We start from the raw sequence: 55,313 nt of genomic DNA on the forward strand, positions 1-55,313 counted from the left end.
GACCGGACTAATATCCGGGTTGCCGGGGTGGCAGAAGAGGTAAATATGTCTGACGTCCTTCTTGACCGCCCCGAACTTGCGGGGCTCGGTGTCTACGAGTTCGGGTGGTCCGACTCCGATGCTGCTGGTGCCTCCGCCCGCCGCGGGATTTCGCCGGAGGTGGTGACCGATATCTCCAATCTCAAGGGCGAGCCTGAGTGGATGCTGCAGCGTCGCCTCAAGGCCCTCGAGTTGTTTGAGCGCAAGCCGATGCCGACTTGGGGTGCTGACCTGTCGGGCATCGATTTCGACAACATCAAGTACTTCGTGCGTTCCACGGAGAAGCAGGCCCAGACTTGGGACGACCTGCCCGAGGACATCAAGAGCACCTATGAGAAGCTCGGCATTCCCGAGGCCGAGCGTCAGCGTCTTGTCTCCGGCGTCGCGGCCCAGTATGAGTCCGAGGTGGTCTATCACCAGATCAACGAAGAATTGGCTGCGCAGGGTGTCATCTTCATGGATACCGACACGGCGTTGAGGGAGCATCCGGAGTTCTTCGAGGAGTATTTCGGCACGATCATTCCCTCCGGCGACAACAAGTTCGCGGCGCTGAACACCTCGGTGTGGTCGGGCGGCTCTTTCGTTTATGTGCCGCCGGGTGTGCACGTGGAGATCCCGCTGCAGGCCTACTTCCGCATTAATACGGAGAATATGGGGCAGTTTGAGCGCACCCTGATCATCGCCGACGAGGGCAGCTACGTGCACTACATCGAGGGGTGCACGGCCCCGATCTACTCGTCCGATTCTCTGCACTCTGCGGTGGTCGAGATTGTTGTGAAGAAGAATGCCCGCGTTCGCTACACGACTATCCAGAACTGGTCCACGAACGTCTACAACCTGGTCACGAAGCGTGCGACGGCTGCGGAGGGTGCCACGATGGAGTGGATCGACGGCAATATCGGTTCCAAGGTCACGATGAAGTACCCGTCGATTTATCTGATGGGTGAGCACGCTAAGGGGGAGACCCTGTCGGTGGCGTTCGCGGGTCCCGGTCAGCATCAGGATGCGGGCGCGAAGATGATCCACATGGCGCCGTATACGCAGTCTTCGATCGTGTCGAAGTCCATTGCCCGGGGTGGTGGCCGGTCTGGTTACCGCGGTGAGGTGCGGGTGGATGCCACGGCGCACCACTCCGCGAACACGGTGCGCTGTGACGCGTTGCTGGTGGACACGAAATCGCGTTCGGACACGTATCCATCGATCGATATCCGGGTCGATGATGTGCAGTTGGGCCATGAGGCCACGGTGTCGCGGGTCAGCGAGGAGCAGCTGTTCTACTTGATGAGCCGGGGGATGCCCGAAGATGAGGCGATGGCCATGATCGTGCGCGGCTTCATCGAGCCGATTGCCCGGGAGCTGCCGATGGAGTACGCCCTTGAACTCAACAAGCTCATTGAAATGGGCATGGAAGGATCCGTCGGCTAAATGTCCGCCGTCTCTGCACAACTCAATTCCCCACCAACCACCCCGGCATCCACAACGGGTGCCATGCCTACTGCGGAGCAGCACGGCATCAAGGAGCACTCGGACGGCCGTTTCGGTTATGTGCCGGTGCAGACCCGGTCGGACCGGTTCGCGAGCGTGAACGTGGCCGACTTCGGTCCCGTCACGGGTCGTGAAGCGGTCTGGAAGCTATCGCCGGTGAAGAAGTTCACCGACCTGACCGCGGGTGTGCTCGACGGGTCGGAGTACCCGGTCGAGTCTTCACGCGTCGCCGGGGTCAGCGTTGCCTGGGTCGATCGCACCGACCCGCGGATCGGTTCGGCCGGGGCACCCGAGGAACGCGCGTCGGCGAACGCGTGGTCGAGTTTCGAGAAGGCTCTCGCGATCACGATCAGCGGCGAGGAGGCCAAGGAGGTCACGGTCACCCGTGCCGGCCTGGGTTCCGGCGCGCGCGGCGCGCACACCATCATCGAGGCCAAGCCGTTCAGCCAAGCCATCCTGATCCTGGAGAACACGGGTGCGGCCCGGCTGAGCGAGAACGTCGAGATCATCCTGGGCGAGTCCGCGAACCTGACCGTGGTCAGTCTGCAGGAATGGGGCGACACGGCCGTGCACCTGACGAACCACTTCGCCACCATCGGCCGCGACGCACGGTTGAAGCACATCGTGGTGAGCCTGGGCGGCAGCATCGTGCGGGTGAACCCGTCGGTGCGTCTAGCCGGGATCGGTTCGGACACGGAGCTGCTCGGCCTGTACTTCGCCGACGCCGGCCAGCACCTCGAGCAGCAGGTATTCGTGNCGACGCCGGCCAGCACCTCGAGCAGCAGGTATTCGTGAACCACGTCGCGCCGAACAGTCGCAGCCGCGTCACCTACAAGGGTGCGTTGCAGGGTCAAGGTGCCCGCACCGTGTGGATCGGCGACGTCCTGATCGGGCGGGATGCGGCCGGGACCGACAGCTACGAACAGAACCGTAACCTCGTGCTCACCGAAGGCACCCGGGCGGACTCGATCCCGAACCTCGAGATCGAGACCGGCGACATCAAGGGGGCCGGGCACGCGAGCGCGACCGGCCGCTTCGACGACGAGCAGCTGTTCTACCTGCAGTCCCGCGGCATCAGCGAAGACGAGGCCCGGCGCCTCGTCGTACGCGGCTTCCTCAGCGAGATCGTGCAACAAATCGGCTCCCCCCTGCTCGAAGAACGCCTCCAGGCGGCCATCGAAGCAGAACTCACCATGAGCGACCCGAGCTAAGCATCCGCCGCCGGATATCCGGCTCCCCAGGTCGACCAATCGGCCACTCCCCCATTCACCTGCGCAGTCACCGGCGTACGCCGGAGAACGAAAGAGAATTCCATGTCAGTTCTACAGATCATCGACCTGCACGTCAGCGTCTGGACCGACCAGGGCACCAAGCAGATCCTGCACGGGGTGAACCTGACCATCAACGAGGGCGAGATCCACGCCATCATGGGCCCGAACGGCTCCGGCAAGTCCACCCTCGCCTATACGATCGCCGGTCACCCGAAATACACCGTCGACAGTGGCTCGATCCNGCAACAAAGGACAACTGACATGGCATTCACCAAGATCTGTGGCTTCGACGAACTCGGCGTCAACGAGGCAGTCAAAGTCGAAATCGATGGCGTCCCCATCGTTGTCGTCCGCGACGCCGCCGGAGACGTCTTCGCCATCGGCGACACCTGTACCCACGGCGACATCTCCCTGTCCGAAGGTTTCGTCGAGGGCGACACCGTCGAATGCTGGGCCCACGGCTCCAAGTTCTCCCTGAAGACCGGCAAGCCGCTCAACCTCCCGGCCTACGAGCCGGTCCCGGTCTACCAGGTCGACCTGGTCGACGGCGTGGTCTACATCGACCCAGCCGTCACCGTAGCCGTCTGACGCGGGCCCAGTCCCGCACCGGCCGATCGGCCACCCAACTTGTCGGCGTACGCGCCGGAGAACGAAAGAGAATTTCATGTCAGTTCTACAGATCATCGACCTGCACGTCAGCGTCTGGACCGACCAGGGCACCAAGCAGATCCTGCACGGGGTGAACCTGACCATCAACGAGGGTGAGATCCACGCCATCATGGGCCCGAACGGCTCCGGCAAGTCCACCCTCGCCTATACGATCGCCGGTCACCCGAAATACACCGTCGACAGTGGCTCGATCCTGCTCGACGGCGAAGAGGTCACCACAATGACCGTGGACCAGCGCGCCCGCGCGGGCCTGTTCCTGGCCATGCAGTACCCGGTGGAGATTCCCGGCGTCACGGTGACGAACTTCCTCCGCACCGCGAAGACCGCGATCGACGGCAGCGCGCCGCCCATCCGCAGCTGGATCAAGGATGTGCGCGAGTCGATGAAGCAGCTCCGCATGGACAAGTCCTTCGCCGAACGCAACGTGAACGAGGGCTTCTCCGGCGGTGAGAAGAAGCGCAACGAGATCCTGCAGCTCGAACTGCTGAAGCCCCGCTTCGCGGTGCTCGACGAGACCGACTCCGGCCTCGACGTCGACGCGCTCAAGATCGTGTCGGAGGGTGTGAACCGGGCCAAGGAGCACACCGGCCTGGGTCTGCTGCTGATCACGCACTACACCCGCATCCTGCGCTACATCAAGCCGGACTTCGTGCACGTCTTCGTCGACGGCCGCATCGCCGAACAGGGCGGCCCCGAACTCGCCGACCGCCTCGAAGACGAGGGCTACGATCGCTTCCAGAGCGCCGACGTCGCCCGATGAGCCTCGGGACAACCGCACTGCAGTCGGCGGAATCGATCCTGGGCGCGGCGCGGTTCGATGCCGTCCAGGAGGCCCTCAAGGATGTGATCGACCCGGAACTCGGCATCAACATCGTCGACCTCGGCCTGATCTACGATCTGGGCTGGGACGATGAAAACGATGCCCTGATCATTCACATGACCCTGACCTCGGCCGGCTGCCCGTTGACCGAGGTGCTCGAGCAGGAGATCGGCGTCAACCTGGACGGCATCGTCGACCAGTTCCGCATCAACTGGGTCTGGATGCCGCCGTGGGGCATCGACAAGATCACCGACGACGGCCGGGAGATGATGAGCGCTCTTGGATTCAACATCTAGCCAGCCCGTTGCCCCGATTCGGCTGAGTCTGACCGGGGCGTGCCGATGACCTATGTGATCGCCCTGCCCTGCGTCGACGTGAAGGACCGTGCCTGCGTCGACGAGTGCCCGGTCGACTGCATCTACGAGGGTGAGCGCTCGCTCTACATCCACCCCGACGAATGCATCGACTGCGGCGCCTGCGAGCCGGTCTGCCCGGTCGAGGCCATCTACTACGAGGACGACGTGCCCGAGAAGTGGGCCGAGTACTACAAGGCCAATGTCGAGTTCTTCGACGACATCGGCTCGCCCGGCGGGGCGGCGAAATCCGGCGTGTTCCAGAAGGACCACCCGATCATCGCCGCCCTGCCCCCGCAGGTGCGGCCCTGATCCTGCCGCGATCCTGAGCGCACCGCCGTGCCGGCTACGAGCGGATGCGGCGGTGCACCGACTGCGGCTTGAGGTAGACGTGCAGACCCTCCAGGCCGAATTCGACGCCGAGACCTGAGCCATGCCGCCCCGCGAACGGGGCGGCATGGCTTGCGGCGAAGAATTTTATCCCGATCGAGCCCGTGTCCACCCGCGAAGCCACCGCGAGGGCGGCATCCTCGTCTGCGGAGAAGACCGTTCCTCCGAGGCCGAAATCAGTGTTGTTGGCGATCCCGATGGCCTCCTCGAGGCGGTCGTAGCGCAAAATCGACAGCACCGGCCCGAAGACTTCCTCCCGGGCGATCCGCATGCCGGGCGTCACGTCGGCGAACACGGTCGGCGTGACGGAGAAGCCCCGGTCGAACCCGCTGGGCACGTCGCCGCCGGTCGTGGCGCGGGCACCCTCCGCCAGGCCCGACCGGATGTAACCAAGCACCGTGTCCCCCTGCGCGGCGGTCGCGCTCGGCCCGAGCACGGTTGCCGGATCCATCGGGTCTCAGATCGCGACGGGGTCGATCACCGGGGTGGTTTGCGGGCGCGGGCGGCGGGCTGCAGCGCCGAGGGGGGAGTTGCGCGATTCCGGCCTGGCTGCGCTCGGCCGTGCCGAGCAGGATCGGAAGGTTGCGTTCGAGCTGGTGGGCGCGGCTGGTCGGCAGCACGATGCCGAGCCCGCCGACGACGCGGCCGTCAGCCTGGAAGTCCGGAACCGCCAGGGAGCCGAAGCCGAGGCGAACCTCCTCCGAGGCGAGCGCGAACCCCTGCACGCGGATCTTCTCGATCTCCCGGCGGAGCTGCTCGTGGTCGGTCTTCGTGAAGGCGGTGCGGGCGATCAGCGTGCCGCCGAGCACGGCGTCCTGCACCCAGTCCTCCTCGAATGCCAGGATGGCGCGCCCCATGGCGGTGGCGTGCATGGGCAGCCGGCAGCCGACCCGGGGGGCCTGCTGCACGCGCCGGGTGCCGTAGACGCGGTCGATGTAGAGCACGTCGGCCCCGTCGCGGATGGCCAGATGCGCGGTCTCCTGGGTGAGGCCGGAGAGGTCCTGCAGGTAGGGGGCGGGCCACGTCGCGCAGCTGCCGCCCCGCGTGCTGGCCGAGTTCCCAGAGGCGCAGGCCGATCTGGTTGCGGCCGCGGGCATCCCGCTGCACGGCGCCCCACTCTTCGAGCTCGCCGAGCAGGCGGCGCACGGTGCTCTGTGGCAGCCCGCTCTCGGCGCAGATCTCGGAGAGCGACCGCGGTGCGGCGGGGTGCGGCACCCCCGTTCTGTTACCCCCTGAAGTCCCCCCACGTGCGACAGATTGCGTTTCGGATAACGTGGAGGGTGTGACCCACACCGCCCGCGACCTCGGAATCTCCGCCACCCCAGCCGCCCGGCCCGGGCTGCACGCCTGGCGGAACGCCGTGTTCGCACTCTTCTTCATTGCCGGACTCGCACTGGCCACCTGGATGTCCCGCATCCCGGCCGTGCGAGACGGCCTCGAGCTCTCGACCGCGCAGGTGGGCATTGTCATCTTCGGCCTCTCGGCCGGGTCGGTGATCGGCCTGGTGGCGGCGGTCGGGCTGCTCGCCCGCCTCGGCGCCCGGCGCGCCGTGGTGCTCGGCGTCGCGATCTCCTCGGTCGGGCTCATCACGGCCGGGGTCGGCACGAGCCTGCTGGGGTCCACCGAGCTGGTCTTCGCCGGGCTGGCCCTGGTCGGTTTCGGGATGGGCTCGGTCGACGTCATGATGAACGTCGAGGGGGCGGCGGTTGAGCGGGCGATCGGCAAGACGCTGATGCCGCTGATGCACGCCTGCTTCAGCCTCGGCACCGTGGTCGGCGCACTGGCGGGCGCGGGGGCATCCTTCGTTTCGTTGCCGGTGTTCTGGCACCTGGCCGGGGTTGCGCTTCTCGTGCTCGCCACGGCCGTCGCCGGGGTGCGGTATATCCCGGTGCGAGCGGAGCTCGGCGACGAGCCGGCGACGGCGTCGGCGTCGGGCGCGGAGCCGGGCGTCGCGCCGGGAACGGCGGAGGCCGGGCCGCGCCCTGNGATCGCCGAACAGGGTGGCCCCGAACTCGCCGACCGCCTCGAAGACGAGGGCTACGATCGCTTTCTCACCGAATCGAACGTAGGTTAGGCGCATGGTTTCCACGCTGCCCCCGGCGCGCTTCGATGAAATCGAAGAGGCGCTCAAAGACGTCATGGACCCGGAACTCGGTATCAACGTGGTCGACCTCGGGCTCATCTACGACCTGGGCTGGGACGATGAGAACGATGCCCTGATCATCCACATGACCCTGACCTCGGCCGGCTGCCCGCTGACCGATGTCCTCGAGGAGCAGACCGCCGAGGCGTTGGACGGCGTCGTCGACCAGTTCCGCATCAACTGGGTCTGGATGCCGCCGTGGGGTCCCGAGAAGATTACGGACGACGGCCGCGACATGATGCGGGCCCTCGGCTTTTCTATCTGAACTTCCCCTAACACACGCGAAAACCCCGACTTCCTCCGGAAATCGGGGTTTTCGTGTGCGTTAGATGGACTGCCGATAGCCGAAGAACTCATGGTCGTTGTGGTAACCACCAAACCCCGCACCGATCTCAGAGAAGTCCTCAACGAACTCGATTCCCTTGATCCACTTCACCATCTTGAAACCCAGCTGCGTTTCGTTGCGCAACCGAAGCGGTGCTCCGTGCCCGAAAGATAGGGTCTGCCCGTTGAGGTCATAGGCGAGCATGGTCAGTTTGTAGCTCATCTGCTCGATGGGTTGGGCGTCGTAGTACGTGCCACCGTCCGGACCCGCCGCGAAGGAATAGAAAATGACCCATTTCGCCTCGGGTTTCGGCTGCACCAGATCCAGGATCGTCTGCATTGAGATTCCGCCCCACTTCGCGACCCCTGACCACCCCTGAATACAGAAGTGCTGGGTGATCTGATCGTGATAGGGGAGACCCTGCAACTGTGCGAGGTTCAAATCGACGGGGTTCTCGACGAGCCCGTTGACCCGCAGTGTGTAGTCCGCGAAGTTGCCCGCTCGAAGCGCCTGGTATTCCTCGGAGTCCGGGTATTTGCCGTTATGCCAGAAGTACGGTGAAATGTCCTTCTCCGTGTACTGGCCGGGGTTCGCGTCGATGTGTTCAAATAGGCGCTGCGCGCGACCGATCAGCGCGAAACCGACCTTCTGCACCACACGAGGATGCCGATAGGTGAAAGGCGTGGCTGCGAGCCATCCTCCGATGACGACGACCATCGAAGCCGCGAAGATCCCGATGCCGACCCACGATTCACTGTCCTGAGACGCATACATGTGGTTGAGGTTGCGCAGGGCCCCTGTGGTCATCACCAGGGTGACGTGCACAACGATGAACATGACGAACCAGCAGAGCACGAAGAAGTGCAGCGAACGGGCCACCTGGATGCTGAACACCGAGCTGATTTTGCGGAAGCGGGTCGACAGTGCGGGGGACATGCCGAGGCCGGTGACCAGGGCGAGAGGCGCCGCAATGAAAATGGTGATGAAGTAGGCGATCAGCTGCAGACTGTTGTAGTTGGTCCACCCGCTCTCGGCCGGCCAGTTCAAAGACAGGTACTGAAGGGCGGCCGACGCGGCGTTGGGGACGACGTCCCAGCTCAGCGGGACCACGCGCATCCACTGCCCCGTCGCAAAGATAAGAACGCAGAAGATGATTCCGTTGAGCAGCCAGACCGTATCGACGCCGAGGTGCCACCACCGTGCGAGACCGATGGAGTGACGGCGCCCCGGCAGCCCGACACCATCGGGCAAGGTGATTGAGTCCTCCTTCGCCGTGTAGAGCGGATCGCTCGGCACCGGCTTCTGCATGCGAAACCAGTCCTTACCCGGTGTCGAGTGCCGGGTCCAGTACAGCCGCGGATGGTCCGCCATGATGCTGACACCGGACCGGATGATGAAGATCATCATGAAGAGGTTCAGGAAGTGTTGCCAACCGACCCACGCCGGGAACCCGACCGGGGCGTTGTCGGGCAGTGCAGTCGCTCCCGGATACTGGCTCATGAAGTCCTGCACCGCGGGCATCTCCCGCAGCCCCTTGGCAATGGCGATCCCCACGATCAGCAGGACCAGTCCAATGGGTATCAACCACAGCAGATTGAACCACTTGTCCGTGCCGATCCGCACCCGCGGGGCAACGCCGTACTGGGCAGGGACCCGGCCGGCCCAGTGGTCATCCACCACGTGGTACCGCTTCGTGTCCAGTTCCTCCCGAAAACTTCTCCGCGTCCCCCCTGCTCCAATGTCTGTTGCAGGAATATTTCGATCAATCGAGTTTGTATCCATACCGTCCCCATTTGAGAAGCAGGACGCCTCCCCAACCGTGTCGGGAGTGCGATCTACAGCACCGATATGCCCATCTCCTGCTTGCTGCCTGCAAGTATCCTCCTATTAAACGGAATATATTCCGCATTAATCCGGTTAAGCCCCCGAAAGAGTCGATCCGTGCCCTCGGCTTCTTCATTTGATCCACTCCTGATCCACTCCTGATCCACTCCTGATCCAGTCACGTCGAAGGGGCACCGGCCATCTGGCCGGCGCCCCTTCGACGTGTCCTGGGCGGTGATCCGATCCTGGTCACTCGTCCGATGTATTCTCCTCCGTGCCCATTTCCCGAGCGCCCGTCTCAGCGGACGACGCCAACGCAGACGGCTCCCAATTCTCCAAATCGATCAGGGACGGGTGCGGCCAGACGTCGGTCTCACCCTCCTCGAACATGTCGCCCGCAGGGCTGATGGTTTCCTGTTCCTCATCTGAGCCGGACGGCGGAGACCCGTCCGGGTTCGGTTGGGGGTGGTGCGGCTGATTCGTGGTCCATCGTCGACCTCCTCACATTCGTGCAGCGACCGCTGCGGCTGCAGCTGCAGCCGACGGTAGGCCTCCGCCCTGTTCGCCGCGAGACGAGTGGGTGACTGCTTCACGGCGCACGTCGCGGAAGCCGGCGGATGGCCTATCGTGCGCCAGCTTCCACACGGTGCGCCGCGGGACGCGACAGGCCTGACCACCGGTCGGCATCGGATGCGGCTACGCCTTCGTGACGATGACGGACGCGGGAGTGGGGTTCGCGAACAGGTCGAGAACCGGGCAGTGCGCGTTGACGGTTGCCCGCAGCTCCTGGTAGCGCTCATCGGATTCGGGACCGGTGATGGTGATGTGGAGGCGGATCGCTGAGAAGCCGGCCCGCACGTCCTCGCTTATGCCGAACGGTCTCCGCACGTCGAGGTCGCCCTCCGCGGCAATCTCGATCTCGTCGACCTGGATGCCCAGCCCCTGGGCGTTGAGGCGGTAGACGACCACCTGGCATGAGAGCAGGGCGCCGAGCGCAATCTCGACCGGGCTGGCTGCCACAGCGTCTCCGGCCAGGGTTCCGGGCTCGTCAGCGGGGAAGACATGCTTGCCGGCCGTGATGCGGGTGGCGACCGAGCCCTCGCCGGCCGCCGCGACCCGGTAGGTCAGTTTCTATTTCGACGCGTCAGCGCTGATGCGCTCTCTCCAAGCGGTTCCGGCGGCGCTGAGGCGGCCAGCACGATCTTCGGCACGGGGGGAGAGTGCGGCGGGCGTCTGCACGAGTGTCATGCCTAACCATAGGAGGCCAGTCTGGCCCGGGCACCCCGCCCGGTCACACAACGTTATGGCCGAGCGCTTCCGCATGGTTCCCGGGCCGAAATGCACCCCGCTTGAACTTTATTCCAGTGTGTAGAATGAGATTCTAAGAAGAAGGGTGAAGTCCTGATGAGCATCAAATCCCGTCGGGAGGCTCAGTCGCGCGAGACCCGCACCTTGATCGTGCGGGCCGCGCTCCAGCTGATGCTTGAGCGAGGGTACATTTCCACCACTCTCGGCTCGATCGCCGCCGAGGCAGGCGTCGCGGTGCAGACCATCTACAACTCGGTCGGTGGCAAAGCCGCCGTTCTCTCCGCCGTGCTCGACCGCGCGGCCGCACGTGCACACGAACCGGAAGCCGGCCCCCCACCGCTGCGCAGTCAGATCGCCGAAGCGCGCACGGCCGCCGAGATCGTCCGAATCCTGACCGGCTGGATCGCCGACCTGAACGCCCAGACGTCCGGGGTGCACCGCGTGATCGCCCAGGCGGCCGGAGTCGATGCAGACATCGCGGAGCTGGAGATGCGGCGTTCAGCCCAGCGACTTCTCCAGTACGGCGAGGTCGCGACCGCGCTGCGCTCACGGCACAGCCTGCGCGGGGGAGTGAGCGACCACGAGGCGGCGGCAACGGTGTGGGCGCTCGGGCATCCACAGGCCTACCGGTCTCTGGTCCTCGACCTCGGCTGGTCGGATGCCGCTTACCGGGACTGGCTGGCGAAGGCGCTCCAGGGGGCACTTTCGCTTCCCGGCGCACACCGAGGCGCAACCGATCAAATATAGTGGATAGTTGGCCCGCTTCGGCCAGAAAATTCTACGACTCCCCTGAACGGACTCTTGCTGTGCTGAGTGTGCAAAATCTCGAAATCCGAGTTGGGGCGCGCGTGCTCATGGAAGACGTCAGTTTCCGCGTTTCCGCCGGTGACAAGATCGGCCTGGTCGGTCGCAACGGGGCTGGTAAGACGACACTGACGAAGACTCTGGCGGGTGAGACAGTTCCGACCAACGGCTCGATCGACCGCACCGGTGAGATCGGCTATCTGCCCCAGGACCCCCGCTCGGGCGACCCGGACATGCTCGCTCGGACCCGAATCCTGGATGCCCGTGGCCTCGGCACGATCTCCCTGGGTCTTGCCCAGGCCGGTACCGACATGGGCAGCGACGACCCCAAGACCAGCGCCAAGGCCATGCGCACCTACGGCAACCTCACGGATGAGTTCAACGCGCTCGGCGGCTACGCGGCCGAGGCGGAAGCCGCGTCGATCGCCAGCAACCTGAACCTTCCCGACCGCATCCTCGACCAGCAGCTGCGAACCCTGTCCGGCGGACAGCGCCGCCGCATCGAACTCGCCCGTATCCTGTTCTCGGCCGCGGAAACGATGATCCTCGACGAGCCCACCAACCACCTCGACGCCGACTCCGTGGTCTGGCTGCGGGAGTTCGTCAAGAACTATCGCGGCGGATGCATCATCATCAGCCACGACATCGAGCTGGTCGGCGACACGGTGAACCGGGTGTTCTACCTCGACGCCAACCGCATGGTCATCGACATCTACAACATGAACTGGAGGAACTACCAGCGGCAGCGCGTGGCCGACGCGGACCGTCGTAAGAAAGAACGCGCCAACGCCGAGAAGAAGGCGTCGACCCTCCAGCTGCAGGCCGCGAAGTTCGGCGCCAAGGCGAGCAAGGCTGCCGCCGCCCACCAGATGGTGGCGCGCGCCGAGAAGCTCCTGTCCGGACTGGACGCCGTGCGGGCAGTCGACCGCGTCGCCAAACTGCGCTTCCCCGAGCCCGCCCCGTGTGGGCGCACCCCGCTGATGGCCACCGACCTCTCTAAGAGCTACGGCTCGCTGGAGATCTTCGCGGCCGTGGATCTGGCCATCGACCGCGGCTCGAAAGTGGTCATCCTCGGCCTCAATGGTGCGGGCAAGACCACACTGCTGCGCATGCTCGCGGGCGTGGATAAGCCGGACACCGGAGAGATCGTGCCCGGCCACGGCCTGCGGATCGGCTACTACGCGCAAGAGCACGAGACGATCGACGTCAAGCGCAGCGTGCTAGAGAATATGGTGTCCTCCTCGCCCAACATCACTGAGATGGAGGCCCGCCGGGTTCTGGGCTCGTTCCTCTTCACCGGCGACGACTCGCACAAGCCGGCCGGGGTTCTGTCCGGTGGCGAGAAGACCCGGCTGGCCCTGGCCATGATCGTGGTGTCGGGCGCCAATGTTCTGCTGCTCGATGAACCGACTAACAACCTCGACCCGGCCAGCCGCGAGGAAATCCTTGACGCCCTGGCGCACTATGCCGGGGCTGTCGTCCTCGTGAGCCACGACGAGGGCGCTGTCGAGGCGCTGAATCCCGAGCGCGTGTTGATCATGCCCGATGGCACTGAGGATCACTGGAACAAGGACTACCTTGATCTGATCATGCTCGCCTGATCACCCTTCCTGCGCACAGCACACTTCCCGGGCCTACTGGCCCGGACATTCGTGTCTCCGTGCCCCTCTGACCTGCCAATCATCTGCCGTCGATGAGCTCGTCCTCGATCTCCGAGTCGCTGCGCGGTTTGGCAGCCTGACGGCGGGCACGCTCGGCGGCGCGAACGCGCTCGTCCGGGTCGTCGAAGTTCACGGCTCGGTACTCTTGCCGGATAGCCCAACCCAGACCGACGAAGCCCATCAGGGCGAACACGAACCATTGGAATGCGTAGGACAGGTGAGGCCCCTCGTCTTTAACCGGGCGGGTGACCGCCACGGGACGTTCGTCCGGCGTCGGTTCCTCGGAAGCCATCAGCCCGTACGCGCCGGTGTACGTCGGAAGGTCCAGCCGGGTGGACACCTCGTCGAGGTTGATCGTCGCGATCTGGTCGCCCGTGGCCGATCTCCCGGCCAACGAAGGCTCACCGGCCTTGAGCCGGGCGGTGACGGTGACAACCCCCGAGGGGGCGGTTGGCACGGATGCCGGGGCGTCGGGGGTCTGCCCGGTCGGCAACCAGCCCCGGTTCACGATGAAGACCGAGCCGTCGGCGAGTAGCAGGGGAGTGAGAACCTCGAAACCCGGGTTGATATTGAGCGGGCGGTTACGCACGATCAGCTCGTCGTCCGTCAAATACGTGCCGGTCATGACAACGGGCAGCCACTTCTGAGACGCGGAGAACGCGTCCAGACCAGGCAGAGCCTCGGCCAAGGGAACCGGGTCCGCCGCATAGTTGGTCTCCACTTTGTTCATTTCGGAGAGTGCGTCGGAGCGGCGCGCGAGCTGCCAGAGACCGAGCCCGGAGCAGACGGCCGCAAAGAGGATGGTCAGCGCAAGGTATCCGGCCCAGCGCCGGGTGAACGCAAATTTCCAGCCGATCACGCCGGCCCGGCTTCCGGCTCTACAGCCTCAAGGGAGACCGGAAGAGGCGAGACGGCTAATGGGAAGTCTCGGCTGGCCAGGAAATCGCGGAGGTAATCGACGTGAAGGTCGCAGGCCAGCCAGGTCTTCACGCGGTCTTGAGCGTGAATACGGGGATTGCGCCAGTCCAACCGCCAGTCGGCGTTCTCACGACAGCCGGCGCGCGAGCAGTTCGTCGTTTCGAGATCGGCGCCGAGGCCGATCACGTTCCGCTCTCGTCATTGTCCGGTCCACGAGGCGGCGCCCGGAACACCTGCACGGCTCCCGGTCGGACGACCGTGGACGCCACGGCGCCGCCCTGAACGTTCGCAAAGACGACCGCGAAGTAGGGAAGGGCGATCGCGCCGATGGCGCAGACGAGCAGCCACCAGCCCTGGACGAAGAGCATCAGCACGATGCAGACCATCCGGATGCCCATGGCGATCGAGTATTTGATCATCCGGGCACGACGCAGCTCCTCGGGTGAGGGGGGGAGCGAGGTGATCGACTGCTGCTTCATGGATGCCATCGATTCGGTCAGTCGGGGGAGTTTTCCCTGTGAATTCTACGTCTCGTCGAACTCAAACGTAGACGCCCTAAACTGGAAAACACGTGCGTACGGCTGTTCGTTCGCTGAGAAAAAGAGATTGGACCCAGCATGACGACTGGCAGAACTGTCCTTGTCACCGGGGGAAACCGCGGCATCGGATTCTCTATCGCGGAGGAGTTCATCAGGCAGGGACACCGCGTCGCGGTCACCGCCCGTTCCGGGGACGGCCCCAGCGGCAGCCTGACGGTGCGCGCGGATGTGACGGACGCCGCATCCATCGACGCCGCGTTCACCGAGATCGAGGCGGCGCTCGGCCCCGTCGAGGTGGTTGTCGCCAACGCGGGCATCACCAGGGACATGCTGCTGATGCGCATGAGCGAAGACGACTTCACCTCGGTCATCGACACCAACCTCAGCGGCGCCTTCCGAGTCGTGAAGCGTGCGTCCAAGGGGATGCTCAAGGCCCGGTTCGGCCGCATCGTGCTGATTTCCAGCGTGGTCGGCCTGTACGGCTCCGCGGGACAGGTCAACTACTCCGCCTCGAAGAGCGGTCTGATCGGCCTCGCCCGTTCGGTGACCCGTGAGCTGGGCGGGAGGGGCATCACGGCCAACGTCGTCGCACCGGGTTTCATCGAAACCGATATGACCGCAAAACTCTCCGAGTCGCAGCAGGCCGACTACAAGCGCAGCATCCCGGCGGGACGATTCGCGACTCCAGTCGAGGTGGCTCGGGTTGTCACCTGGCTTGCCGGGGACGACGCCGGGTACATCTCCGGCGCGGTCATCCCCGTCGACGGCGGACTGGGGATGGGGCACTAACCGCGCAGACCGAGTATCGGCAGGACCTGGCTCAGGTCGCGGGTATCCAGGGCCAGGTCCGCCTGCGCCCTCACGATCGGTTGCGCGTTGAAAGCGATGCCCAGACCGGCTGCCCGCATCATCGTGAGGTCGTTTGCTCCGTCGCCGACGGCGACGGTCTGGGGCAGGGCTACGCCCTCGAGGGCGGCCCACTCCCGCAGGGCCGCGGCCTTGGCGGCGGCGTCGATGACTGGTCCGACCAGGCCGCCGGTGAGGCGACCGTCGGCCACCTCCAGCCGGTTCGCCCGCCAGTGATCGAGGCCGAAGGCGGCAGCGAGCGGGTCGAGCACCTCGTGGAAGCCGCCCGATACCACCCCGATTCTGCTGCCCCGGGCGTGCAGGCCGTCGATGAGTGCCTGCACCCCGGGAGTCGGGCGGACGAGCCGCCCGACCTCCGCGAAAACATCCGTGGACAGTCCGGCCAGAGTCTTGACCCGGAGCCGTAGACTCTGCGCGAAATCGATCTCGCCGCGCATGGCCTGCTCGGTCACCTCGGCGACGAGGGCCAGCGAGCCGGCCGCATCCGCGAGCAGCTCAATGACCTCGTCTTCGATCAGGGTGGAATCGGCGTCCAGGACGACGAGGAAACGAACGAACTCGGTCACGGGTGGACGTGGACTCCCTTGCCGACGACGGTAATGCCGGACTCGGTGACGCTGAAGCCCCGTGCGCGGTCCCGCTCACGATCAATGCCGACTTCCGCTCCGGCGGCGACCACCACGTCCTTGTCCAGAATCGCCCGACGCACGGTCGCACCCGGTTTGATCTGCACCCGGTCGAAAACGATCGAGTCCACCACCTGGGCGCCGGAATCGATGGCGGCCCAGGGGCCGAGAACGCTGCGTTCGATGTGCGCTCCCGAAATGACGCAGCCGAGGGAAACGATCGAGTCGATCATGGTGCCGAGGAAGCCGCGTCCGTCCCGGACGAACTTCGCCGGCGGAGAGTTGAGCTGCTGGCTGAAGATGGGCCACTTCTGGTTGTAGAGGTTGAAAACGGGCAGTGCGCTGATCAGGTCCTGGTGTGCCTCGAAGAAGGAGTCGATGGTACCCACGTCGCGCCAGTAGTCGCAGTCGCGGTCGGTGGATCCGGGGACGTCATTGAGCTTGAGGTCGTAGACGCCGGCCTCACCGCGGGACACGAAGTCGGGAATGATGTCGCCACCCATGTCGTGGCTCGAGTCGGCGCGTTCGCCGTCGCGCAGGACGGCCTCGATCAGCGCCTCCGTGTTGAAAACGTAGTTGCCCATGGACGCGAAGACCTCGTGCGGGGCATCGGCGAGGCCGACGGCATCCTTCGGCTTCTCGCGGAAATCACGGATGCGGTCCGGCGTCGCCGCGTCGACCTCGATGACGCCGAACTGGTCGGCCAGACCGATCGGCTGACGGATGGCCGCGACGGTTGCGGCGGCTCCGGAGGCGATGTGAGCCTCGATCATCTGGCTGAAGTCCATCCGGTAGACGTGGTCGGCTCCGACGACGACGACGATGTCGGGCTTCTCGTCATGGATCAGGTTGAGGCTCTGCAGGATCGCGTCCGCGGATCCGCTGAACCAGCGCTTGCCGAGGCGCTGCTGCGCCGGCACCGATGCGATATAAGAGTTGAACAGGCCACCAGAAACGTGCCAGGTCTGGGAGACGTGACGGTCAAGGCTGTGGGACTTGTACTGGGTGAGAACCACGATCTGGGTGAGGCCCGAATTGATCAAATTCGACAGCGCGAAGTCGATCAGCCGGTAATGACCCCCGAAAGGAACGGCCGGTTTCGCACGGTCCTCCGTCAACGGCATGAGCCGTTTTCCTTCTCCGCCGGCGAGCACGATTCCAAAGATCTTCTTTGACTGCATGTCTTTACAGTAGGGCCATTCGTCACGTCGATCCAGCACGAGTGGGTGTGCCTCCGGCCAGCCTGCGCTAGCTTTGCCTCATGCGAGTGGATCTGTTGACCAAGGAATACCCCCCGGAGATTTATGGCGGAGCAGGCGTGCATGTGGCGGAGCTTGTGAAGGCCCTTCGCACCGACATCGACGTCTCCGTGCGATGTTTCGGCGCGCTCCGCGACGCCGTCGACACCCACGCGTATGAGGTGCCGGCGGAACTGGCCGGCGCGAATGCGACGCTGGCCACGCTCGGCGTCGACCTCCAGATGGCGCAGGACGTGGAGGGCGCCGACATCGTGCACTCCCACACCTGGTACGCCAACGGCGCCGGTCACCTCGCGAAGCTCCTGCACGGGATCCCGCACGTTGTGACCGCGCACAGCCTCGAGCCGCTCCGCCCGTGGAAGGCCGAGCAGCTCGGCGGAGGCTACCGGGTCTCCAGCTGGATCGAACGCACCGCCTTCGAAGCCGCGGATGCCGTCATCGCCGTCAGCGGTGGGATGCGCCGCGACATCCTGCGCAGCTATCCAGCACTTGACGCTGCTCGGGTGCACGTCGTCTACAACGGCATCGACCTCGAACGGTGGAAGCCCACGGACGACCGGGACACCGTGCGGGCACTGGGCATCGACCCGGACCGACCGGCCGTGGTCTTCGTGGGCCGCATCACCCGGCAGAAGGGGCTTCCCTACCTGCTCCGCGCGGCAGCCCTGCTGCCACCGGAGGTGCAGCTGGTGCTCTGCGCCGGCGCCCCCGACACCCCGGGCATCCTGGCCGAGGTCACGGCCGGGGTCGAGGCCCTCCAGCGCGAACGCTCCGGCGTGGTCTGGATCGATCGCCTCCTGTCGCAGCACGACCTGGCCGCCGTGCTCACTGCCGGCACCGTCTTCGTTTGTCCGTCGGTCTACGAACCGCTCGGCATCGTCAATCTGGAGGCTATGGCCTGCGGGCTGCCGGTCGTCGGGACGGCCACCGGGGGCATCCCCGAGGTGGTCGCCGACGGCGTGACCGGCCGGCTCGTGCCCATCGATCAGGCCACCGACGGAACCGGAACTCCCATCGATGCCGACCTTTTCGTCTCAGACCTGTCGCGCACCCTGATCGAGGTCCTCGCCGACCCGGCCAACGCCGCCGCGATGGGCCGAGCCGGCCGGGTCAGGGCCGAGCAGATGTTCAGCTGGACCCAAATCGCCACCCGCACCCGGGAGATCTACGCCTCACTACTCTGAGTCGGGCTCCGACTAACCGCCCAAACGGGTGCTGCAGGAATGCCCGGCACCCGTTTCGCGTGTCTGGGCATCGGCGGCGGCAGATAACATGGCTCTATGGTCAACGTTCTCCACTTCACCGACGTCTCCGTCGTCCGGGATGGCACACCCATCCTCGACTCAGTGAACTGGAGTGTTGATGACGACCAGCGCTGGGTGATCCTGGGCCCGAACGGCGCCGGCAAGACCACGCTGCTGCAGATCGCCGCCGCCCTCATCCACCCGTCGAGCGGAAGTGCCGTGGTTCTTGACGAACCGATCGGACGCACCGACCTCTTCGAGCTGCGGCCGCGGATCGGGTTCGCCTCGACGGCGATGGCCCGCCGGGTCCCCGCGAACGAGAAGGTCCTCGATGTGGTGATGACGGCCGCGTACTCCGTCACCGGGCGCTGGACCGAAGAGTACGAAGCCATCGATGAGCGCCGCGCCCAGCGGGTGCTGGGCGAGTGGAAGCTCGATACTCTGTCCGACCGTAAGTTCGGCACGCTGAGCGACGGCGAGCAGAAGCGGGTGCAGATCGCGCGGTCCATCATGACCGACCCCGAGGTTCTGCTTCTGGATGAGCCGGCCGCCAGCCTCGACCTCGGCGCGCGCGAGGAACTGCTGCAGCTCCTCGGCGGCTACGCGAGCGAGTCGGGGTCGCCGGCGATCATCATGGTCACCCACCACGTCGAGGAAATCCCCCTCGGCTTCACGCACGTCCTGCTCCTGTCCAACGGCCGCATCGTCAGCGCCGGGCCCATCGCCGACGCGCTGACCGCGGAGTCACTGACCGAGGCGTTCGGTCTGTCCATCGAGTTGCACGAGACCGACGGACGTTTCAGCGCCCGCGCGATCTGACCGCCACCGGATGGCGGTCACAGCCAGTGGATTCTGCTAAACTCGACAGTCGGTCCTTGGGCCGCACGGTTTTTTCTGCCGCACCTGGCGAGTCTGTACTCGCTAATCGAAGCGCAACTCACCAATCGAACAGCAATAAGGAAGTCTTCATGAAGTCTGACATTCACCCCACGTACGCTCCCGTGGTTTTCCGCGACCTCGCGTCGGGTGCGACGTTCCTTACCCGTTCGACGGTCTCCAGCTCCAAGACCATCGAGTGGACCGACGGAACCACGTACCCGGTCATCGACGTTGAGATCTCGTCGGAGTCGCACCCGTTCTACACCGGCAAGCAGCGGATCATGGACTCCGCCGGCCGCGTCGAGAAGTTCAACTCGCGTTACAAGGGCTTCGGCAAGTAGAACCGCGCCATACCGCGGCATCCTGCACATCGAAAGGGCGACCAGCTTCGGCTGGCCGCCCTTTCGATGTTGCTGCTCTGGGTCTGGTGTCGCTGTTGCTCGGGTGCTGCCGGGTCAGCGTTCGGGCCAGCCGCCCGCAGCGACGAACGCGGGGTCGCGTTCGCGGCGCATGTAGGCCTGGAAGCTTTCCGCCTGCTGCACGGACCACTGTGCCTGGAGCAGGTGCAGCTCGCCGACTGTGACCGGCAGGGTCTTCAGATGCGCCCGGGCGATGGCCTGGGCTACTCGGCCGGCCGCGATCGCATCCGCCCCGGAGTCGTGCGCGTCATCGAGGGGCACACCGTAGAACGCACTGGTCACTGCAAGGGTGCGCTTGCCCTTGCGGTACCGGTCGAGGGCCTTGTCGATGACGAGCGGGTCGACCACCGGCGACGGTGAGACCAGCGGGGCAACCCCGTAGCGAATCGACTCGCGGTTGAGCAGGGTGAGGTCGTAGGGCGCGTTGTACGCCACCAGAGGAAGACCCCGGGCGAGGTGCTCCCGGATCGTCGCGACGATCTCGGCCACCCCGTCGGCGGCGACCCGGCCGTTCGCGGCGGCATGCTCGGTCGTGATGCCGTGTACGGTGGTGGCCTGGGCCGGGATCTCGATTCCGGGATCCAGGAGCCAGTCCACGCGTTCGAGCACCTCCCCGGTCACATCGATGATCGCGACGGTGGCCGACACAATGCGGCTCGTCTCCACGTCGATGCCGGTCGTCTCAAGGTCGAAAACGGCGAGGGTGTCACTCCAGTTGCTCATGGGGAAAGCCTAGGGCCGACCACCGTCATCCCCGGGCGCCTCGGGCGTCGGCCCGCTGGCAGGTCGGCCAGCACCGAGTCTTCGATCCGAAAGGCGATCGGGTTGTGGGAAAAGTAGTTGAGGTCCGGCTGGTTCAAGAAGAAGCGGTGGTCGCAGAACCGGCACCGCACGGAGTCGAGGGCCCAGTTCGAGTTCTCCGTGTCTCTGTGGAGATGCGTCCGGCGTAGTCACCGGTCCCGTCGCCGTTGCGGTCTCCGGAGGAGCGCACCATCAGCTCGGAGGACACGGCGCGGCGGTACCAGCGCGGGTCCCGGGTGACGCTTGATCGGGGCGGTGAAGCTCATTGCGTTCCCTCCCGCCCGAGGGCGTCCGGCGACAGCCGTCGGCCGCCCTAAACTTGGGACGATGAATGTTCCTTCGCCCTACGATTCACAGCTCGTCCGGATCCCTGTCAGGGTCCGGGACGTCCCGGTGCTGGGCAGCGAAACGCGGTATTGGGAGTACGGCGATCCAACCGCGCACACCACCATCGTGATGGTGCACGGCTTCCGCGGCGACCACCACGGCTTGGAGCCCGTGGTCGCCCAGCTTCCTGGATTCCGCATGATCTCACCGGATCTTCCCGGTTTCGGCGAGTCCGGCGTGCTCCAGGGGTGCCGACACGACATCGCGGGCTACGGCCGGTGGCTGGCCGAGTTCGTGGCAGCTCTGGGTCTGACCGGGCGCAGGGTGGTGCTCGGGCACTCGTTCGGGTCGATCATCGTCGCGGCATCCGTCGCAGGGGGACTGCACGCCGACGACGTGGTTCTGGTGAACCCCATCGCCGCACCTGCCCTGGCCGGGCCGCGCGGTATCCTCACCCGCTTGGCGGTGTTCTACTACCGGGTGGCCGCGCGTCTGCCCGAACGGCTCGGCTTTGCCCTGCTGCGCAACCGCGTCATCGTCCGCGTGATGAGCGTGACCATGGCGAAGACGGGGGACCCCGAGCTGCGCCGTTGGATCCACAACCAGCACGACCGCTACTTCTCCGCCTTCGCGGATCGCCGGGTTGTGCTGGAAGCCTTCACCGCATCGGTCGGCTCCGACGTCAGCGAGTTCGCCGGTCGCATCCCGCAGCGCACGCTGCTGATCGCGGCGGAGAAAGACGACATCACGCCGGTCGCAGCGCAATACCGGCTGCAGAAGCTGTTTCCCGATGCCACCCTGCAGGTGATCCCCGACGTCGGCCACCTGATCCACTACGAGGTGCCGGCGCAGGCGGCGGACGCCCTGCGCCGCTTCCTCGGCGAAAGGGAGACGAAGTGAGAATCGTCTTCGATTGCCGTTACACCCGATTCGACCGGCACGACGGCATCAGCCGGTACACGGCCGGGCTGGTCACGGAATTGGGCAAGCTCCACCCGGTCACCATGCTGATCAATGACCACCGGCAGCTCGACCTGCTTCCGGATCTGCCCTGGCAGCTCGTGAGTGCCCCGACCAGCATCCGGGAGCCGTTCATCGCCCTCCAGATCAACCAGCTGAAGCCCGACGTCGTGTTCTCTCCGATGCAGACGATGGGATCCTGGGGCCGGAAGTACCGGCTGCTCCTCACCGTGCACGACCTGATCTACTACCGCAATCGCACCCCGCCGCGGGACCTGCCCGGTTTGCTGCGCCTGATTTGGCGGCTGTATCACCTATCGTGGTGGCCGCAGCGGATACTCCTGAACCGGGCCGACGGCGTCGTCACCGTCTCCGAGACTACCCGGGACCTGATCCGGGACAACCGTCTGACGCGGCGGCCGGTCACGGTCATCCACAACGCCGCCGACACGCGGTCGACGCCGCCCGCCGGACGTGCCGCTGCGGAAACGGGTCGCCTGGTCTACATGGGCTCGTTCATGCCGTACAAGAACGTGGACACTCTGGTGCGCGCAGCCGCGGAACTACCGGGCCATGAGCTTCACCTGATGAGCCAGGTGAGCGACCAGGAACGGGAACGCCTGACCGCCCTGGCGCCGCAGGCGACGCTGGTGTTCCACAACGGCGTCACCGACGATGAGTACCTGCGGGTGCTGGGCTCCGCGACCGCGCTGGTCACGGCGTCTCTGGACGAGGGCTTCGGCATCCCGCTCGTCGAGGCGATGAGCCTCGGCATCCCCGTCGTGGTGAGCGACATCCCGATCTTTCGCGAGATCGGCGGCGACGCTGCGCTCTACTTCGACCCGGCCAGCACCGACGCGCTCGCCCTGGCCGTGCGGCGGCTGGGCGCGGGGGAGTGGGCGGCCCGCTCCACAGCCTCCGTCATCGAGGCGGAACGCTTCACCTGGCGCGATTCGGCCCGGCGGCTCCTGGAACTGCTCACCGGCACCGATACCGCGGATGACCCCGGCACGCGGACCGAGACGGCTACGGGCCCCGGCATCGACGCGGAGCAGCCGGTTCAGCCTGTGTAGTGCGTGTTCTCGGCTCGGCCGCGCAGGGTGGCGTCGAAATGCGTCAGCCCCAGCCGACCGTCCCGCCAGACGAAGTCGTGCACCGAGCCGTTGGCGATGATCTCGTTCTGGCGCGGCCGTTCCCCGGCCGTGCTATGGCGCAGCAGGGTTCCGATCACCCCGCCGTGACAGACGACCAGCACAGACTGTCCGGGGCGCGCGGCGGCCAGCAGCCCGAAGGCCGGCAGCACCCGGTCGAGCACCTCCTGGCGCGTCTCGAGGCCGGGAACGGGCACGTCGTCGGGAAAGCGACGCTGTCGTTCGGCGAACGTGAGTCCCTCGATCTGGCCGTGATGGCGCTCGGTGAGCTCCGGGATGACCTCCGGGCTCGGCAAGCCGAGCTCGCCGGCGATGATCCGGGCCGTCTCGTGGGCACGGTCCAGAGGGCTCGTCACGATGGTGTCCCAGCGCCGGGATCTCAACCTCAGGCCTGCCTCGGCGGCCTGCGCCCGGCCGGTCGAGTTGAGGGGGATGTCTGTGCTGCCCTGGATCCGCGTGTGCAGGTTCCACTCGGTCTGTCCGTGCCGCACGATCGAAAGTCTGGTCATCCTGCCGTTTCCGTTGTCGCGGGGGTGGGGGTGGTGGTGGACCGGGCCTGTTTCACGCCGGTGCGCCGGCGAGGCGGTCGGCCAGCCCCGCCAGCGACTCCGACGTGCCCGCCTCCAGCTTGAGCAGTGCCCGGCCGTCGCCCTTGGTCTCGCCGCGGTTGATCACGACGATCGGCAGCTTGCGGCGCCGGGCCTGTTCCAGCAGACGGATGCCCGAGTTCACAAACAGGGACGAGCCGGCGATGACCAGGGCCTCCGCACCGGTGACGAGCGCCGTGGCCTCGGTGAACTTCACCGTCGGCACCAGCTCGCCGAAGAAGACGACGTTGGGCTTGAGCATACCGCCGCAGACCGTGCAGTCGGGAATGGTGAAACCGTCGATGTCGGACACCTCCGCATCGCCGTCGGGGGCTGTGCGCACGTCGCCCGGTGTCATCAGTGTCGGGTTGGCCGCTTCGAGGCGCGCGGCCACACTGTCGCGGCCGAATGCCTGACCGCAGTCCAGGCAGACGACGAGGTCCAACGACCCGTGCAGGTCCACGACGTGCCGCGACCCGGCGCGAGTGTGCAGGCCGTCCACGTTCTGCGTGATGACCCCGCTGATCAGTCCGCTCTGCTCCAGCCGGGCGAGGGACCGGTGCCCGAGGTTGGGCTCCGCAGAGCGGAACCGGTGCCAGCCGAGGTGGCTGCCGGCCCAATAACGCTTGCGCGCCCGCTCGTCGCCGACGAAGGTCTGAAAGTTCATCGGGGTGCGCACGGGGGCACCCTTCCCACGGTAATCGGGAATGCCGGAATCGGTGCTCAGACCGGCTCCGGTCAGCACCGCGATGTGGCGACCGCGGAGCACCTCGGCCACGGCATCCAGAGCGGCGGCAGCGGCGCCGATGGCGACCGGAAGCGTTTCGGTGGTCATGGAGCTCCATCCTGTGTACACCGAGTCTAAACTCGCCGGTTTTCGACTGGGGGAGGGAACTGGCAGGCTGGACGGATCATCCCCGTGAAAGGCGTCCCGCTGTGCAGATCGTCCCCATCGAAAACCTTGACCTGCCCGGTCTCGCCGACTACTCGCGCTTGACAGATGTCGCGCTCCGCCGTGTCTCCGAACCGGCCGGCGGGCTGTACATCGCCGAGTCCAGCAAAGTCATCACCCGAGCCCTCGCGGCCGGCCACCGCCCGCGGTCCGTGCTACTGCAGCAGCAGTGGCTGCCCGACGTGCTGCCGCTGCTCGCGGACTGGCCGGACGTGCCCGTGTACGTCGGCGCGGCATCCGTTCTCGAACGGCTCACCGGCTACAACCTGCACCGCGGTGCGCTGGCGGCGATGCACCGCCCGGATCTGGCGCCGGTGCACGAGGTGATCCGGGACGCGCGGCGCATTGTGATCCTCGAGGACATCGTGGACCATACCAACGTGGGCGCCATTTTCCGCTCGGTCGCCGGTCTCGGCGCGGACGCCGTCCTGATCACGCCGCGCTGCGCAGACCCGCTCTACCGGCGCAGTGTGCGGGTGAGCATGGGCACGGTGCTTCAGGTGCCGTGGACCCGACTGCCGGAATGGAGCGAGGCCGCCCCGATGCTGCACGGGGCCGGTTTTCACCTCGCGGCCCTGGCACTGTCCGACGACGCTGTCAGCCTCCCGCAGTTCGCCGGGAACGCGCCGGAACGGCTGGCCCTGATTCTCGGCGCCGAGGGCGATGGGCTCAGCACCCAGGCTCTCTCGGCCGCCGACACCGTCGTGACGATCCCCATGCTCCACGGCGTCGACTCGCTCAATGTGGCCTCGGCCAGCGCCGTCGCGCTGTACGCTCTGCGCGTCTGAACGCGGGCGCTTGGTAGAGTCGTCGGATGCCACTGACCCGACGCCAAACGTTCCTTCGCCGTCGGGTTGCCTTCGCGGCGGCACTGGTTCTCACCCTGGGCGGGGTCGGCTACCTGGCCGGCACGGGGCTGGCCCCGGTGCCGGCCGCGGCCGTCGAACTGATCGAACCGGCCGCGCTCACCCAGCCGGCCGCCGAGCTGATCTGGCCGGATGCCGGTGCGGGCGCCATCGGTGCGGTCGGCTACCCGGGGCTGCTCGGTTCCACCGGCGACCAGGAATCGATGCCGATCGCGAGCATCACGAAGATGGTCACCGCACTCGTGCTGCTCGAGGAGAAACCCCTGAGCCTGAACGAGCCCGGCCCGGACATCCGGTTCACCGACGACGACGTCGACATCTACTACGACGTGCTGGCCGAGGACGGCTCGGTCGCGCCCGTGTCCGCCGGCATGGTGCTCAGCCAGCGTGAGGCCTTCGAGGCCATGCTCCTGCCCTCCGCGAACAACTACAGCATTTCACTGGCGATCTGGGCATTCGGTTCCGTGGATGCCTACCTGGCGGAGGCCGAAACCTGGCTGGCCGCGAACGGTCTGACCGACACCGCGGTGGCCGACACCAGTGGGCTGTCGCCGGCCAGCGTGAGCAGTCCGGGCGACCTGGTCAAGATTGGCAAGCTTGTTTTGGCCGACTCCGTCCTGGCCGAGATCGTGTCCATGGAGACGTCCGACCTGCCGACCGTCGGCACGGTAACCAACACCAACAAGCTCCTCGGCTCCAACGGTGTCACCGGGATGAAGACCGGAACCACGGACGAGGCAGGCGCCTGCCTCCTGTACTCGGCCGACTTCACGGTCGGCGGCGAGACCATCACCCTGGTCGGCGTCATGCTCGGCGGCGACACTCATCCCGAGCTGAATGCGTCGATCGTGGACCTGCTCGACAGCGTCGAACCCGGTTTCCGCGCGGTAAGCCTGGCCGACAAGGGTGCCGCCTACGCGACTTACGCCACCCAGTGGGGGCAGAAGAGTCGGGCGGTCGCCGCGGAGGCGGCCTTCGCCGTGGTCTGGTCGGACACGCCCATCACGGCCGTTCCGGCGGCGCGCCCGGTCACCCTCGGGGAGGTCGGCGACTCGGCCGGTGCGATCGACTTCCAGGTGGGGGAGACCACGGTGAGCGTGCCGCTGGTGCTCGAGCGCGAGCTGACCGACCCGGGTGCCGCCTGGCGCTTCACCCACCCGGCCGAGCTGGCCGCGGGCTAGTCGCACGTGAGGCCGGGCCGAGCCCGCGCGTGTGGCCAACTCAGGACATCCGTCGCCTGCACTCACCGGCCACTGCGGACCAGTGCCGAACCGGTGACGATGCCCGCCCCAGCCGGTCGGATCTCCTGAGTTAGCCACATTTCCGGCCGGATCCGAAGCAGCGCCTGTCGGGTTCGGGCCCACCTTTCGCGCTCCGCCCCGTAGCCCCGTTGCCCGAACGAATTCGACGGAGTTTTTTCTCAAACTCGGCCGTAATCAATCGGAAACCCGGATTTTCCCCAGAATCTCCGTCGAATTGGTTCGACACCGGACGCTGGTGACCGGACGCTGGTGACCGGACGCTGGTGACCGGACACCGTCGGCCGGACGCCGGGCGGCGCGGGCTCGCCGCCGCTGAGCCGGTCTAGTGCCGGGGCTGGCTGAACGGCCGGGCATCTGGGCGCTTGGGCAGCACGTGGTCGCCGGAGGACTGGTGCCGGATACGGCGCAGAACCCACGGCAACAGGTACTCCCGCGCCCACTGCATGTCCTCCGTGCGGGCCTCCCGGAAGGTGCGCCCTGGCATTGGCTCGGGCTTCCGGGGTTCGAGGGCATTGGGCACGTTGAGATCGGAAAGCACCATCCGGGCGACGGTATGGTGGCCGAGGGCGTTCAGGTGCAGCCGGTCCGCAGACCACATGCCGGCATCTTGAATCTCGGTCAGCGACCAGAGGTCGGCGACGACACAGTCATACTTCGTCGCGACCGCGCGCAGGTTCTCGTTATAGATCGCGATCTTGCCCCGAATACCACGGAAAACGGGGGAGAAGCCCACATCGGCGCCCGTGAACAGCACGATGGTGGCGTTATCGCGACTCAGCCGGAGCACCTGCTCCTCGACCCGGGCGGCGATGAGGTCGGGGTCGGATCCCGGCCGGAGTACGTCGTTGCCGCCCCCGGAGAAAGTGATCAGATCCGGATGCAGCGCAAGCGCCGTCTCCACCTGTTCCACGCTGATCTGGCGGATCAGCTTGCCCCGCACGGCGAGGTTCGCGTAGGCGAAGTCCGGTGTGCCCTGGCTGAGCACCTCGGCGACCCGGTCCGACCAGCCCCGGTTCCCACCCGGACTCGTCGGCTCGGGATCACCCACCCCCTCGGTGAAGGAGTCCCCGAGGGCGACATAGCGGGACCACGGATGCATCGGCGTCGTCATTGCTCCATTCTCCCCCCGCATCACGGCAGTCCGTTCACCGGGTAAGTTCGTATGACGTGAATACTCCACCCCCTTTCGGTCCTGCCCAGGGGACGAGTGCAGCCGAGCATCTCTCGCCTTCGTTTCCGGAGCGTGCCGCGTGGGGCACGGCCGGCAAATTGCGGGCCTGGCAGGCGGAAGCGCTGGAAGCGTATTTCGTGCACCAGCCACGTGATTTCCTCGCCGCGGCGACACCGGGCGCCGGCAAGACCACCTTCGCTCTGCGGCTCGCCGCCGAGCTGAAGGCCCGCCGACTGATCGACAGCATCACGGTGGTCGCGCCCACCGAGCACCTCAAGCGCCAGTGGGCGGATGCCGCGGCGCGGGCGGGCATCCGGCTCGACCCCAACTTCAAGAACGCCAACGGTCGCTACGGCAACCACTACCACGGCGTTGCCGTCACCTACGCCCAGGTGGCCAGCCGGGCGGCGCTGCACCGGCAGCTGACCCAGTCCAACCGCACCCTTGTAATCCTGGACGAGGTGCACCACGGCGGGGACGCGCTGAGCTGGGGTGACGCAATCCGGGAGGCGTTCGAGCCGGCCACCCGACGCCTCTCGCTCACCGGCACCCCGTTCCGATCTGACACCTCGCCGATCCCGTTCGTGAGTTACCTGCCCGACGAGCACGGCATCCGTCTGTCCCAGAGCGACTACAACTACGGGTATGGCCGGGCCCTCGAAGATGGCGTCGTGCGCCCGGTCATGTTCATGGTCTACGCCGGGCATATGAAGTGGCGCACCCGCGCCGGCGACGAGATGGAAGCCAAACTCGGCGAGGGTAACACCAAGGACATCACCTCCCAGGCCTGGCGCACCGCCCTGGAACCCACCGGGCAGTGGATCCCCGCAGTGCTGCGCGCCGCCGATTTGCGCCTCACCCAGGTGCGCCACGGCATCCCGGATGCTGGTGGCCTCGTCATCGCCACCGACCAGACCATGGCGCGCGCGTACGCGGCCATCCTGCAGGAGATCTCGGGGGAGTCGGTGACCGTCGTACTCTCCGATGAGAAGGAGTCGAGCGACCGGATCGACGAGTTCGCGCACAACACCTCGCGCTGGATGGTGGCCGTGCGGATGGTGTCGGAGGGGGTCGACGTGCCGCGCCTGGCCGTGGGCGTCTACGCGACCAGCGCCTCCACACCGCTTTTCTTCGCGCAGGCCATCGGCCGGTTCGTGCGGGCCCGGCGCCGCGGTGAGACGGCGTCCATCTTCCTGCCCAATGTGCCCAGCCTGCTCAGCCTGGCCAACGCGCTCGAGCTGGAGCGCGACCACGCCCTCGACCGCAGCAACCGCGACGACGGCGACGACGGCATGTACAACCCCGAAGACGCCATGGTCGCCGACGCCAACAAGTCGGAGAAGGCCTCCGACGACCTCGGCGAGGAATTCACCTGGCAGGCCATCGATTCCCAGGCCACCTTCGACATGGTGATGTTCAACGGCGACGAGTTCGGCGAGCTGGCGGAACCGGGCACCGACGAGGAGTTCGACTTCATTGGCATCCCCGGTCTGCTCGAGCCTGAGCAGGTCTCCGAGCTGCTGCGTCAGCGCCAGCACCGGCAAGCCAAGCGCTCCACCGACCGACGCAAGGATCCCGTCACCGGCGAGGTCGCCCCGGTGGACCCGCCACCGCTCTATCGCACGCTCAAGGAGCAGCGCACGCTGCTGGCGAGTCTGGTGGGCATGTGGTCGAAGCTCGCCGGCGAACCCCACGGCATGGTGCACGCCGAACTCCGGCGCGAGTGCGGCGGGCCCGCCGTCGCACAGGCCAGCGTCACCCAGTTGCAAAAACGGATCGACCTGCTCCGCCGCCGCCTCGGCCGCAGCTGACCCGCGGCGGAACCGCATTTGAGCGTCGCGGGTGCCCGTTCCGGGCGGGAGTGACCCGCTGAACGGCTACTCTCGACCGAATCGGCCTCTCAGGCGACGGCGTCCTGGGGTTCGGCGGCCGCGGTGTTCGGCACCACGACCTTCGCCCCGTCGGGAGTGACGTCCATCACTACGTCCAAGGCGGCGAGGATGTCGGCGAGCAGGTCGTCGACGTGCTCGAGGCCGATCGAAAGGCGCACGATCCCGGCACCGGGCCGGGCGCCGGCCTCGACCGGGCGGTGGGTCAGGGAGGCCGGATGCTGCACGAGCGAGTCCACGCCGCCGAGGGAGACCGCGTGCGTGATCAGCGTGCAAGCCTCGGTGAAGCGCACGGCCGCATCGAAACCGCCCGCGAGGTCGAGGGCGATGATAGACCCGGCCCCGTTCGCCTGACGGCCCAAAAGCCCCAGCGGGTCCTGCCCGGGCAGCCCTGGGTACAGTACCCGGGCCAGTGCGGGGTGACCCGCGAGGCGCTCCGCGACGGCGCCGGCGGTTGCTTGTTGGGCGCGCACACGCACCGGCAGCGTGCGCAGCCCCCGGTGCAGCAGATACGCGGCGAACGGATGCAGCACACCGCCGGTCAGGGCCCGCACCTGGCGCAGGCGCACCATCCAGTGCTCGGGGCCGGAGACCGTGCCGCCCATCACGTCTCCGTGGCCGCCCAGGAATTTGGTCGCACTGTGCAGCACCAGCGAGGCGCCCGAATCGACCGGGCGCTGAAGCACCGGGGTGGCGAACGTGTTGTCGACCAGCACCGGCACGCTGCCGGCCGCCGCGACCACGGCACGGATGTCGGTCAGCGCCAGCGTCGGGTTCGCTGGGGACTCCAGAATGACCAGCCCGGTGTCCGGCCGGATTGCCTGGGCAACCCCGTCGGGATCGACCCACGACACAGTCGTACCGAGCAGCCCGGTGGCGAGCACATGGTCGGTACCGCCGTAGATCGGCCGGAGGGCCACCACGTGGGGCGTGCCGCCGGCCACGGATGCGATCAGCACGGCCGCCAGCGCGGCCATTCCGCTCGCGAAGGCGACGGTGCCCTCGGTGCCCTCCAGGGCCGACAGCGCCGTTTCGAACCGGGCGACTCCGGGCTGCCAGAGTCGCTGGTACACCGCGGAATCGCCCTCGCGGATCGTACCTCCGGTGGCGAGGTTCTCGTAGGAGTCCCCGCCGCACTCGACTCCCGCCAGCGGATTGGTCGTGGAGAGGTCGATCACGGGCACATGCGAACCGGCCGCTGTCAGCCCGGCCATCCCGCCGTGCACGGCAACCGTGTCTGGGTGCGGGGCCGATGGCCGCAGGGCAGGTCCGCGGGGAGGCAGGGGCGGCAGCGGAAGCGTTGGCGTCATGCACAGACACAAACAGATTCTGCCGCACGGCGCAATCATCCTTGCAGACCCTTGCGAATCAGCGAAAGCTTTCGCATAAACTGCTCACGGAAGAAAGAGTAGGCCGATGGAACCGAAGAAAGCCGAAATCGACCGGGTCGACCGGGCGCTCCTGCGTGCGCTGTCCGTCAACGCCCGTGCCTCCGGTGCGGCGCTGGCCGCGGAGATCGGCGTCGCCGAGTCGACCGTGTCGCTACGCCTGCGCCGGCTGCAGCAGCTGGGGCACATCCGAGGCTATCGCGCGAATATCGACCTGGCCGCGCTGGGCGCGTCCCTGCAGGCGTTGATCTCGGTTCGTCTGGTCAAGCACGCCCGCGTGCAGATCGACGCGTTCCGGGCGGCGGCGCCGCACTGGCCCGGGGTGATCGGCCTGTTCCACACCGCCGGCGCCGACGACTATCTGCTGCACGTGGCCGCGGCGGACGCGTCGGACCTGCGTGACTTCGTCCTGCAGCATCTGGCGGAGCATCCGGCGGTTGCGCACACCGAGACTAACCTTATCTTCGAGTACGTCGACGGTGACGGCTGGCAGGACCTCGTCAAATAGTTCGCTTAACGCAGACAACGCCCCTGCCGAAGCAGGGGCGTTGTCGAAGCTCGTGAGCTATGCGACTCGGAAAGCCGCCTCGCTAGTTGAGCAGTTGCGAACTTTAGAGGGCGCGGATATTCTCGGCCTGAGGACCCTTCGGGCCCTGGGTTACCTCGAACTCGACCTTCTGGTTCTCGTCGAGCGACTTGTAGCCGTTCGATGCGATCGCGGAGTAGTGCGCGAACACGTCGGCGCTTCCGTCGTCGGGAGCGATGAAGCCGAAGCCCTTTTCAGCGTTGAACCATTTCACGGTACCTGTTGCCATTATGAAACTCCTCCAGGAGTGTTAGAAAGGCCCCGACTTTCGAGGCCGTTCGTCGCGGTATTCGTCGTCCGCTTCCGAAAGGAATACGCCGCGGCGACCGAGGTCACCGCGTTATAAGACGTGCAAGCACTACAACTACTGAGACAACCCTAGCCCACATCGCCGCGGTGCATCCAGATTCCGTGCCAATTCGGTTCCAAAGCGTTACGTTGATTGCAGGTTATGACCCGATCAGGGCGCACCCTGCACTACTCGGTGGTGACGAAGTCGATCAGCTGCTCCACCCGGCCCAGCAGTTGCGGCTCCAGATCGGCGAATGTGCGCACCCGACCCAGGATCCGCTGCCAGGCCCGGGCGATATCGGCCTGGTCCTCGTGGGGCCAGCCGAGGGCCTCGCAGATCCCGTGCTTCCATTCGATGCTGCGCGGAATCGCGGGCCACGTCGTGATTCCCAGGCGGTTCGGCTTCACGGACTGCCATACGTCGATATATGGATGCCCGACCACGAGCACATTCCGGCCGTGCGGTCCGCGCGCCACGGCGTCGGCGATCCGGCTTTCCTTCGATCCGGGCACCAGGTGGTCGACCAGCACCCCGACCCGCCGGGTGGGTCCCGGGCGGAACTCCTGCAGGAGCTCCTCGAGGTTGTCGACGCCCTCAATGTACTCGACGACGACCCCCTCGATCCGTAGATCGGCTCCCCAGACCTTCTCCACAAGCTCGGCGTCGTGCCGGCCCTCGACGAAGATGCGGCTGGCTCGGGCCACCCGCGCCGGGGCATCCCGCACGGCCATCGATCCCGAGGCGGTGCGGGCGCGGCCCTGCGGCGCCGCCCTGACCGGGACGACGAGCACCACCGGCTCGCCGTCAATCAAGAATCCGCCGCCGAGCGGAAACAGGCGCAGTTGACCGTGGCGGTCCTCCAGGGTGACGATCTTCTTCTCGATCCGCACCACGGCACCGCAAAAACCGGTCGCGACCTCTTCGACGACCAGATCGGGCATGGCTTCCTGCGTCGGAATGACCTTCCGGCCAGCGTCCCGCCAGCCGGGGGAAAGTACATCCGCACTGTACCGATCCTGCATGTTCCGCTCGTCCATTGACGGTCTTCCTCGCTCCTGCGCCTCGCCGACACCGGAATCGACGCTAGCGGATGGCCGGCACGGTCTGCGCTCTCAGGCCGGGGTGTCGGCGTCCGGTAGTAACCTGTCACCATGTGCGGTCGATTCATCATCACGGACACGGCGTCCGATCTCGCCGCGATGTTCGACGTCGAGCACGAGGGCGAGAACCTGCCGGAACCGTCGTGGAACATCAAACCCACCGAAAAGATCCCGATCGTGCTCGAGTCAGCCAAGGCCGGGCCGGTTGTGCGCCGGCTCGAGGGCGCGCGCTGGTCCCTGGTCCCCTCATTCGCGACCGAGCTGCAGTCGTCCTTCGCCACCTTCAACGCCCGTGCCGAAACGGCGGCGGAGAAGCCCACCTTCAAGAGTTCGGTCGCCTCCCGGCGCGCGCTGGTCCCGGCCACGGGCTACTACGAGTGGCACACGGACGGCACCGTGAAGACTCCGTACTTCATCCACTCAGACGACGGTCTTCCACTGGCCTTCGCCGGCCTCTATTCCTGGTGGCGCAATCCGGCCCTGGCCGACGACGACCCGGCCCGGTGGGTACTGTCCGCGACGATTCTCACCCAGGACGCCGAGGGTCCCCTGGCCGCCCTCCACGACCGGATGCCCGTGATTCTGGCGGAAGAATGGTGGGACCAGTGGCTCGACCCCCATACTCCGGGTGACCAGGCCCTGGTCGACGCCGCGGTGGCCGCCGCCCGGGAGACCGTCGAGAGCCTGAGCTATCACGAGGTCGCCCCGGTGCGCGGTGACGGTCCGGAACTCATCGAGCCCGTCGGGGCGCCGTCGACGGTCTGACGCTCGACCGGGTACGCTCGACTCATCGGCCCGGCGTGCAGTGCGGGCATCGCTCGAAAGGATCGCACCATGAACGCCGTCGCCTTCACCGTCGCAATGGCCATCTTCGTCTTCGGTCTCTGGCTGTTCGGGTTCGCGTTCGAGGTGACGGCCTGGCAGTTGCCGATCTTCCTCAGCGGCATCCTCTGCGTTTCCCTGGCCGTGGCCATCCCGGTGCAGATCCTCCGCGACTAGGTCGCAGCCCCCGGTACCATGTCGGCTTGATCGCGGCGGCCCTCCGGCCCCGAAGTGTCGGCGGAGCCGTTCTCGCGCTCGAACGAGGGTTCGCGCTCGGAGACGCCGCGGGAACGGTCACCAAGCTGGACGTGCTCTCGAATGTTCCCGGCCTGGGGATGAACGAGGGCGGTTGCGACTCGGATGGCCGGTTCCCTGGCCTATTTCCCTGTGCCGGCTTTCCGGCCGCGGCCGGCTACCCCGACGGGCTGACCGTGGACGGCGACGCTGGCGTGTGGGTGGTCGTCTTCGGCGGGAGCACTGTGCGCCCGGTCCGGGAGTTTGCCGACTGACGGGCCTCGTCAGCGCAACAGGCCGGCCACCAGGTTGATCAGGGTAGCCAAGATGAACGAGCCGAACAGATACGAGAGCAGACTGTGGCGCAACGCCGTCATCCGAATTGCGTGCGTTTGCAGACTGGTGTCTGACACTTGGAAAGTCATCCCGATTGTGAAGGCCAGGTAGGCGAAATCCCCGTAACTCGGTGGCACCGCCTGGTTGAAATCCACCCCGCCGTCGGGCCCGGAGTAGTAGAGCGAGGCATAGCGGAGCGTGAACAGGGTGTGCACCAGAATCCAGGAGAGTCCGACGCTGAGCACCGCCGCCGCCGCCAGGATTCCCCGTGCGGTGACCGAGCTGGTGTCGGTCCCCACCAGCAGGAACACCAGAGCGCCGAGGCTGCCGAGGCTGCTGAGAAGAATCAGGATGTCGGCGGCACCTCGGGACGAATCCTCCCGGGTGGCATGGCTGGCCGTGTTCTGGTTGTCCATGGGGCCGATGGTGATCCACACCCAGGTGACATACGTCACGCAGGCGGCCGCCCAGCCCGCGATCGGAGCCAGGGTCCAGCTCCCGCACACCCCGGCCAGAACAGCGACGACGACACCCACCGCGAACATGCCGATAAGTCGGGTACTCGAGCGGTGGAGGCGTTGGCCGTGCGTCGTCATATGCTGATCGTGCCATGAAATCGGGTCTCTGCGGGCCGAGGCCCGGGGCGCATCCGGTGTTATGCCAGCCAGGGTCGGTAGTGTGAGGGAACGATTGGCTGGCTGTTCCATTGCCGGCCGCACTAACGCTGAAAGAGAACGCTGGATGTCAGATAGCCCGACCGCGGCGTCGCCCTACGAGGTACTCGGCGTCAGCCCGTCGGCAAGTGACGACGAACTTCGTCGTGCCTACCGTCGCCTGCTGCGCCACACGCATCCGGACGTCGGCGGAGACGCCGCCGCCTTCCACCTCGTTCAGATCGCGTGGGAGCGGGTGGGAACCCCGGAGGGGCGCGCCGACTATGACCGCCGCCGGTACCCGGACGCGTTCCCCGAGCCGGAGCGCCCCGCCTACGCCTCCGGAGCCGGCCGTGGGCAGGCCACGCAGGCTGGGCCGCGCGCGCGCATGTACGGCCATCCGGGTGGGGAGGCGCGCCAGCGTTACCTCGAACTGCTTCGGGAATGGGCCGGGCGCGGAACCTCTATCGATGACCCGTATGCCCCGACGCTGATCCGTTCGGCGCCGCGGGAGATCCGGCATTGGCTGGCGAAGGCTCTGGCCGAGGAATCAACGGCGCAACTCGTCTCCGCCCTCGGGATCGGCTTCACGGCCTGGCATGATGTGGCTGCCGGCATGCAGGGCGGCAAGGTCGATCACGTCGTGCTCGGCCCGGCGGGACTGTTCGCGGTCCTGTCCGAGGACTGGGGCGGGCCGGTGCAGCTTCGGCGCGGGGAGCTCGTCGGTGACGCCCTCGGCCCCGATGTTCGTCCGATCGAAGACGTCGAGGGTGTCGTGCGGGCTCTGGCGAAGTCGCTGCGGGTGAGGTTCACCGCTGTGCTGGTCGTGCTGCCCGACGAGGCCCTGACTGACCCTTTGACGGTCCCCGGACGTGGCCGGCGCCCGACCGTGATCACGCTGCCGAGGTCACGGCTGATCGGGGTGCTGCGCAGCGGGCTGCCCGGAATGGACCGCGGCAGCTTCGAGAAGGTGTTCGAGTTGCGGAGCCGCCTGCAGGACGGCATCCGCTTCAGTTCGGAGTAGCCGCTTCGCGCAGGCCCAGCTTGTCGGCCCAGTACCGGAGGAATTCTGCGCCGGCCGCGTCGTGGATCAGGGACCCCTCTACGATCACGGGGTAGGGGCGCTCGAGGATACCGTCGGACGGCCGCACATCCACATGCGAGACGTCATAGCCGGCGGCATGCAGGTGGTCGGCCATCAGGTAGTCGCTGCGCGAGTCGCCGACCGAGCGCCAGACCCGGGGGAGTGTTCCCGATTCGGAGAAAAAGGCCAGCGCCCGCTCCGCGCCGCGGTCCTTGTCCAGGGTGACCGACTCGATGTCGGTCGAGATGATCGTCGGGTCGATCCGGAATCCCACGGTGCCGGCCTGGTCCGGAACGACTCGATCACCGAAACGGATGCCCAGCCCGAGTTCAACCATCACCCCGAATGCGGCCTCGTTGAACTCCACCGCGGCGGCCTGGTACCGGCCGTGGTCGGCATCCGTGCGCTGCTCGACCGAGACCATGGCCTGCTTGGTCTCGTCGAAGAACATCGTGTCGCTGAACCCGTCGACGACGAGGTTGCGCAGCATATCCACGGCGGCGGTCGGCAGGGCCACGCTGTCATCGACGACGATCTCGCCCATCCCCGCGGCAGTGATCGGGAACCAGACGGCTCCCTTCTCGCAGACCCCGTACATGCGCATCGACTCGGGCAGTCCGACTGCGCGGAGGGGCGCGACAACCTTCTCGCGGATGAATGTCGACGACCGCCCGGTGATGAATGCGATCGGAACGTTGGCTCCGGCCAGGCTGATCAGATCCGTGATGATGCTCGGTATGGCGATGGTCCGGGACACCGGACTGGCGATCGGCCCGTCCACGTCGAGCAGCAGGCCGAGGGGAGAGAGGGTATCGCGCATACCCCAGTGTTTCATGGGCGGCCCCTTCGGCCGTCACCTTCCCGTTGGCGGTCGCCGCAGTGATGGAGCGGCGGGAAGAGGAGTCGCTCGGGACCGACCCGCTGTCACTCTCGCCGTTGGTCGCGCGGGCGTCCACCCGGTAGGTCACCCCGTCCGCCGGCAGCCCCACCGTGATCGCACCGTTGGTGCTCCGGGCCTCGGCCGACGTCGACGGGTCGAGAAAGTCGAGTTTGACGCAGGGAGTGCCGTAGCCGACGAGGCTACCCGGCCCGGGAACGCCTATCCTTGGTCAAGATGATTACCCGACGAATCGCCGCCCTGCGCCTGGATATCCCGATCGAAATGGCGCAGCGCCACGAACTGCCCTCCCGGATGTCGGAGGCTGAACTGGCCGAGATCGAGCGCAACCCGCCGGCGTGGCTCGTGCAGTCTCGGGCCAACCGCACCGGCAAGAAGCCGGTCTGGGTGGAACTACGTTGTGATGTCTGCGGGTTCTCCGAAGCCGCGCGTCCCAAGAAGTGGTGGCCCGCCTTCACCTATCTGACCTGTGACTACCACGGATCCGAGGAACTCCCAGATGCCGCCGCCGGCCTCAAACGCACCGAGGTCGACGGCATCGGCAACGCATTCATCGGCATCGTCGACGAGGCACCCTAGGTGAGTGTGAGTCCTGGTCGTCTCCGGTCTCGAACCAATTCGACGGAACTTTAGGTCAAACTCCCGTTTTTTAGCCCACGGGCGCTGTTTAGAGCAGAATCTCCGTCGAATTCGTTCGGGATGAAGTTGTCGCAGAGCCCCGGACTCGACCGACAAGGATCTTGCGGCGCACGTTCGTCCCAAGTGGCAGCGATCAGGCCAACCCGGACTATACCCCCATGGGTATACGGGGCATAACTCCGAGCGTACACCTCCCGCGGTGTGTCCCGGCACCCGACAGGTGTCGGTCCGTCGGCGCCGGGTGGAGTAATTTGGCGGTAGCCGCCTGAGACCGGAGGACTTCTGCCATGCTGCGCACACTGGGCATTTTGATCGCCCGTCACCGGTTCACCTCTCTGCTGCTCTGGGCGCTCACGATCGCCGCGTGCGTGGCGACGGCACTGATCGGGGTGACGGGGGAGAACCTTTTCCAGCGGCTCTCCAGCGCCGGACCCACCGTTGAAGGCGAGGCCAGCCACGCAGCCAATCTGCTGCAGGGCACCGAGGGCGCAGACACGGAATCTCTCTCTTTGCTGATCCACGACGTCGACCTGTCCGCCCCGGACCTGGGCCTGATCCTCACCGCGGCCACGACCGACCTGTTGGAAGTCGACGGGGTAACCGAGGTCATCAACCCGCTCGCCATCCCACCGCTCCCTGACGGCTCGCCGAACCCGGCTGCGATGCCTCTCCTGGTGCCCGACGGCACCGGACTGTTGCTGAACGCCCAGATGGTGGCACCAGACGGTGACCTCAGTGATGACCTGCTGGGCGAGGTGGAAGAACGGCTCGGCGTGGCGGCCGACGAGGTCCGGCAGCTTGAGCCGGACGCCACCGTGGAAGTCGGCGGAACCCCGCTCCTGGTGGAATCCCTGGTGGCGGTCGCCGAGGCCGACCTGCAGAAGGGCGAGCTGATCGCGTTGCCGATCGCCCTCCTTGTGATGCTGGTCATCTTCGGCGGATTCCTGGCGGCCGGCATCCCGCTGATCGGGGCGTTGGCGTCGATCGCCGGCGCTCTCGGGGCCCTCTTCGGCTTCAGCTACCTGATGGAAATCGACACCACGGTGCTCAACGTCATCACCGTGATCGGGCTGGGGCTCTCCATCGACTACGGGCTCCTGATCGTCAGCCGGTTCCGCGAGGAGTTCCGGGCACTCGTGGAGCGGGCCGGCGACAGCGAAACGCGTACGGAACGTCACGAGCTGATGCTGCAGGCGGTGGGCATCACGGCGGACACGGCCGGCCGCACGGTGCTCTACTCCGGTCTGACCTTCGCCATCGCCACGGTGGGCCTGCTGGTCTTCGAACCGACGATCATCCGTGCCATCGCCATCGGCGCGGTCTCCGTGGTGCTGATCGCCATCCTGACGGCGCTCGTTCTTGTGCCGGCTCTGCTCGGGTACTTCGGCGAACGGCTGCTGAAGCCGGGCCTGCTGACCCGCATCCCCGGCCTCGGTCCCCTCCTGACCCGTTTCGGCGACGTCGCCCCCCGGGAGGGCGTCTTCTCCCGGCTGACTCGCCGCGTGCAACGGGCGCCCGTGCTCGTGGCGCTCGGGGGCATCGCCGTGCTCCTCCTGCTCGGCAGCCCCGCGCTAAACATCAATGTGTCCAGCGGCGGCGCCGACGCCATCCCGAAGGCCTCGACCCAGTACGGGTTCGTCACGGCGCTGAACGACCACTTCCCCCTCGCCACGGCCCCGCTGGTGCAGCTCGTCTCGGACACCGATGAGGCGTCCGCCGCGGCCTGGGCCGAGGAGGTGGCGACGCTGCCGAAGGTCACCGGCACGACACCACCGGCCCTGGTGAACGGGCATTGGGTGTCGCGCGTCGGCGTCGACCAGAACGCGGGCCCGGCCGTTGTGCGGGAGATCCGGGACTACCGGCCCGACTTCGACCACTGGGTCGGCGGCACGGATGCCGCGTCGGTCGACTATGTCGACTCATTGGTCGCCGGCGCGCCCTGGGCTGCCCTGATCATCGCCGGGGCCACGTTCCTGCTGCTCTTCCTGATGACCGGTTCCGTGGTCATCCCGCTCACCGCCCTCGTGATCAGCGTCATCTCGCTCGGCGCCTCCGTGGGTATCCTGGTCTGGGGTTTCCAGGAGGGAAATCTCGCAGGCCTGCTCGATTTCGATGCCGATACGATCGCCGGGGTGGACCCTCTGGTTCTGACCCTCGTGCTCACCTTCGGCTTCGGCCTGGCCATGGACTACGAGATGTTCCTGCTCGCCCGGATCAAGGAGCACTACGAGGCGGGTGAGGCCACGCGGCTCGCTATCGAGACGGGTCTGCAGAGCTCGGGCCGGATCATCTCCTCCGCGGCCCTGATCATCGTGATCGTGTTCGCCGGGTTCGCGACCGGCAATCTGCTGCAGATGAAACAGATCGGCGTCGCCCTCGCCGTGGCCGTGCTGCTGGACGCGACCCTCGTGCGCACCATCGTGGTTCCCGCTGTGATGACCTCGCTCGAGAAGGGCCTCTGGTGGGCGCCGAGGTGGTTGCATCCGATCTACGCCCGCTTCGGGATGCGGGAGTAGGGCGGCGGCTACACCGAGGTCGGCTCGTCCAGGTCGTCGTGGTGGATCCGGTCGGCCAGGCTGCCCAACGGCTCTCCGGTGCCGCCCCACTGCTCGGCGATGATCTCCGCGGCGATGGACACGGCCGTCTCTTCCGGGGTTCGGGAGCCGAGATCCAGCCCGATGGGGCTGTGCAACCTTGCCAGCTCCGCCTCGCCCACACCTGCCTCGCGGAGCCGGGTCAGTCGGTCCTCGTGAGTGCGCCGAGACCCCATCGCACCGATGTAGGCGAATGGGCCGCGGGTCAGGGCCACCTTGAGGAGCGGCACGTCGAATTTCGGGTCGTGGGTGAGCACGCAGACGACGGTGCGCTCATCCACGAGCCCGGCCGCGACCTGCTCGGCCAGGTAGCGGTGCGGCCAGCCGACGATGACCTCGTCGGCCTCCGGGAACCGGGCCGGCGTGGCGAAGACCTCGCGGGCATCGCAGACGGTGACACGGTAGCCGAGGAAGGAAGCCAGCCGGGCCAGGGCGGCCGCGAAATCGATGGCGCCGAACACCAGCATCCGTGGGCGCGGGGCGTAGCTGTTGACGAAGACCCGCATGCCCTCACCGCGTCGTTCACCGTCGGGACCGTAGGTGAGGGTGCGGTTGCGTCCGGCGGCCAGCAGCCCGCGAGCATCGTCGCCGATAGCCCGGTTCGCCCGTTCGGAGCCCAGATCGCCGTCGAAGCCGTGCGGCCGGATTATCAGGTGTCGGCCCAGACGGCTGGGATCGGGGTGCGCGATCACGGTCGCGACCCCTACCGGGGCCGATCCGGTGATGTCCTGCTCCACAGCGGCCAGCTCCGGGAAGCTCACCTGGCTGACTGGCTCGACGAAGACGTCGAGGATGCCGCCGCAAGTCAGACCAACGGAGAAGGCGTCGTCGTCGCTGATGCCGTAGCGCACCAGCACCGGCCGCCCATCCTCGATCACCTGGGTCGCGAGGTCGTAGACGGCACTTTCGACACAGCCGCCGGAGACCGAGCCGACCACCTCCCCGTCGGCGGTGACCAGCATCGACGCGCCGGCCGGCCGGGGGGCGGACTGGAAGGTGCGCACGACGGTGGCCAGGCCGGCAATGCCGCCGGCCTGCCATCCCGTCAGCAGCGGGTTCAGAACCTCACGCACAGGTGGTGACCCTTCCGGTTTCGCTCATCCGGGTCTACCGACCGCCGGCGCGGCGGCCGATCCAATAGGCGACAAACGCCACCGCTGCGATCACGCCGAGTAGCCTGGGCAGGCTGCTGAGCTGATCCACCACGATGCCCTTGGCCAGATCGAGGGCGTTCAGGCTGGTCTCGGCGGGCGGCTGCGGCGCCCGGGAGGTAGGCGCCGTCGTGATGAGGGGCCGGGCCGGCGGTGCGGCGGGCGGAGCCGTCGCGGTTCCCGTCCCACTGACCGTCTCGGCGGTCTTCCCGGTCGTGGCCCCGGCAGCAGGCACCGCCGGTTCCGGAGCCGGACCCGTGACCATGGCCTGCAGGTTCTCGGCGAAGAGGGCCATCATCTGGTCCGTGACGCTGCCGATGATGCTGCGCCCCGTCGCGGCCACCTTGCCGGAAAGCGCCACCTCGGCACTGACCGTGCCCTGGGTCTCGCCCTCCGCCTCGACGAGGGTGAGGGTGGCCGTACCCTGCGCCGTGCCCTGGCCGCGGGTCTCCTGAGCGCGCCCCTCGAACACGGCGCGGTGCGCGGTCGCATCGCGTTCGAGAACGGTCATCTGACTTCTGTACTGAATGGTCACCGGACCCAGTTTCACTTTCATTCCGACCTGATAGGCGTCATCCGAAAGCTTGTTCAGCACCTGTGCCCCCGGAACGCAGCCGGCGACACGTTCGAAGTCCATCAGAGTCTTCCACACCTCGTCGATCGGTGCGACGACGGAGAACGTGCTGTTGATGTGCATCAACGGGTCCTCGTATTCTCGTGTGGGTACGAACGGTCGGTGCGAATCGCCGCCGTAACTTCTGCCAGGGCCGCATAGCTGTGCCCGCTGACGAACGCGTCGACAAAGGGCAACGCGGCCGCCATGCCGCCCACCACCGGCTGGTAGTGCAAAGCGATCTTCCTGGGGTTGACCCAGATGATGCGGTAGACCAGGCGCCGCAGGCGGGCCATCTGGGTGTGCACCGATTCCGGGTCGTCCAGCGCCCACCCATCCGAGATGATCACGACGACGGCCCCGCGGGCGAGGCCACGTCGACCCCAGGCATCCGTGAAATGGCGGATGCTTTCTGCCAGCCTGGTGCCGCCTGCCCAGTCCTGGGTGCTGGTGGCAGCCCGTGCCAGAGCCTGGTCCGGGTCGCGCGCCGCGAGCTGACGGGTCAGCCGGGTTAATCCGGTCGAGAAGATGAAGGCCTCGGCCTCCGCGACCGCGCCCTGCAGGAGCGACAGGAAAACCCGCGTGTACGGCTCCATCGACTCGGACACATCGCACAGCAGGATCAAACGGCGCAGTCGCGTGCGCCGGCGCCGGTAGACCAGGCGCACCGGTTCCCCGCCGCTGTGCTGCGCCGCCCTGACCGTGCGGCGCAGGTCCAGCCTCGGGGCGCTCCGGGAGCTCTTCCAGGTGCGGCTGCTGACGCATTCCGGCGTGGCGAGGGCGATCCGGCGCACCAGGCGACGCATCTGGGCGACCTCGTCCGGAGCCAGGACCGACGGCTGAAGCAGCGGCGCCTGGTCCGCCGCGATCGCGCAGCACAAAGTCCAGTTCGAAGAGCTTGTTGATGACGATCAGCCACTCGGGTCTGGCCAGACGGAGCTCCATCATCGGCTGACGACTGTGCCCGCCCGCGATGACCCGGGACTCCGGACCATGGCGCTCGAGTCGGGTGATCGCATCGTCGACCGTGCTGGCGCGCACATGGTCGAGAGAAGCTGGAATCGTGTCACATAGCGCTCCGGGGCCGCCGGGTTGTCAACGCGAATCGGGACGCCTCCGGGCCGCCGGGGAGTCGGCCGCCGGGAGCGACCGTCCCGCAGCGGAGAACGTCGAGGGTTCAGTGGCGGTCCCGCAACGGGAAAGGCCCCGGCGACGAATCGCCGGGGCCTCATGCACTGTCTCAACCAGCGCCCGTCCGTTCACAGCAGAACCATGACCGGAAGTCTGTACTCAGCATACAGGCACGGTGATCGGTGCCGGGGGATGGTCAGGTTCGGGTCGGCGGCCGGAGTCGTCCCCGGGCCCGAGGGCCCCGGAGCGCAGCCCCAGCTCGTGTTCGGCGACGGTGCGCACGAGACCGCGCAGCCGCTGTGCATGGCCGTAGCGCACGATGGCGTGCGCGTTCAGCCCGTCGATGATCGCCAAAAGCTGCCAGGCGACGGCGTCCGGGTCGATCGCCCGAAATTCGCCGCGCGCGCAGCCGGTGTGCAGCAGGACGGCCAGGAACGCCTGCCAGGCGTCCATCTGAACGCCCACCTCCACGGCGAGCGCAGGGTGGCGTCGGCCGAGGCTCCAGGCGTCGAGCCAGACCGCGGTCACGGTGCTGCGTTCGGGTCCGAGCAGAGTGTCGATCAGCGTCTGCAGGGCCGCCACGGCTGTCTCGCAGGGCGCCAGCTCCTCCGCCACCTCGCCGATCTCGGCGGCCACGATCGCCCCGAAAGTGGAAGCCACCAGGGAGTCCATGCTCGGTTGGTAGTGACTGACCAGGGCCGGGGTCACCCCGATCCGGGAGGCGACCGCACGCAGTGTGAGGGCCGACAAGCCCTCGTCAAGGGCGATCTCCCGGGCGGCGCGGGCGATTTCCGCCGCCCGCTCGATCGGTGCTTTGCGCCGCGATGCGCTCGGATCGGTTGACATGAAACCTGAGTCTATATATCTTTAGCCAACGGTTATTGATCAAGTGATCAATTATTCCGCAGGGAGGTCTCGTCATGCTCGTGATCAACGCGCCCGGCATCGCCGAACCGCTGACCCGCACGTCGGGCGAGGCCCGGCCGCCGCTCCGGGTCGGGCTCGTGCAGCACCGCTGGCACGTCGACGAAAACACGCTGCGCGCGGAGCTGGCCGAGGGCATCCGTCTGGCCTCCGATCAGGGTGCCCGCGTCGCCTTCCTGCCCGAGCTGACGCTGCGCAAATACCCCGGCAACTCACGGGCACAGGGTGTGCCGAAGCTGACGGCCGAGGACCTGCTGACCGGACCGACCTTCGCCTTCGCGGCTGAGCAGGCCAAATTGCACGGCGTCGTCGTGCACGCCTCCCTCTACGAGAGACCGGACGCAGAGGATGCACCGGAGGACCCGCGTGGTTACAACACGGCCATCCTGGTCTCGCCGACCGGTCGGCTGCTCGGTCGCACGCGCAAACTGCACATCCCGGTCACCGAGGGCTACTACGAGGACACCTGGTTCCGACCGGGCCCAGCCGAGGACGCGTATCCCGTCTATGCGCCGGAGGAACTGGGCGGTGCCCGGATCGGGCTGCCCACCTGCTGGGACGAATGGTTCCCCGAGGTGTCGCGGCTGTACGGCCTCGGTGGCGCCCAGCTGCTGGTCTACCCCACGGCGATCGGCTCGGAGCCCGGCTTCCCCGCGTTCGACACCCAACCGCTCTGGCGGCAGGTGATCGTGGCCAACGGGATCACCAGCGGCCTCTTCATGGTGGTGCCCAATCGTCACGGCGACGAGGGCGACCTGACCTTTTACGGCTCCTCTTTCATCTCTGACCCCTACGGTCGTGTGCTCGTGCAGGCTCCCCGTGACGAGTCCGCGGTGCTGGTTGCCGACCTCGACCTGGCACAACGGGAGGAGTGGCTCACGCTGTTTCCCTTCCTGGCCACCCGACGGCCGGACAGCTATGCGGGGCTGACCACGCCGGTCGACCCGGCTCATCCGTTCGGTGCGATGGTGACGTCGGGGGAGTCGTGACCTGGCTGATGCCGGCGGAGACCGCGCCGCAGGACCGGGTCTGGATGGCATTCCCGGTGGACGGCTACACGCTCGGCCCGGATGCGTATTCCGCCGACGAGGCGCGCGGCACCTGGACCGCGGTTGCCCACGCGGTCCTCGAATTCGAACCCGTCACCATGGTCGTCGACCCGGCCGAGGTGGCGACCGCTCGGCGGTACCTCTCCGCGGAAATCGAAATCATCGAGGCACCACTTGACGACGCCTGGATGCGCGACATCGGCCCGTCCTTCGTGCTGGGTGATGACGGGCAGCTGGGGGCGGTGGACTGGGCATTCAACGGTTGGGGTGCCCAGGATTGGGCGCGCTGGGGCAAAGACATGGAGGTAGGCAGGCTCGTCACCGCCGCCTCTGGCGCGAGTGCGATCTCCTCGGTGCTCGTGAACGAGGGCGGCGGCATTCACGTCGACGGCGCGGGAACGGTGCTGGCCACGCAGACCGTTCAACTGGATCCGGGCCGGAACCCCTACGTCGACCGGGCGAGGATCGAGGCCGAGTTCGCCCGTACCCTCGGCGCCACCCGCCTGGTCTGGCTGCCGCGCGGCCTGAGCCGGGACCAGCAGCGCTACGGAACCCGCGGCCACGTCGATATGGTGGCCGCCCTCCCGTCGCCCGGAACGGTGTTGATACACGCGCAGAACGACCCGGCCCACCCGGACTATGCCGTGACCAGGCAGCTCCGCGCCGTTCTCGCCGAGGAGACGGATGCGGCGGGCCGGCCGTTCACCATCGTCGACCTGCCGGCACCGGCCGCACTCACGGACGAGGACGGCTTCGTGGACTACAACTACGTCAACCACCTCGTCGTCAACGGCGGCGTGATCGCCTGCGGCTTCGGCGAGGAACGGGCCGACCAGGTCGCCCGGGAGATCCTGGCCGCGGCGTATCCGGGCCGAACGGTCGTGTCGGTCGAGGCGCGGCCGTTGTTCGCGCGCGGCGGCGGCATCCACTGCATCACCCAGCAGCAGCCATCGGCCGGGTAGTACGCCGCGCCACGCTTGCTGCCGCAAGGTGAACGTTCAGGGGACTGTGGCACGATTGACAGGTTGGCCGCCGGGAATTCGGCTAGTCGGCGCCACCGGGACGCCGCATGCAGCACGATCTGAATCGAGTCAGTTTGAAGTTCATCGTTGGGGAAACCCTCGTCTATCCGCACCACGGTGCGGTCACCCTTACCGAGCTCTCCACCATAACGCTGAAGGGCGTCGCCCAGCCGGCGATGACGCTGCGCGTGCATTCGTCGCAGCTCACAATCCAACTTCCCATCGCGAATGCGGGGCTTGTCGGAGTGCGTGACGTCATCGATGCCGCTGGGCTGGAAGAGGTCTACAAGGTTCTACGCGAGCCGTTCACGGAGGAAGCAACGAACTGGAGCCGCCGGTTCAAAGCGAATCAAGAGAAGATGGCGAGTGACAGCGTGACGCGCGTCGCCGAAGTCGTCCGGGACCTGTGGCGCCGCGAACAGGACGGCGGCGTGTCCGCCGGTGAGAAGCGGATGCTCGCCAAGTCCCGTCAACTCCTCGAGTCTGAGCTGGCGCTGGCGCTCGGCACATCGCCGGAAGACACCGTCCTGGCTTTGGACGAGGTTCTCTCCGGAGCCCTCACCGAAGCGGTCTAGCCCCGCGCGGCGGTTCGACGCCCAAGCGATCCACCGACACGACGACGTGTCGGATGCCTTCCACGAGCGGGTGCTCGGGCCGTCGATGATTTACCGCCGCCCGTGCTTTCCGCGTCCCGGTACATCCCTGACGAGGTGCAGGAGAACTAATACCGGCTCCTGGTCGAGAAATTGCGGCCGAAGACCGTCGACCGACTCCTCGAAGTCGGATGCGGATGCGGCTGCGGCTCTTGGCCTGCCTGAGGGGAACGAGCGGTTCGCGCGGTCATGGATGGCTCTCCGAATGTGTCTTACGCCCGTTGTCCAGATAGCCACCGAGGAGTATCTTCCGCAAAGGTGGGGCGGGACGCTGGCTCACCCGATGCCAGGCGGGTCGTCCCTTGTTGAGAGGATTACTCATGAAACGCATGGTACTGGGGTGCGTTGTCGCACTCGGACTTGTTTTCGTCGGCGCCACTTCGGCTCAGGCTGGCGAGACCAGTGGCAATGGCAGTCCGGTCCCGGGCGCAACGAACGCGAGTTCGGCGTGCGCCTATTCGGGCCGGGACCTCCCCGATGCTGAGGAAAACCAGCCGCCCCAATTCAACGACGACTTCGTCACGGACGGGCGCGTGCAGAGCTACGGGCGGTTCGTCAGCCACGGCTTCAAGGATCTGGTGCCCAGCCCGGGCGAAGCCTGCCGCGGCAACGTGACGTTTGAGGAATAGGCTGCCAAGCCGCGACCTCGGGCAACTGCGAGCACAGCCCCTACGATCTTCCCTTGGTCGCTGACCTCTGGCCGCGACGCGGCCGGTCAGAGGGCCATCATGATCGTGACGGCTTCGCGGTTGCCCCGTCACGGTTGGCGACGGGGATGCGTCGGAGTTCACCGTGCGGTCGAAGACCCTCCGGGATCGACGGTCCCGTCGAGGATCGCCGGCATGAGGTGTGCGATCCAGGCGCGCACGGGAGAGGAGCCGATGATCGGTTGACAGTAGGTGGCACCAACCAGTTCTTCAGTGGCGATCGCCTGCGGGGAAAGCGGGCGGCGCCGAGCATGTCGGCGGTGAGGCTGCCGCCGGCGGACCTCCGATACGGGGTGATGGCGAGGAGACTGCGTTCCGGCCGGAGAAACGTTCGACCATAAAAAAATAGGCCGCGCAACCGGTATCGATTGTCGCGACCTATTTCCACATGACGAGTCGGAATGATCCGAATCTAATTTCTGTGCCCGAGGGGGGACTTGAACCCCCACGCCCATAAGGGCACTAGCACCTCAAGCTAGCGCGTCTGCCATTCCGCCACCCGGGCCGAGTGTTCCAGCGGCCGTTCCCGGCCACCGAATATGTAATCTAGCACGGATTTCGAGGCCCTCCAGCCGCGCCCACCGTCGCCCGCCGGCGGCGAGGCCCGGTAGCGTGACACGCATGCTTTCCTTTGCTGACAACACGCCGGCCGACGCTGCACTGGACCTCACGGCCACGATCGCTCGCGACCTCATCCGTTTCGACACGACCAACTATGGCGAGGGCCGTTCGAACGGCGAAACGGATGCCGCCGAGTACGTCGAGGCGAACCTGCGGTCTCTCGGCCTCGCCCCGCAGCTGTTCGATTCAGAACCGGGCCGCACGAGTGTCGTCGTGCGCGTTCCGGGTCGTGACAGCAGCCGCGGGGCGCTGGTGGTCCACGGCCACCTCGACGTCGTTCCCGCTGACCCGGAGGCCTGGTCGGTGGACCCGTTCGCCGGCGTGATCAAGGACGGCCTCCTGTGGGGCCGCGGAGCCGTTGACATGAAGAACATGGACGCCATGATGCTCGCGTCGCTCCAAAACATCCTCGGCTCCGGCCAGGAACCGGCCCGTGAACTGATCGTGGCGTTCTTCGCCGACGAGGAGGCCGGGGGAGTGCTCGGCTCACACTACCTCGTCGACACCCGTCCGGAGCTCTTCCAGGGCGCCACCGAGGCCATCAGCGAGGTCGGGGGCTACTCGATCACGCTCGGCGGTCAGCGTGCCTACCTGCTCCAGACGGGCGAGAAGGCGCTGATCTGGATCAAGCTTGTGGCGCGGGGCGAGGCGGCCCACGGGTCCCGGCTGATCCGTAGCAACGCCGTGACCCGGCTCGCCGAGGCTGTCGCCAAGGTCGGACGACGCGAGTGGCCGATCCGTCTGACCGAGACCACCACCCAGCTGTTGGCGGAGCTGGCACGGGTGCTCGACGTCGACCCCCAACGTGTTGGTCCCGACGAGCTGGCCCTCGCCACTGGCACGGCATCGGGCTTCATCCAAGCGAGCCTGCGCACCACGACCAATCCCACCGTTCTGCACGCCGGGTACAAGCACAACGTCATCCCGGACCGGGCCGAGGCGCTCATCGACATCCGCACCCTGCCCGGCGACGAGGATTCCGTACTCGCCGAAGTGGCCGCGCTGGTCGGCCCCGACATCGAGATCGTGATCATGCACCGCGACATCGGTCTCGAAACAGAATTCGGCGGGCCCCTCGTCGACGCGGTCGTCGAGACCCTTGGCCGACACGATCCGGGCGCTCCGGTGCTGCCCTACCTGCTCTCCGCCGGCACGGACAACAAGGCCCTCAGCACCCTCGGGATCAAGGGTTACGGTTTTGCCCCGCTCAAGCTCCCCGCCGACCTCGATTTCCCGGCGATGTTCCACGGGGTCGACGAACGGGTGCCTCTCGACGCGTTAGTGTTTGGCAGGCAGGTCCTGACCGACCTGCTCTCGAACTACTGAACAGCAAAAGGGCATTTCGTGAACTTCATCGACGCACTCATCCTGGGACTCGTGCAGGGACTTACCGAATTCCTCCCGGTCTCCTCCAGCGCCCACATCCGTATCGTCGGGGAATTCCTAGGAACCGGAGGTGACCCGGGAGCCCGCTTCACCGCGATCATCCAGATCGGTACCGAGGCTGCCGTGGTGATCTACTTCTGGCGCGATATCGTGCGCATCATCGGGCAGTGGTCCAAGTCCCTCGTCGGCAAGGTTCCGCGCGCCGACCCGGACGCGCGGATGGGCTGGCTGATCATCCTCGGATCGCTGCCCATCGTGGCGCTCGGCCTGCTCTTCCAGGACCAGATCGAGTCCTCGCTCCGCAACCTGTGGATTACCGCCAGCGTGCTGATCGGCTTCGGCCTCCTGCTCGGCATCGCCGACTACGTCGGGGCCAATCGCCGCCGGCTGGGCGACCTCACCGTGCCCCATGGCATCGTCTATGGCTTCGCCCAAGCCCTCGCGTTGATCCCCGGCGTATCCCGCTCGGGAGGCACGATCACCGCCGGCCTGTTCATGGGGTACGAGCGCGCCGCCGCCGCCCGCTACGCTTTCCTGCTCGCCATCCCGGCCGTTCTCGGCAGCGGGCTGTTCCAGGTGTACAAATCGATCGTCAAGCCGTGCCTGGAGGGTGCGACAAACTGCACCCCGGAGATTTTCGGCCCGTGGGACACCCTGGCGGCCACGGTCATCGGCTTCGTCGTCGCCCTGTTCGTGATCAAGTTCTTCATGAGCTATATCTCCAGACGTAGCTTCCTGCCGTTCGTGATCTACCGCATCGTGCTCGGCCTCGTGCTGATCGGCCTGCTGGTGACGAACACCATCTCCGCCTAGTTAGGCTGGGAGGATGCGTGCCTGGCGACGACCCGAAATTCCGCAACTCCCCGGTCAGTCCGGCGCACCCTGGCTGCACGATACCGCCACCGCGGCCCTGATCGAGGCCAAACCCACTGACGTCGCCCGGCTGTACGTGTGTGGGATCACCCCCTACGACGCCACGCACCTCGGCCATGCGGCCACCTACCTGGCCTTCGACACTCTGCAGCGGGTCTGGCTGGACGGCGGCTATCGGGTGCACTACGCCCAGAACGTGACGGATGTCGACGACCCGCTCCTCGAGCGAGCCGCCGCCACCGGCGTCGACTGGGAGGTTCTCGCCGAGTCGCAGGTGAACCTCTTCCGCACCGACATGGAGGCACTGGGGATCATCCCGCCAAACGACTATGTCGCCGTCACCGAGGTCATCGACGAGATTGCGGATGCCGTGGCCCAGCTCTGGGATGCCGGCCTCGCGTACCCGGTCCCCGTGGACGCGGCCGCCGCAGGCGCGCCCGAGCCGACGGCGGCCGCCGGTTCCGACATCTACTTCGACATTGAGGCCGCGCAGCGCGCGACCTCGTGGACGCTCGGCGACGAGAGCAATCTCGACTCCGAGGCCATGCTCACCCTGTTCTCCGAACGCGGGGGAGACCCGGCCCGTCCCGGCAAGCGGGACGTCCTCGACCCGCTGCTCTGGCGCTCGGCCCGCCCCGGGGAACCGTCCTGGGCGTCGCGCGTCGGCGCCGGCCGTCCGGGCTGGCACATTGAGTGTTCGGTCATCGCACTGAAGGAACTCGGCACGGACTTCACGGTGCAGGGCGGCGGCAGCGATCTGATCTTCCCGCACCACGACATGAGTGCGGGGCACGCGGCAGCCCTATCCGGGCATCCGCTGGCCGGCGTCTACAGCCACACCGGCATGGTGGCCTATCAGGGCGAGAAGATGAGCAAGTCGCTCGGAAATCTGGTGCTCGTGTCCAAACTGCGCACCGCGGGAACCGACCCGCGAGCAATCCGCCTGGCCCTGCTCGACCAGCACTACCGCGCCGATTGGGAGTGGACGAACGCGCACCTTCGGGCGGCGGTGGCCCGCCTCGCGACCTGGACCGCGGCCTTCGGGACAGCGGGCACGGCCGGAACCCTCGACACGCACGCGGTCATCGAACGGCTGCGGGCCGCCCTCGCCGCCGACCTCGACACCCCGAGCGCGCTGGCGGTCGTGGATGCCGCCGCAGCCGACTCCGACAGAGTCGACGATCCGGCACTGCTGGCCCGCGCGGTCGACGCGCTGCTCGGCGTGGCTCTTTAGGGCTGGCGGGGCGAGTCGGTCGGCGGGCGCCCCTCGCCGGGGCCGTCCCGGCCATCGCCGCGCTTGCGCAGGTATTTCTCGAATTCCTGGGCGATCGCTTCGCCGCTGGCCTCCGGGGAATCGACCGTGTCGCGAGCCTGTTCGAGCTGCCCGATATAGGCCGCCATCTCGTCGTCCTCGGCCGCCAGCGTGTCGATGCCGCTTTGCCATTCATCGGCCTCGCTCACCAGGTCGCCGCGCGGGATGACGACATCGATGATCTCCTCAAGCTTGTCGATCAGTGCCAGCATCGCCTTCGGCGACGGCGCATTGTGCACGTAGTGGGGGACGGACGCCCAGATCGACAGGGTCGGAATGCCGACCTCCTCCGCGGCGATCGCGAGCACGCTCAGGATGCCGACGGGGCCTTCGTAGGTGCTGCGCTCAACCTGAAGTTCGGCTCGTACCTGCGGGTTGTCGCTGGAGACGAAGATGGAGATAGGCCGGGTGTGAGGAACGTCGGCCAGCATCGCCCCGAGGAACACGATGCCGCCGACATCCGCGGCGAGGGCGGCGTCGAGAATCTCTGCGGCGAATCCCTTCCAGCTGCGGGACGGTTCCGTTCCAAGGAGCAGATAGATGTTTCCGGCGTTCGTGCCGCTGACGCGCAGCTGGGCGTCGTCGGCCAGGGGAGCCCCGGCCTCGGCGGGGGTCGTCGGTCCGTAGAGTACCGCACCCGGCCACTCCAGTTTGCGCCGGCCGTCTTCGCCGCCGGCCGAAATGGTGGGCCGGTTGAACTGATAGTCGAAGTAGATCTCTGGGTCGATCTCCGCGACCGGGGAGACATCCAGCAGATCTTTCAGGGTGCCCACGGCGCCGGTCGCCGCCTCGCCGGCGTCGTTCCAACCCTCGAACGCCACCACCAGGAGGCGACCGTTGAGGAACCCATTAGCCTCTGTCACTGTCCGAAACCTCTTTCGACGGGGTGCCCCGCACGGCGCACCATCCATCAAGGATAGGCGGTGCCCCCTACACTTGAACTCCGTGAACGCGATCCGAATCAATTCCCCCCTGCCTGCGGCCGTGCTCTGGGACATGGACGGCACCATCGTGGACTCCGAGCCGTACTGGATGCGGGCCGAGACGGAACTGGTCGAGTCCTTCGGCGGCGTCTGGTCCCACAGCGACGCCATGCTGCTGGTCGGTTCCGGCCTCGAGGGTTCCGCGGTCATCCTGCAGGATCGGGGCGTCGATCTGGCCGGCGACGCCATCGTGCACCGGCTCACCAGCCGTGTCCAGGAACTCCTGAGAACCTGCGGTGCCCCGTGGCGGCCCGGCGCGCTCGAGCTGCTCGCCGAGCTCAAGACCGCCGGCGTCCCCATGGCGCTGGTCACCATGTCACAGCAGCGGATGGCACGACAGATCGCCGAACTTGTCGGATTCACCGCCTTCGACACCATTATCGCCGGCGATATGGTCACGAACAGCAAGCCGCATCCAGAGGCGTACCTGACGGCTGCCGGGCTGCTCGGCGTCGACCCCGAGCACTGCATCGCGGTCGAGGACTCCATTCCGGGCATCGCGGCCGCCGTGGCATCCGGGGCCGTCGTCGTCGGCGTCCCGCACATGGTCTCCCTGCCCGAGAGTGCGCACTACGAGCTCTGGCCGACCCTCGCCGGTCGCACTCTGCACGGTTTCACCTCGCTGTACACCGCCCGTCGCGGATCCCTCGGCCGCAAGCCGGCCCCGACCGACCCACACTGACCCGAGAGCAAGGACGTAACGCACGCATGAGCGACAATCAGGTCATCCAAAACAGTGGACCCTTCCGGATCGGCGACCGGGTACAGCTGACCGGACCCAAGAACAAACTGAACACGATCACCCTGGAACCAGGCAAGGTCTTCCACACCCACCGGGGAATCCTGGCGCACGATGACGTCATCGGTGTCTCGGACGGCTCGGTCGTCACGAACAACGTCGGCGTGGAGCACCTCGCCTTGCGGCCGTTGCTGAACGACTTCGTGATGTCGATGCCGCGAGGCGCTGCCATCATCTATCCCAAGGACGCCGCCCAGATCATCGCGCAGGCCGATATCTTCCCGGGGGCGACTGTGGTGGAGGCCGGCGTCGGTTCCGGCGCCCTGTCGCTCTGGCTGCTGCGCGCCATCGGCCCCGCCGGGAGGCTGGCCTCATTCGAACGCCGCAGCGAGTTCGCGGATGTCGCCCGTGACAATATCGCGACCTTTCTCGGGTCTGATCCCGCCAACTGGAGCATCACGCTCGGCGACCTCGCCGATACCCTCCCCGACACGATGCCGGCCCAGAGCGTGGACCGGGTCGTGCTCGACATGCTCGCGCCCTGGGAGTGCCTGGGCTCTGTTTCGGACGCGCTCAAGCCAGGCGGAGTGCTGCTCTGCTACGTGGCCACGGTGACCCAACTCTCGCGGGTGGCCGAGGCCATTCGTGCGACCGCTTTCTACACGAACCCGGACTCGAACGAGACCATGGTTCGCGGGTGGCACGTCGAGGGTCTCGCCGTGCGGCCCGATCACCGGATGATCGGGCACACGGGTTTCCTGATCACGGCCCGCCGTCTCGCCCCGGACACGATTCTTCCCGAATTGAAGCGCCGTCCGTCGAAGACCGACTTCTCCGATGCCGATGTGGAGGCCTGGACGCCGGGCGCCCTCGGCGAACGCAGTGTCAGCTCGAAGGTCATGCGCAAGCGCGTGCGGATGGCCGAGACAGGCGCGGCCATCTCGAAGGCTCGCGGGCTCGACGCGGGCGAACCCGACGACCTCGCACCCAACGCCCGTTAGGATTGTTTCGGCCTGTCATCCGGCCCCGAATTTGCCCCTGTCCCGCATAATCGCCTGCCCCACACTGAAATGAGATCCCGTGCGTAGAGCTCCTGCACTCATCGCTTCCGCTGGCCTGCTGGTCGCGGTCCTCACCGGCTGCAGCACCCCCGTCGACGCCGCAGACTGCCAGGCGCCGGTCACGAAGGGGGCAGCGTCGAAGCTCGTGTCGGTGTCGGGCGAATTCGGCTCCGCGCCGACGGTGGACTTCCCGACCCCGTTGAAGACGGACTCCACCCAGGCCAGTGAGATCATCGCCGGCACGGGTGCCGGTCTCGTCCCGGATCAGCTGGTCAAGCTCGACCTCAGCCTCTACAACGGTACGACGGGTGCGTTGATCAGCGCGGGAGAGTACGACGGGGTCAACCAGGCCAGCATCGTCCTGGACGACGAACAGTCGCTCCCGGGCCTGGCGATGGGCCTGGAGTGCGCCCAGGTCGGATCCCGGCTGGCTCTCATCGTCTCCCCGGACGACGGGCTCGGTCCGGCCGGCGGAGACCCCAACAGTGGCATCGGCGCCGACGACTCGCTGGTCTTCGTGATCGACGTCGTGCGAGCCAACCTGCTCCGGGCCAACGGCGCCAACCAGTCGGTCGCGAGCGGGCTTCCGTCCGTTGTCCTTGCGACTGATGGAACCCCCGGCCTCACCATTCCGTCGAGTGAGCCGCCGACCG

58 protein-coding genes, 1 tRNA gene and 3 pseudogenes (1 of these 62 running past the window's edge) are annotated in these 55,313 nt (G+C 66.9%); 36 read left to right on the forward strand and 26 right to left on the reverse strand.

From position 1 onward, the window contains the following. Positions 1–45 precede the first annotated feature (45 nt). The 7 genes from sufB (at position 46) to fdxA (ending at position 4,949) form a co-directional block, all read left to right on the forward strand. On the forward strand, positions 46–1,464 hold the full coding sequence (gene sufB, locus E3T34_RS09615; protein WP_104099133.1) for a Fe-S cluster assembly protein SufB: 1,419 nt from the start codon (positions 46–48) through the stop codon (positions 1,462–1,464). Between the two features lie 63 nt (positions 1,465–1,527). Then, positions 1,528–2,319, forward strand: a complete 792-nt coding sequence (locus E3T34_RS09620) for a SufD family Fe-S cluster assembly protein (RefSeq protein ID WP_370327454.1) — start codon at positions 1,528–1,530, stop codon at positions 2,317–2,319. Further along, positions 2,316–2,735, forward strand: coding sequence for a SufD family Fe-S cluster assembly protein (locus E3T34_RS16955; protein ID WP_370327456.1), 420 nt, complete (start codon positions 2,316–2,318; stop codon positions 2,733–2,735). Before E3T34_RS09620 ends, E3T34_RS16955 begins: the two co-directional genes overlap by 4 nt. 102 nt (positions 2,736–2,837) lie before the next feature. Then, positions 2,838–3,383 carry a Rieske 2Fe-2S domain-containing protein gene (locus E3T34_RS16960; RefSeq protein ID WP_134342857.1) on the forward strand — a complete coding sequence of 182 codons (546 nt, stop codon included), beginning with the start codon at positions 2,838–2,840 and terminating at the stop codon, positions 3,381–3,383. Positions 3,384–3,459: 76 nt separating this feature from the next. Further along, on the forward strand, positions 3,460–4,224 hold the full coding sequence (gene sufC / locus E3T34_RS09630; RefSeq protein WP_104193716.1) for a Fe-S cluster assembly ATPase SufC: 765 nt from the start codon (positions 3,460–3,462) through the stop codon (positions 4,222–4,224). Further along, complete coding sequence (locus E3T34_RS09635) at positions 4,221–4,580, forward strand: metal-sulfur cluster assembly factor (RefSeq protein WP_104100574.1); 360 nt, start codon at positions 4,221–4,223, stop codon at positions 4,578–4,580. Before sufC ends, E3T34_RS09635 begins: the two co-directional genes overlap by 4 nt. Positions 4,581–4,625: 45 nt before the next feature. Beyond that, on the forward strand, positions 4,626–4,949 hold the full coding sequence (gene fdxA, locus E3T34_RS09640; RefSeq protein ID WP_104100575.1) for a ferredoxin: 324 nt from the start codon (positions 4,626–4,628) through the stop codon (positions 4,947–4,949). A gap of 34 nt (positions 4,950–4,983) precedes the next feature. On the opposite strand, the gene E3T34_RS09645 is transcribed toward fdxA, so the two are convergent. The 3 genes and pseudogenes from E3T34_RS09645 to E3T34_RS16970 all read right to left on the reverse strand — a co-directional run. Then, positions 4,984–5,478, reverse strand: coding sequence for an aldehyde dehydrogenase family protein (locus E3T34_RS09645; RefSeq protein WP_134342858.1), 495 nt, complete (start codon positions 5,476–5,478; stop codon positions 4,984–4,986). Between the two features lie 196 nt (positions 5,479–5,674). Beyond that, a pseudogene (locus E3T34_RS16965) lies at positions 5,675–6,124 on the reverse strand (IclR family transcriptional regulator); the annotation flags it as partial. Between the two features lie 43 nt (positions 6,125–6,167). Continuing rightward, a pseudogene (locus E3T34_RS16970) lies at positions 6,168–6,407 on the reverse strand (hypothetical protein); the annotation flags it as partial. A gap of 698 nt (positions 6,408–7,105) precedes the next feature. On the opposite strand from E3T34_RS16970, the gene E3T34_RS09660 reads away from it, so the two are divergent. Further along, positions 7,106–7,435 (forward strand): metal-sulfur cluster assembly factor, encoded by a 330-nt coding sequence (locus E3T34_RS09660; protein WP_104102197.1) that lies wholly within the window; start codon positions 7,106–7,108, stop codon positions 7,433–7,435. A gap of 60 nt (positions 7,436–7,495) precedes the next feature. On the opposite strand, the gene E3T34_RS09665 is transcribed toward E3T34_RS09660, so the two are convergent. Then, positions 7,496–9,175: a molybdopterin-dependent oxidoreductase gene (locus tag E3T34_RS09665; protein WP_241977382.1), complete on the reverse strand. Its 1,680-nt coding sequence runs from the start codon at positions 9,173–9,175 to the stop codon at positions 7,496–7,498. Positions 9,176–10,015: 840 nt separating this feature from the next. Further along, complete coding sequence (locus E3T34_RS16515; RefSeq protein ID WP_241977383.1) at positions 10,016–10,339, reverse strand: OsmC family protein; 324 nt, start codon at positions 10,337–10,339, stop codon at positions 10,016–10,018. A 384-nt stretch (positions 10,340–10,723) separates the two neighbouring features. Here E3T34_RS16515 and E3T34_RS09675 point away from each other — a divergent pair, with 384 nt between their 5' ends. Both E3T34_RS09675 and E3T34_RS09680 read left to right on the forward strand, forming a co-directional pair. Beyond that, entirely contained in the window at positions 10,724–11,374 is a 651-nt protein-coding gene (locus E3T34_RS09675; protein WP_134342861.1) for a TetR/AcrR family transcriptional regulator, read from the forward strand. A 59-nt stretch (positions 11,375–11,433) separates the two neighbouring features. Next, complete coding sequence (locus E3T34_RS09680; protein WP_134342862.1) at positions 11,434–13,032, forward strand: ABC-F family ATP-binding cassette domain-containing protein; 1,599 nt, start codon at positions 11,434–11,436, stop codon at positions 13,030–13,032. Between the two features lie 79 nt (positions 13,033–13,111). Here E3T34_RS09680 and E3T34_RS09685 read toward each other — a convergent pair whose 3' ends face one another. From E3T34_RS09685 to E3T34_RS09695, 3 genes are read right to left on the reverse strand one after another with little or no spacing between them, the layout of a single operon-like run. Then, on the reverse strand, positions 13,112–13,951 hold the full coding sequence (locus E3T34_RS09685) for an SURF1 family protein (protein ID WP_104102187.1): 840 nt from the start codon (positions 13,949–13,951) through the stop codon (positions 13,112–13,114). Further along, the gene (locus tag E3T34_RS09690) at positions 13,948–14,196 is read right to left on the reverse strand and encodes a hypothetical protein (protein ID WP_104102184.1); all 249 of its coding nucleotides are present in this window, start codon (positions 14,194–14,196) and stop codon (positions 13,948–13,950) included. Before E3T34_RS09690 ends, E3T34_RS09685 begins: the two co-directional genes overlap by 4 nt. Then, the gene (locus E3T34_RS09695; protein ID WP_233191467.1) at positions 14,193–14,498 is read right to left on the reverse strand and encodes a DUF3099 domain-containing protein; all 306 of its coding nucleotides are present in this window, start codon (positions 14,496–14,498) and stop codon (positions 14,193–14,195) included. The genes E3T34_RS09690 and E3T34_RS09695 overlap by 4 nt, the downstream gene beginning before the upstream one ends. Positions 14,499–14,627: 129 nt before the next feature. On the opposite strand from E3T34_RS09695, the gene fabG reads away from it, so the two are divergent. Further along, positions 14,628–15,338 (forward strand): 3-oxoacyl-ACP reductase FabG, encoded by a 711-nt coding sequence (fabG, locus tag E3T34_RS09700; protein WP_104102181.1) that lies wholly within the window; start codon positions 14,628–14,630, stop codon positions 15,336–15,338. On the opposite strand, the gene serB is transcribed toward fabG, so the two are convergent. Next, on the reverse strand, positions 15,335–15,982 hold the full coding sequence (gene serB / locus E3T34_RS09705) for a phosphoserine phosphatase SerB (RefSeq protein WP_134342863.1): 648 nt from the start codon (positions 15,980–15,982) through the stop codon (positions 15,335–15,337). The genes fabG and serB overlap by 4 nt on opposite strands. Then, positions 15,979–17,223 (reverse strand): glucose-1-phosphate adenylyltransferase, encoded by a 1,245-nt coding sequence (gene glgC, locus E3T34_RS09710; protein WP_104102176.1) that lies wholly within the window; start codon positions 17,221–17,223, stop codon positions 15,979–15,981. Before glgC ends, serB begins: the two co-directional genes overlap by 4 nt. Positions 17,224–17,303: 80 nt before the next feature. On the opposite strand from glgC, the gene glgA reads away from it, so the two are divergent. The 3 genes from glgA to E3T34_RS09725 all read left to right on the forward strand — a co-directional run bounded on the left by glgA (position 17,304) and on the right by E3T34_RS09725 (position 19,765). Beyond that, positions 17,304–18,485, forward strand: a complete 1,182-nt coding sequence (gene glgA, locus E3T34_RS09715) for a glycogen synthase (RefSeq protein ID WP_134342864.1) — start codon at positions 17,304–17,306, stop codon at positions 18,483–18,485. 96 nt (positions 18,486–18,581) lie between these two features. Next, positions 18,582–19,364 carry an ABC transporter ATP-binding protein gene (locus tag E3T34_RS09720; RefSeq protein WP_104102172.1) on the forward strand — a complete coding sequence of 261 codons (783 nt, stop codon included), beginning with the start codon at positions 18,582–18,584 and terminating at the stop codon, positions 19,362–19,364. Positions 19,365–19,513: 149 nt separating this feature from the next. Beyond that, entirely contained in the window at positions 19,514–19,765 is a 252-nt protein-coding gene (locus E3T34_RS09725; RefSeq protein WP_104102169.1) for a type B 50S ribosomal protein L31, read from the forward strand. Positions 19,766–19,879: 114 nt separating this feature from the next. Here the strand turns inward: E3T34_RS09725 and E3T34_RS09730 are convergent, their stop codons facing one another. Further along, entirely contained in the window at positions 19,880–20,566 is a 687-nt protein-coding gene (locus E3T34_RS09730) for a 3'-5' exonuclease (protein WP_104102165.1), read from the reverse strand. Between the two features lie 405 nt (positions 20,567–20,971). On the opposite strand from E3T34_RS09730, the gene E3T34_RS09735 reads away from it, so the two are divergent. Both E3T34_RS09735 and E3T34_RS09740 read left to right on the forward strand, forming a co-directional pair. Next, positions 20,972–21,871 (forward strand): alpha/beta fold hydrolase, encoded by a 900-nt coding sequence (locus tag E3T34_RS09735; protein ID WP_134342865.1) that lies wholly within the window; start codon positions 20,972–20,974, stop codon positions 21,869–21,871. Continuing rightward, complete coding sequence (locus E3T34_RS09740) at positions 21,868–23,004, forward strand: glycosyltransferase family 1 protein (protein ID WP_134342866.1); 1,137 nt, start codon at positions 21,868–21,870, stop codon at positions 23,002–23,004. The genes E3T34_RS09735 and E3T34_RS09740 overlap by 4 nt, the downstream gene beginning before the upstream one ends. Here the strand turns inward: E3T34_RS09740 and E3T34_RS09745 are convergent. After that, positions 22,992–23,591, reverse strand: a complete 600-nt coding sequence (locus E3T34_RS09745) for a histidine phosphatase family protein (RefSeq protein ID WP_134342867.1) — start codon at positions 23,589–23,591, stop codon at positions 22,992–22,994. The genes E3T34_RS09740 and E3T34_RS09745 overlap by 13 nt on opposite strands. A gap of 52 nt (positions 23,592–23,643) precedes the next feature. Next, positions 23,644–24,504, reverse strand: a complete 861-nt coding sequence (locus tag E3T34_RS09750; RefSeq protein WP_104102155.1) for a Sir2 family NAD-dependent protein deacetylase — start codon at positions 24,502–24,504, stop codon at positions 23,644–23,646. Between the two features lie 101 nt (positions 24,505–24,605). Between E3T34_RS09750 and E3T34_RS09755 the strand changes: the two genes are divergently transcribed. After that, on the forward strand, positions 24,606–25,409 hold the full coding sequence (locus E3T34_RS09755) for an RNA methyltransferase (RefSeq protein ID WP_104102152.1): 804 nt from the start codon (positions 24,606–24,608) through the stop codon (positions 25,407–25,409). A 26-nt stretch (positions 25,410–25,435) separates the two neighbouring features. After that, positions 25,436–26,668, forward strand: a complete 1,233-nt coding sequence (locus E3T34_RS09760; protein ID WP_104102150.1) for a D-alanyl-D-alanine carboxypeptidase family protein — start codon at positions 25,436–25,438, stop codon at positions 26,666–26,668. 403 nt (positions 26,669–27,071) lie between these two features. Here E3T34_RS09760 and E3T34_RS09765 read toward each other — a convergent pair whose 3' ends face one another. Then, positions 27,072–27,860: an SGNH/GDSL hydrolase family protein gene (locus E3T34_RS09765; protein ID WP_104102147.1), complete on the reverse strand. Its 789-nt coding sequence runs from the start codon at positions 27,858–27,860 to the stop codon at positions 27,072–27,074. A gap of 56 nt (positions 27,861–27,916) precedes the next feature. On the opposite strand from E3T34_RS09765, the gene E3T34_RS09770 reads away from it, so the two are divergent. Beyond that, the gene (locus E3T34_RS09770; RefSeq protein ID WP_104102145.1) at positions 27,917–29,731 is read left to right on the forward strand and encodes a DEAD/DEAH box helicase; all 1,815 of its coding nucleotides are present in this window, start codon (positions 27,917–27,919) and stop codon (positions 29,729–29,731) included. 89 nt (positions 29,732–29,820) lie between these two features. Here E3T34_RS09770 and E3T34_RS09775 read toward each other — a convergent pair whose 3' ends face one another. Then, on the reverse strand, positions 29,821–31,119 hold the full coding sequence (locus tag E3T34_RS09775; protein WP_134342868.1) for a PLP-dependent aspartate aminotransferase family protein: 1,299 nt from the start codon (positions 31,117–31,119) through the stop codon (positions 29,821–29,823). A 106-nt stretch (positions 31,120–31,225) separates the two neighbouring features. Here E3T34_RS09775 and E3T34_RS09780 point away from each other — a divergent pair, with 106 nt between their 5' ends. Continuing rightward, the gene (locus tag E3T34_RS09780) at positions 31,226–31,705 is read left to right on the forward strand and encodes an Lrp/AsnC family transcriptional regulator (RefSeq protein ID WP_104102139.1); all 480 of its coding nucleotides are present in this window, start codon (positions 31,226–31,228) and stop codon (positions 31,703–31,705) included. Between the two features lie 103 nt (positions 31,706–31,808). On the opposite strand, the gene E3T34_RS09785 is transcribed toward E3T34_RS09780, so the two are convergent. Both E3T34_RS09785 and E3T34_RS09790 read right to left on the reverse strand, forming a co-directional pair. Beyond that, positions 31,809–32,012, reverse strand: a complete 204-nt coding sequence (locus E3T34_RS09785) for a cold-shock protein (RefSeq protein ID WP_035840308.1) — start codon at positions 32,010–32,012, stop codon at positions 31,809–31,811. Between the two features lie 248 nt (positions 32,013–32,260). After that, complete coding sequence (locus E3T34_RS09790) at positions 32,261–33,097, reverse strand: DUF3097 domain-containing protein (protein WP_104102232.1); 837 nt, start codon at positions 33,095–33,097, stop codon at positions 32,261–32,263. Positions 33,098–33,226: 129 nt separating this feature from the next. Between E3T34_RS09790 and E3T34_RS09795 the strand changes: the two genes are divergently transcribed. The 3 genes from E3T34_RS09795 to E3T34_RS09800 all read left to right on the forward strand — a co-directional run bounded on the left by E3T34_RS09795 (position 33,227) and on the right by E3T34_RS09800 (position 34,506). Continuing rightward, complete coding sequence (locus E3T34_RS09795) at positions 33,227–33,940, forward strand: SOS response-associated peptidase (protein WP_134342869.1); 714 nt, start codon at positions 33,227–33,229, stop codon at positions 33,938–33,940. A 69-nt stretch (positions 33,941–34,009) separates the two neighbouring features. Further along, positions 34,010–34,174, forward strand: coding sequence for a hypothetical protein (locus E3T34_RS15860; protein WP_158250294.1), 165 nt, complete (start codon positions 34,010–34,012; stop codon positions 34,172–34,174). A gap of 26 nt (positions 34,175–34,200) precedes the next feature. Next, on the forward strand, positions 34,201–34,506 hold the full coding sequence (locus E3T34_RS09800) for a hypothetical protein (protein ID WP_134342870.1): 306 nt from the start codon (positions 34,201–34,203) through the stop codon (positions 34,504–34,506). Positions 34,507–34,515: 9 nt separating this feature from the next. Here E3T34_RS09800 and E3T34_RS09805 read toward each other — a convergent pair whose 3' ends face one another. Next, positions 34,516–35,163, reverse strand: a complete 648-nt coding sequence (locus E3T34_RS09805; RefSeq protein ID WP_241976878.1) for a DUF1345 domain-containing protein — start codon at positions 35,161–35,163, stop codon at positions 34,516–34,518. A 145-nt stretch (positions 35,164–35,308) separates the two neighbouring features. Between E3T34_RS09805 and E3T34_RS09810 the strand changes: the two genes are divergently transcribed. Further along, entirely contained in the window at positions 35,309–36,244 is a 936-nt protein-coding gene (locus tag E3T34_RS09810) for a DnaJ domain-containing protein (protein ID WP_104102128.1), read from the forward strand. Here the strand turns inward: E3T34_RS09810 and E3T34_RS09815 are convergent. Next, positions 36,231–37,139, reverse strand: a complete 909-nt coding sequence (locus E3T34_RS09815; protein WP_241977384.1) for a hypothetical protein — start codon at positions 37,137–37,139, stop codon at positions 36,231–36,233. The two genes, E3T34_RS09810 and E3T34_RS09815, sit on opposite strands and share 14 nt — an antisense overlap. A gap of 279 nt (positions 37,140–37,418) precedes the next feature. Here E3T34_RS09815 and E3T34_RS09820 point away from each other — a divergent pair, with 279 nt between their 5' ends. Together E3T34_RS09820 and E3T34_RS09825 are read left to right on the forward strand one after the other, a co-directional pair. After that, positions 37,419–37,781, forward strand: coding sequence for a hypothetical protein (locus tag E3T34_RS09820; protein ID WP_134342871.1), 363 nt, complete (start codon positions 37,419–37,421; stop codon positions 37,779–37,781). A 347-nt stretch (positions 37,782–38,128) separates the two neighbouring features. Then, positions 38,129–40,357: an MMPL family transporter gene (locus tag E3T34_RS09825; protein WP_134342872.1), complete on the forward strand. Its 2,229-nt coding sequence runs from the start codon at positions 38,129–38,131 to the stop codon at positions 40,355–40,357. Positions 40,358–40,365: 8 nt separating this feature from the next. On the opposite strand, the gene E3T34_RS09830 is transcribed toward E3T34_RS09825, so the two are convergent. The 5 genes and pseudogenes from E3T34_RS09830 to E3T34_RS09850 form a co-directional block, all read right to left on the reverse strand. Further along, positions 40,366–41,508 carry an XdhC family protein gene (locus E3T34_RS09830; RefSeq protein ID WP_134342873.1) on the reverse strand — a complete coding sequence of 381 codons (1,143 nt, stop codon included), beginning with the start codon at positions 41,506–41,508 and terminating at the stop codon, positions 40,366–40,368. A 34-nt stretch (positions 41,509–41,542) separates the two neighbouring features. Beyond that, positions 41,543–42,283, reverse strand: a complete 741-nt coding sequence (locus E3T34_RS09835) for an SRPBCC family protein (protein WP_134342874.1) — start codon at positions 42,281–42,283, stop codon at positions 41,543–41,545. Continuing rightward, complete coding sequence (locus E3T34_RS09840) at positions 42,283–43,080, reverse strand: VWA domain-containing protein (RefSeq protein ID WP_241977385.1); 798 nt, start codon at positions 43,078–43,080, stop codon at positions 42,283–42,285. The genes E3T34_RS09835 and E3T34_RS09840 overlap by 1 nt, the downstream gene beginning before the upstream one ends. Positions 43,081–43,129: 49 nt before the next feature. Next, positions 43,130–43,240: pseudogene (locus tag E3T34_RS16520) on the reverse strand (xanthine dehydrogenase family protein subunit M); the annotation flags it as partial. Between the two features lie 249 nt (positions 43,241–43,489). After that, entirely contained in the window at positions 43,490–44,176 is a 687-nt protein-coding gene (locus E3T34_RS09850) for a TetR/AcrR family transcriptional regulator (protein WP_134342875.1), read from the reverse strand. A gap of 74 nt (positions 44,177–44,250) precedes the next feature. Between E3T34_RS09850 and E3T34_RS09855 the strand changes: the two genes are divergently transcribed. From E3T34_RS09855 to E3T34_RS09870, 4 genes are all read left to right on the forward strand, one after another. After that, positions 44,251–45,243 carry a nitrilase-related carbon-nitrogen hydrolase gene (locus tag E3T34_RS09855; protein WP_134342876.1) on the forward strand — a complete coding sequence of 331 codons (993 nt, stop codon included), beginning with the start codon at positions 44,251–44,253 and terminating at the stop codon, positions 45,241–45,243. Beyond that, the gene (locus E3T34_RS09860; RefSeq protein WP_134342877.1) at positions 45,240–46,265 is read left to right on the forward strand and encodes an agmatine/peptidylarginine deiminase; all 1,026 of its coding nucleotides are present in this window, start codon (positions 45,240–45,242) and stop codon (positions 46,263–46,265) included. The genes E3T34_RS09855 and E3T34_RS09860 overlap by 4 nt, the downstream gene beginning before the upstream one ends. Before the next feature lie 134 nt (positions 46,266–46,399). Further along, on the forward strand, positions 46,400–46,900 hold the full coding sequence (locus tag E3T34_RS09865; protein WP_104102105.1) for a CarD family transcriptional regulator: 501 nt from the start codon (positions 46,400–46,402) through the stop codon (positions 46,898–46,900). Positions 46,901–47,298: 398 nt separating this feature from the next. Beyond that, positions 47,299–47,607 (forward strand): hypothetical protein, encoded by a 309-nt coding sequence (locus E3T34_RS09870; RefSeq protein WP_104102102.1) that lies wholly within the window; start codon positions 47,299–47,301, stop codon positions 47,605–47,607. Positions 47,608–48,107: 500 nt separating this feature from the next. On the opposite strand, the gene E3T34_RS09875 is transcribed toward E3T34_RS09870, so the two are convergent. After that, positions 48,108–48,190: transfer RNA gene (locus E3T34_RS09875), tRNA-Leu, on the reverse strand. Positions 48,191–48,306: 116 nt separating this feature from the next. On the opposite strand from E3T34_RS09875, the gene E3T34_RS09880 reads away from it, so the two are divergent. Genes E3T34_RS09880 through mshC form a run of 3 tightly spaced genes read left to right on the forward strand, consistent with a single transcriptional unit; the run spans position 48,307 to position 51,799 of the window. Then, positions 48,307–49,632: a M20/M25/M40 family metallo-hydrolase gene (locus E3T34_RS09880; protein ID WP_134342878.1), complete on the forward strand. Its 1,326-nt coding sequence runs from the start codon at positions 48,307–48,309 to the stop codon at positions 49,630–49,632. A gap of 18 nt (positions 49,633–49,650) precedes the next feature. After that, positions 49,651–50,505 carry an undecaprenyl-diphosphate phosphatase gene (locus tag E3T34_RS09885; protein WP_134342879.1) on the forward strand — a complete coding sequence of 285 codons (855 nt, stop codon included), beginning with the start codon at positions 49,651–49,653 and terminating at the stop codon, positions 50,503–50,505. A 13-nt stretch (positions 50,506–50,518) separates the two neighbouring features. Beyond that, entirely contained in the window at positions 50,519–51,799 is a 1,281-nt protein-coding gene (gene mshC, locus E3T34_RS09890; RefSeq protein ID WP_134342880.1) for a cysteine--1-D-myo-inosityl 2-amino-2-deoxy-alpha-D-glucopyranoside ligase, read from the forward strand. Here mshC and E3T34_RS09895 read toward each other — a convergent pair. After that, positions 51,796–52,740, reverse strand: coding sequence for a proteasome assembly chaperone family protein (locus E3T34_RS09895; RefSeq protein ID WP_241972944.1), 945 nt, complete (start codon positions 52,738–52,740; stop codon positions 51,796–51,798). The two genes, mshC and E3T34_RS09895, sit on opposite strands and share 4 nt — an antisense overlap. Positions 52,741–52,837: 97 nt before the next feature. Between E3T34_RS09895 and E3T34_RS09900 the strand changes: the two genes are divergently transcribed. From E3T34_RS09900 to E3T34_RS09910, 3 genes are all read left to right on the forward strand, one after another. Then, positions 52,838–53,542: an HAD family hydrolase gene (locus E3T34_RS09900; RefSeq protein WP_370247858.1), complete on the forward strand. Its 705-nt coding sequence runs from the start codon at positions 52,838–52,840 to the stop codon at positions 53,540–53,542. Between the two features lie 26 nt (positions 53,543–53,568). Then, complete coding sequence (locus E3T34_RS09905) at positions 53,569–54,600, forward strand: tRNA (adenine-N1)-methyltransferase (protein ID WP_134342882.1); 1,032 nt, start codon at positions 53,569–53,571, stop codon at positions 54,598–54,600. Between the two features lie 79 nt (positions 54,601–54,679). Further along, positions 54,680–55,313, forward strand: partial view of an FKBP-type peptidyl-prolyl cis-trans isomerase gene (locus E3T34_RS09910; protein ID WP_104102087.1) — the 5' portion only. 335 nt of this gene lie beyond the right edge of the window; 634 of the gene's 969 nt are visible here — the first part of the coding sequence; the start codon lies at positions 54,680–54,682; its stop codon lies off the right edge, out of view.

This window comes from Cryobacterium sp. TMT1-62 (assembly GCF_004403145.1).
GTDB lineage: Bacteria > Actinomycetota > Actinomycetes > Actinomycetales > Microbacteriaceae > Cryobacterium > Cryobacterium sandaracinum.

Coding starts and splice junctions, on each gene's coding strand:
- sufB (WP_104099133.1), top strand. CDS start 46: ATGTCTGACGTCCTTCTTGACCGCCCCGAACTTGCGGGGCTCGGTGTC.
- sufC (WP_104193716.1), top strand. CDS start 3,460: ATGTCAGTTCTACAGATCATCGACCTGCACGTCAGCGTCTGGACCGAC.
- E3T34_RS09635 (WP_104100574.1), top strand. CDS start 4,221: ATGAGCCTCGGGACAACCGCACTGCAGTCGGCGGAATCGATCCTGGGC.
- fdxA (WP_104100575.1), top strand. CDS start 4,626: ATGACCTATGTGATCGCCCTGCCCTGCGTCGACGTGAAGGACCGTGCC.
- E3T34_RS09645 (WP_134342858.1), bottom strand. CDS start 5,478: ATGGATCCGGCAACCGTGCTCGGGCCGAGCGCGACCGCCGCGCAGGGG.
- E3T34_RS09660 (WP_104102197.1), top strand. CDS start 7,106: ATGGTTTCCACGCTGCCCCCGGCGCGCTTCGATGAAATCGAAGAGGCG.
- E3T34_RS09675 (WP_134342861.1), top strand. CDS start 10,724: ATGAGCATCAAATCCCGTCGGGAGGCTCAGTCGCGCGAGACCCGCACC.
- E3T34_RS09695 (WP_233191467.1), bottom strand. CDS start 14,498: ATGGCATCCATGAAGCAGCAGTCGATCACCTCGCTCCCCCCCTCACCC.
- fabG (WP_104102181.1), top strand. CDS start 14,628: ATGACGACTGGCAGAACTGTCCTTGTCACCGGGGGAAACCGCGGCATC.
- glgC (WP_104102176.1), bottom strand. CDS start 17,223: ATGCAGTCAAAGAAGATCTTTGGAATCGTGCTCGCCGGCGGAGAAGGA.
- glgA (WP_134342864.1), top strand. CDS start 17,304: ATGCGAGTGGATCTGTTGACCAAGGAATACCCCCCGGAGATTTATGGC.
- E3T34_RS09720 (WP_104102172.1), top strand. CDS start 18,582: ATGGTCAACGTTCTCCACTTCACCGACGTCTCCGTCGTCCGGGATGGC.
- E3T34_RS09725 (WP_104102169.1), top strand. CDS start 19,514: ATGAAGTCTGACATTCACCCCACGTACGCTCCCGTGGTTTTCCGCGAC.
- E3T34_RS09730 (WP_104102165.1), bottom strand. CDS start 20,566: ATGAGCAACTGGAGTGACACCCTCGCCGTTTTCGACCTTGAGACGACC.
- E3T34_RS09735 (WP_134342865.1), top strand. CDS start 20,972: ATGAATGTTCCTTCGCCCTACGATTCACAGCTCGTCCGGATCCCTGTC.
- E3T34_RS09745 (WP_134342867.1), bottom strand. CDS start 23,591: ATGACCAGACTTTCGATCGTGCGGCACGGACAGACCGAGTGGAACCTG.
- E3T34_RS09750 (WP_104102155.1), bottom strand. CDS start 24,504: ATGACCACCGAAACGCTTCCGGTCGCCATCGGCGCCGCTGCCGCCGCT.
- E3T34_RS09760 (WP_104102150.1), top strand. CDS start 25,436: ATGCCACTGACCCGACGCCAAACGTTCCTTCGCCGTCGGGTTGCCTTC.
- E3T34_RS09765 (WP_104102147.1), bottom strand. CDS start 27,860: ATGACGACGCCGATGCATCCGTGGTCCCGCTATGTCGCCCTCGGGGAC.
- E3T34_RS09775 (WP_134342868.1), bottom strand. CDS start 31,119: ATGACGCCAACGCTTCCGCTGCCGCCCCTGCCTCCCCGCGGACCTGCC.
- E3T34_RS09780 (WP_104102139.1), top strand. CDS start 31,226: ATGGAACCGAAGAAAGCCGAAATCGACCGGGTCGACCGGGCGCTCCTG.
- E3T34_RS09785 (WP_035840308.1), bottom strand. CDS start 32,012: ATGGCAACAGGTACCGTGAAATGGTTCAACGCTGAAAAGGGCTTCGGC.
- E3T34_RS09790 (WP_104102232.1), bottom strand. CDS start 33,097: ATGCAGGATCGGTACAGTGCGGATGTACTTTCCCCCGGCTGGCGGGAC.
- E3T34_RS09795 (WP_134342869.1), top strand. CDS start 33,227: ATGTGCGGTCGATTCATCATCACGGACACGGCGTCCGATCTCGCCGCG.
- E3T34_RS15860 (WP_158250294.1), top strand. CDS start 34,010: ATGAACGCCGTCGCCTTCACCGTCGCAATGGCCATCTTCGTCTTCGGT.
- E3T34_RS09805 (WP_241976878.1), bottom strand. CDS start 35,163: ATGACGACGCACGGCCAACGCCTCCACCGCTCGAGTACCCGACTTATC.
- E3T34_RS09810 (WP_104102128.1), top strand. CDS start 35,309: ATGTCAGATAGCCCGACCGCGGCGTCGCCCTACGAGGTACTCGGCGTC.
- E3T34_RS09815 (WP_241977384.1), bottom strand. CDS start 37,139: ATGAAACACTGGGGTATGCGCGATACCCTCTCTCCCCTCGGCCTGCTG.
- E3T34_RS09820 (WP_134342871.1), top strand. CDS start 37,419: ATGATTACCCGACGAATCGCCGCCCTGCGCCTGGATATCCCGATCGAA.
- E3T34_RS09825 (WP_134342872.1), top strand. CDS start 38,129: ATGCTGCGCACACTGGGCATTTTGATCGCCCGTCACCGGTTCACCTCT.
- E3T34_RS09835 (WP_134342874.1), bottom strand. CDS start 42,283: ATGCACATCAACAGCACGTTCTCCGTCGTCGCACCGATCGACGAGGTG.
- E3T34_RS09850 (WP_134342875.1), bottom strand. CDS start 44,176: ATGTCAACCGATCCGAGCGCATCGCGGCGCAAAGCACCGATCGAGCGG.
- E3T34_RS09855 (WP_134342876.1), top strand. CDS start 44,251: ATGCTCGTGATCAACGCGCCCGGCATCGCCGAACCGCTGACCCGCACG.
- E3T34_RS09870 (WP_104102102.1), top strand. CDS start 47,299: ATGAAACGCATGGTACTGGGGTGCGTTGTCGCACTCGGACTTGTTTTC.
- E3T34_RS09880 (WP_134342878.1), top strand. CDS start 48,307: ATGCTTTCCTTTGCTGACAACACGCCGGCCGACGCTGCACTGGACCTC.
- mshC (WP_134342880.1), top strand. CDS start 50,519: ATGCGTGCCTGGCGACGACCCGAAATTCCGCAACTCCCCGGTCAGTCC.
- E3T34_RS09905 (WP_134342882.1), top strand. CDS start 53,569: ATGAGCGACAATCAGGTCATCCAAAACAGTGGACCCTTCCGGATCGGC.